The sequence below is a fragment of the Halolamina litorea genome (genome assembly GCF_026616205.1).
GTDB classification, from domain to species: domain Archaea; phylum Halobacteriota; class Halobacteria; order Halobacteriales; family Haloferacaceae; genus Halolamina; species Halolamina litorea.
Genome location: NZ_JANHGR010000001.1, coordinates 826369 through 882088 on the forward strand (window position 1 = coordinate 826369; position 55720 = coordinate 882088).

53 protein-coding genes (2 of these 53 running past the window's edge) are annotated in these 55720 nt (G+C 65.0%); 23 read left to right on the top strand and 30 right to left on the bottom strand.

Annotated elements, in window-relative coordinates:
- Window positions 1–229, top strand: partial view of a hypothetical protein gene (locus NO998_RS04425; protein ID WP_267645856.1) — the 3' portion only. Its footprint begins 251 nt before the window's first position; 229 of the gene's 480 nt are visible here — the last part of the coding sequence; its start codon lies off the left edge, out of view; the stop codon is at window positions 227–229.
- Window positions 230–232: 3 nt separating this feature from the next.
- Here NO998_RS04425 and NO998_RS04430 read toward each other — a convergent pair whose 3' ends face one another.
- Entirely contained in the window at window positions 233–1675 is a 1443-nt protein-coding gene (locus NO998_RS04430; RefSeq protein ID WP_267645857.1) for a replication factor C large subunit, read from the bottom strand.
- Between the two features lie 305 nt (window positions 1676–1980).
- Window positions 1981–3054: a DUF2891 domain-containing protein gene (locus NO998_RS04435; protein ID WP_267645858.1), complete on the bottom strand. Its 1074-nt coding sequence runs from the start codon at window positions 3052–3054 to the stop codon at window positions 1981–1983.
- 108 nt (window positions 3055–3162) lie between these two features.
- Here NO998_RS04435 and NO998_RS04440 point away from each other — a divergent pair, with 108 nt between their 5' ends.
- Window positions 3163–3798 (top strand): GNAT family N-acetyltransferase, encoded by a 636-nt coding sequence (locus tag NO998_RS04440; RefSeq protein WP_267645859.1) that lies wholly within the window; start codon window positions 3163–3165, stop codon window positions 3796–3798.
- A 12-nt stretch (window positions 3799–3810) separates the two neighbouring features.
- Here NO998_RS04440 and NO998_RS04445 read toward each other — a convergent pair whose 3' ends face one another.
- Together NO998_RS04445 and NO998_RS04450 are read right to left on the bottom strand one after the other, a co-directional pair.
- Window positions 3811–4296, bottom strand: coding sequence for a GNAT family N-acetyltransferase (locus NO998_RS04445; RefSeq protein ID WP_267645860.1), 486 nt, complete (start codon window positions 4294–4296; stop codon window positions 3811–3813).
- Between the two features lie 58 nt (window positions 4297–4354).
- Window positions 4355–4987, bottom strand: a complete 633-nt coding sequence (locus tag NO998_RS04450; RefSeq protein ID WP_267645861.1) for a metal-dependent hydrolase — start codon at window positions 4985–4987, stop codon at window positions 4355–4357.
- A gap of 114 nt (window positions 4988–5101) precedes the next feature.
- On the opposite strand from NO998_RS04450, the gene NO998_RS04455 reads away from it, so the two are divergent.
- The 5 genes from NO998_RS04455 (at window position 5102) to hmgB (ending at window position 12159) form a co-directional block, all read left to right on the top strand.
- Entirely contained in the window at window positions 5102–5953 is an 852-nt protein-coding gene (locus NO998_RS04455) for a TatD family hydrolase (protein ID WP_267645862.1), read from the top strand.
- 82 nt (window positions 5954–6035) lie between these two features.
- A complete protein-coding gene (locus NO998_RS04460; protein ID WP_267645863.1) occupies window positions 6036–6623 on the top strand; it encodes a DUF2150 family protein in 588 nt (195 codons plus the stop codon).
- A 41-nt stretch (window positions 6624–6664) separates the two neighbouring features.
- The gene (locus NO998_RS04465; RefSeq protein ID WP_267645864.1) at window positions 6665–8320 is read left to right on the top strand and encodes an Ig-like domain-containing protein; all 1656 of its coding nucleotides are present in this window, start codon (window positions 6665–6667) and stop codon (window positions 8318–8320) included.
- Window positions 8317–10737, top strand: a complete 2421-nt coding sequence (locus NO998_RS04470; RefSeq protein ID WP_267645865.1) for an Ig-like domain-containing protein — start codon at window positions 8317–8319, stop codon at window positions 10735–10737. The genes NO998_RS04465 and NO998_RS04470 overlap by 4 nt, the downstream gene beginning before the upstream one ends.
- 84 nt (window positions 10738–10821) lie before the next feature.
- Window positions 10822–12159: a hydroxymethylglutaryl-CoA synthase gene (gene hmgB, locus NO998_RS04475; protein ID WP_267645866.1), complete on the top strand. Its 1338-nt coding sequence runs from the start codon at window positions 10822–10824 to the stop codon at window positions 12157–12159.
- Window positions 12160–12214: 55 nt separating this feature from the next.
- Here the strand turns inward: hmgB and NO998_RS04480 are convergent, their stop codons facing one another.
- The 3 genes from NO998_RS04480 to NO998_RS04490 all read right to left on the bottom strand — a co-directional run bounded on the left by NO998_RS04480 (window position 12215) and on the right by NO998_RS04490 (window position 15031).
- Window positions 12215–13486: an RNA-guided endonuclease InsQ/TnpB family protein gene (locus NO998_RS04480; protein ID WP_267645867.1), complete on the bottom strand. Its 1272-nt coding sequence runs from the start codon at window positions 13484–13486 to the stop codon at window positions 12215–12217.
- A gap of 179 nt (window positions 13487–13665) precedes the next feature.
- Window positions 13666–13929, bottom strand: coding sequence for a hypothetical protein (locus NO998_RS04485; protein ID WP_267645868.1), 264 nt, complete (start codon window positions 13927–13929; stop codon window positions 13666–13668).
- 157 nt (window positions 13930–14086) lie between these two features.
- A complete protein-coding gene (locus NO998_RS04490) occupies window positions 14087–15031 on the bottom strand; it encodes an aminopeptidase (protein ID WP_267645869.1) in 945 nt (314 codons plus the stop codon).
- Between the two features lie 142 nt (window positions 15032–15173).
- On the opposite strand from NO998_RS04490, the gene NO998_RS04495 reads away from it, so the two are divergent.
- The 3 genes from NO998_RS04495 to NO998_RS04505 all read left to right on the top strand — a co-directional run bounded on the left by NO998_RS04495 (window position 15174) and on the right by NO998_RS04505 (window position 17119).
- Window positions 15174–15512 carry a rhodanese-like domain-containing protein gene (locus tag NO998_RS04495; RefSeq protein ID WP_267645870.1) on the top strand — a complete coding sequence of 113 codons (339 nt, stop codon included), beginning with the start codon at window positions 15174–15176 and terminating at the stop codon, window positions 15510–15512.
- 80 nt (window positions 15513–15592) lie between these two features.
- Window positions 15593–15997, top strand: coding sequence for a thioredoxin (gene trxA, locus NO998_RS04500; RefSeq protein WP_267645871.1), 405 nt, complete (start codon window positions 15593–15595; stop codon window positions 15995–15997).
- Between the two features lie 90 nt (window positions 15998–16087).
- Window positions 16088–17119: a type II glyceraldehyde-3-phosphate dehydrogenase gene (locus tag NO998_RS04505; RefSeq protein WP_267645872.1), complete on the top strand. Its 1032-nt coding sequence runs from the start codon at window positions 16088–16090 to the stop codon at window positions 17117–17119.
- Window positions 17120–17251: 132 nt separating this feature from the next.
- Here NO998_RS04505 and NO998_RS04510 read toward each other — a convergent pair whose 3' ends face one another.
- Entirely contained in the window at window positions 17252–18484 is a 1233-nt protein-coding gene (locus NO998_RS04510) for a phosphoglycerate kinase (RefSeq protein WP_267645873.1), read from the bottom strand.
- 122 nt (window positions 18485–18606) lie between these two features.
- Between NO998_RS04510 and NO998_RS04515 the strand changes: the two genes are divergently transcribed.
- Window positions 18607–18954, top strand: a complete 348-nt coding sequence (locus NO998_RS04515) for an Hsp20/alpha crystallin family protein (protein WP_267645874.1) — start codon at window positions 18607–18609, stop codon at window positions 18952–18954.
- Between the two features lie 6 nt (window positions 18955–18960).
- Here the strand turns inward: NO998_RS04515 and NO998_RS04520 are convergent, their stop codons facing one another.
- The 3 genes from NO998_RS04520 to NO998_RS04530 are packed head-to-tail and all read right to left on the bottom strand — an operon-like array spanning window position 18961 to window position 22025.
- Entirely contained in the window at window positions 18961–19839 is an 879-nt protein-coding gene (locus tag NO998_RS04520; RefSeq protein ID WP_267645875.1) for an ATP-grasp domain-containing protein, read from the bottom strand.
- Window positions 19840–19896: 57 nt separating this feature from the next.
- A complete protein-coding gene (locus tag NO998_RS04525) occupies window positions 19897–21711 on the bottom strand; it encodes a ribosome biogenesis/translation initiation ATPase RLI (RefSeq protein ID WP_267645876.1) in 1815 nt (604 codons plus the stop codon).
- Window positions 21711–22025 (bottom strand): EMC6-like membrane protein, encoded by a 315-nt coding sequence (locus NO998_RS04530; RefSeq protein WP_267645878.1) that lies wholly within the window; start codon window positions 22023–22025, stop codon window positions 21711–21713. The genes NO998_RS04525 and NO998_RS04530 overlap by 1 nt, the downstream gene beginning before the upstream one ends.
- Before the next feature lie 111 nt (window positions 22026–22136).
- Here NO998_RS04530 and NO998_RS04535 point away from each other — a divergent pair, with 111 nt between their 5' ends.
- Window positions 22137–22421: a helix-turn-helix domain-containing protein gene (locus tag NO998_RS04535; RefSeq protein ID WP_267647184.1), complete on the top strand. Its 285-nt coding sequence runs from the start codon at window positions 22137–22139 to the stop codon at window positions 22419–22421.
- 10 nt (window positions 22422–22431) lie between these two features.
- Here the strand turns inward: NO998_RS04535 and NO998_RS04540 are convergent, their stop codons facing one another.
- A complete protein-coding gene (locus NO998_RS04540) occupies window positions 22432–23025 on the bottom strand; it encodes a riboflavin synthase (protein ID WP_267645879.1) in 594 nt (197 codons plus the stop codon).
- Window positions 23026–23119: 94 nt separating this feature from the next.
- Here NO998_RS04540 and NO998_RS04545 point away from each other — a divergent pair, with 94 nt between their 5' ends.
- A complete protein-coding gene (locus NO998_RS04545) occupies window positions 23120–23368 on the top strand; it encodes a DUF7533 family protein (RefSeq protein WP_267645880.1) in 249 nt (82 codons plus the stop codon).
- A 107-nt stretch (window positions 23369–23475) separates the two neighbouring features.
- On the opposite strand, the gene NO998_RS04550 is transcribed toward NO998_RS04545, so the two are convergent.
- The 4 genes from NO998_RS04550 to NO998_RS04565 form a co-directional block, all read right to left on the bottom strand.
- The gene (locus NO998_RS04550) at window positions 23476–24693 is read right to left on the bottom strand and encodes a M24 family metallopeptidase (protein WP_267645881.1); all 1218 of its coding nucleotides are present in this window, start codon (window positions 24691–24693) and stop codon (window positions 23476–23478) included.
- Window positions 24690–26561, bottom strand: coding sequence for a UvrD-helicase domain-containing protein (locus NO998_RS04555; protein ID WP_267645882.1), 1872 nt, complete (start codon window positions 26559–26561; stop codon window positions 24690–24692). The genes NO998_RS04550 and NO998_RS04555 overlap by 4 nt, the downstream gene beginning before the upstream one ends.
- 101 nt (window positions 26562–26662) lie before the next feature.
- Window positions 26663–26842: an HVO_0416 family zinc finger protein gene (locus tag NO998_RS04560; protein WP_267645883.1), complete on the bottom strand. Its 180-nt coding sequence runs from the start codon at window positions 26840–26842 to the stop codon at window positions 26663–26665.
- A 190-nt stretch (window positions 26843–27032) separates the two neighbouring features.
- Complete coding sequence (locus tag NO998_RS04565; protein WP_267645884.1) at window positions 27033–27860, bottom strand: PGF-CTERM sorting domain-containing protein; 828 nt, start codon at window positions 27858–27860, stop codon at window positions 27033–27035.
- Window positions 27861–28068: 208 nt separating this feature from the next.
- Between NO998_RS04565 and NO998_RS04570 the strand changes: the two genes are divergently transcribed.
- On the top strand, window positions 28069–28548 hold the full coding sequence (locus NO998_RS04570) for a MaoC family dehydratase (protein ID WP_267645885.1): 480 nt from the start codon (window positions 28069–28071) through the stop codon (window positions 28546–28548).
- Between the two features lie 7 nt (window positions 28549–28555).
- Window positions 28556–28975, top strand: a complete 420-nt coding sequence (locus NO998_RS04575; RefSeq protein ID WP_267645886.1) for a DoxX family membrane protein — start codon at window positions 28556–28558, stop codon at window positions 28973–28975.
- Here NO998_RS04575 and NO998_RS04580 read toward each other — a convergent pair.
- The 4 genes from NO998_RS04580 to NO998_RS04595 form a co-directional block, all read right to left on the bottom strand.
- A complete protein-coding gene (locus NO998_RS04580; RefSeq protein ID WP_267645887.1) occupies window positions 28972–29358 on the bottom strand; it encodes a hypothetical protein in 387 nt (128 codons plus the stop codon). The genes NO998_RS04575 and NO998_RS04580 overlap by 4 nt on opposite strands.
- A gap of 81 nt (window positions 29359–29439) precedes the next feature.
- Window positions 29440–31233 (bottom strand): acyl-CoA carboxylase subunit beta, encoded by a 1794-nt coding sequence (locus NO998_RS04585; protein WP_267645888.1) that lies wholly within the window; start codon window positions 31231–31233, stop codon window positions 29440–29442.
- 66 nt (window positions 31234–31299) lie between these two features.
- Window positions 31300–31599 (bottom strand): hypothetical protein, encoded by a 300-nt coding sequence (locus NO998_RS04590; protein WP_267645889.1) that lies wholly within the window; start codon window positions 31597–31599, stop codon window positions 31300–31302.
- Window positions 31600–31671: 72 nt separating this feature from the next.
- Window positions 31672–32538: a 3-hydroxyacyl-CoA dehydrogenase family protein gene (locus tag NO998_RS04595; RefSeq protein ID WP_267645890.1), complete on the bottom strand. Its 867-nt coding sequence runs from the start codon at window positions 32536–32538 to the stop codon at window positions 31672–31674.
- Window positions 32539–32707: 169 nt separating this feature from the next.
- On the opposite strand from NO998_RS04595, the gene NO998_RS04600 reads away from it, so the two are divergent.
- Window positions 32708–33523: a DUF7409 domain-containing protein gene (locus NO998_RS04600; protein WP_267645891.1), complete on the top strand. Its 816-nt coding sequence runs from the start codon at window positions 32708–32710 to the stop codon at window positions 33521–33523.
- A 113-nt stretch (window positions 33524–33636) separates the two neighbouring features.
- Entirely contained in the window at window positions 33637–35727 is a 2091-nt protein-coding gene (locus NO998_RS04605) for a hypothetical protein (RefSeq protein WP_267645892.1), read from the top strand.
- Between the two features lie 23 nt (window positions 35728–35750).
- Here the strand turns inward: NO998_RS04605 and NO998_RS04610 are convergent, their stop codons facing one another.
- From NO998_RS04610 to aglM, 4 genes are all read right to left on the bottom strand, one after another.
- The gene (locus NO998_RS04610) at window positions 35751–35879 is read right to left on the bottom strand and encodes a DUF7503 family protein (protein ID WP_267645893.1); all 129 of its coding nucleotides are present in this window, start codon (window positions 35877–35879) and stop codon (window positions 35751–35753) included.
- Between the two features lie 157 nt (window positions 35880–36036).
- Window positions 36037–36246 carry a ribbon-helix-helix domain-containing protein gene (locus NO998_RS04615; RefSeq protein WP_267645894.1) on the bottom strand — a complete coding sequence of 70 codons (210 nt, stop codon included), beginning with the start codon at window positions 36244–36246 and terminating at the stop codon, window positions 36037–36039.
- Window positions 36247–36299: 53 nt separating this feature from the next.
- Window positions 36300–37223, bottom strand: coding sequence for an S-layer glycoprotein N-glycosyltransferase AglJ (aglJ, locus tag NO998_RS04620; protein ID WP_267645895.1), 924 nt, complete (start codon window positions 37221–37223; stop codon window positions 36300–36302).
- A 658-nt stretch (window positions 37224–37881) separates the two neighbouring features.
- A complete protein-coding gene (aglM, locus tag NO998_RS04625) occupies window positions 37882–39192 on the bottom strand; it encodes a UDP-glucose 6-dehydrogenase AglM (RefSeq protein WP_267645896.1) in 1311 nt (436 codons plus the stop codon).
- Between the two features lie 95 nt (window positions 39193–39287).
- On the opposite strand from aglM, the gene aglF reads away from it, so the two are divergent.
- Window positions 39288–40013, top strand: coding sequence for a UTP--glucose-1-phosphate uridylyltransferase AglF (aglF, locus tag NO998_RS04630; RefSeq protein WP_267645897.1), 726 nt, complete (start codon window positions 39288–39290; stop codon window positions 40011–40013).
- 14 nt (window positions 40014–40027) lie between these two features.
- Here aglF and NO998_RS04635 read toward each other — a convergent pair whose 3' ends face one another.
- Both NO998_RS04635 and NO998_RS04640 read right to left on the bottom strand, forming a co-directional pair.
- On the bottom strand, window positions 40028–41479 hold the full coding sequence (locus tag NO998_RS04635) for an oligosaccharide flippase family protein (protein WP_267645898.1): 1452 nt from the start codon (window positions 41477–41479) through the stop codon (window positions 40028–40030).
- 68 nt (window positions 41480–41547) lie between these two features.
- Window positions 41548–42969, bottom strand: coding sequence for a sulfatase-like hydrolase/transferase (locus NO998_RS04640; RefSeq protein WP_267645899.1), 1422 nt, complete (start codon window positions 42967–42969; stop codon window positions 41548–41550).
- Here NO998_RS04640 and NO998_RS04645 point away from each other — a divergent pair.
- Complete coding sequence (locus tag NO998_RS04645) at window positions 42907–44124, top strand: alkaline phosphatase family protein (RefSeq protein ID WP_267645900.1); 1218 nt, start codon at window positions 42907–42909, stop codon at window positions 44122–44124. The genes NO998_RS04640 and NO998_RS04645 overlap by 63 nt on opposite strands.
- Before the next feature lie 21 nt (window positions 44125–44145).
- Here NO998_RS04645 and NO998_RS04650 read toward each other — a convergent pair whose 3' ends face one another.
- Window positions 44146–45327: a glycosyltransferase family 61 protein gene (locus NO998_RS04650; RefSeq protein ID WP_267645901.1), complete on the bottom strand. Its 1182-nt coding sequence runs from the start codon at window positions 45325–45327 to the stop codon at window positions 44146–44148.
- A gap of 163 nt (window positions 45328–45490) precedes the next feature.
- On the opposite strand from NO998_RS04650, the gene NO998_RS04655 reads away from it, so the two are divergent.
- Entirely contained in the window at window positions 45491–46585 is a 1095-nt protein-coding gene (locus tag NO998_RS04655; protein ID WP_267645902.1) for a glycosyltransferase, read from the top strand.
- A 7-nt stretch (window positions 46586–46592) separates the two neighbouring features.
- Here NO998_RS04655 and NO998_RS04660 read toward each other — a convergent pair whose 3' ends face one another.
- Window positions 46593–47942, bottom strand: coding sequence for a sulfatase-like hydrolase/transferase (locus NO998_RS04660; RefSeq protein WP_267645903.1), 1350 nt, complete (start codon window positions 47940–47942; stop codon window positions 46593–46595).
- A gap of 137 nt (window positions 47943–48079) precedes the next feature.
- Between NO998_RS04660 and NO998_RS04665 the strand changes: the two genes are divergently transcribed.
- Complete coding sequence (locus NO998_RS04665; RefSeq protein WP_267645904.1) at window positions 48080–48979, top strand: glycosyltransferase family 2 protein; 900 nt, start codon at window positions 48080–48082, stop codon at window positions 48977–48979.
- On the opposite strand, the gene aglG is transcribed toward NO998_RS04665, so the two are convergent.
- Window positions 48969–49907 carry a glucosyl-dolichyl phosphate glucuronosyltransferase gene (gene aglG / locus NO998_RS04670; protein WP_267645905.1) on the bottom strand — a complete coding sequence of 313 codons (939 nt, stop codon included), beginning with the start codon at window positions 49905–49907 and terminating at the stop codon, window positions 48969–48971. The two genes, NO998_RS04665 and aglG, sit on opposite strands and share 11 nt — an antisense overlap.
- Window positions 49908–50011: 104 nt before the next feature.
- On the opposite strand from aglG, the gene NO998_RS04675 reads away from it, so the two are divergent.
- Both NO998_RS04675 and NO998_RS04680 read left to right on the top strand, forming a co-directional pair.
- Complete coding sequence (locus NO998_RS04675; RefSeq protein WP_267645906.1) at window positions 50012–53383, top strand: oligosaccharyl transferase, archaeosortase A system-associated; 3372 nt, start codon at window positions 50012–50014, stop codon at window positions 53381–53383.
- Window positions 53383–54318, top strand: a complete 936-nt coding sequence (locus NO998_RS04680; protein WP_267645907.1) for a DUF368 domain-containing protein — start codon at window positions 53383–53385, stop codon at window positions 54316–54318. The genes NO998_RS04675 and NO998_RS04680 overlap by 1 nt, the downstream gene beginning before the upstream one ends.
- 254 nt (window positions 54319–54572) lie before the next feature.
- Here the strand turns inward: NO998_RS04680 and NO998_RS04685 are convergent, their stop codons facing one another.
- A protein-coding gene (locus NO998_RS04685; RefSeq protein ID WP_267645908.1) for an RNA-guided endonuclease InsQ/TnpB family protein crosses the window boundary here: on the bottom strand, window positions 54573–55720 show its 3' portion. It continues 67 nt past the right edge of the window; only the last 1148 of its 1215 coding nucleotides appear in the window; its start codon lies off the right edge, out of view — the gene reads right to left on this strand; the stop codon is at window positions 54573–54575.

Sequence of the window (55720 nt, forward strand, 5' to 3'; positions counted from 1 at the left end):
AAGCGGCGAGTACACCGTCGCTGCTGAGTCGGCACTCGCGGTACCGAACTTCTTCAGCCGGGCCGGCCGCTGGGGGGTCGAAGCGGTGCTGAACCCCGACGCCGAGGCCGCTGCCGACCGGACCCGAATCGAACTCTTCGCCGCGCTGCCGGGACCGACTGGTGCGGACACGCTCGTCGTGGAGGCAACGGCCGACGGGCTGACCGCCCGAGCGACGACGGTCGACTGAGGATCAGACGAAGTCCGAGAGGCCAGACTGGGAGTCGTCCTCGGTCTCCTCAGGCTCCGGTTCGGGTTCCGGTTCGGGCTCCGGCTCCGCTTCGGACGCTTCTGTCGCCGTCTCCGCGCCGTCGTCACGCTCGGGGAGGTCGCCGGCGAAGGCGCCGCCGGCGTGTTCCTCCAGTCGGTCGTCGCGCAACTCCGCGGCGTCTTCGACGATCCCCTGTACCTTGTTCGTGGACTCGCCGCTGCCGGAGATGGCCGCGAGGTCGGCCTCGTCGAACTCGAAGTACGCCGTGACGGCGACGGTCAGCTCCCGGGGCTTACAGTGGTGGATCATCGCCGAGAGGAACGGCAGCACTTCCCGACGGGCGGTCTCGATGCTCAGGCCGCCCGAGACGGCGATCTTTCGGCAGATCTCGTCGACCGTGGCGTCCGAGGAGGGCCACATCTGGGGCCGGCCGCCGTACTGGGTCCAGCCGCCGGAGGTGCCGTCCCGAGAAGCGGCGACGCCAGCGGCGACGTTGTCGGTAACGTACCGCCAGTAGGAGTAGTTCTGTGTCGCCTGCACGCGGCCGAGCCACCGGTCGGCGTTGGCGAGGAACTCGTAGGCCCGAACCGTCTCCTGTGGGTCGTACACCTTCATCACCTTGTCCTCGACCCACGCCGTCAGGTCGTCGGGCGTCTCGTCGGCGTCGTAGGCGACGTGCAGCGCGTCCTGTGCGCTCTCCTCTTCTTTGAGGATCGCGTCGAGGACGGCGAAGATGCCGACGGTGGTGTCCCGGTCGCCCGTGACCACGTCGTCGACGGTGAGGTGATCTTTCCCCTCCGCGGTCGCTTGGAGGTCCTTCACGGCCCCGCGGAGGTCGCCGGAGTTGGCGTCGGCGATGCGCTGGAGGGCGTCGCTCTCGAAGCCGATGTCCTCCTTCCGGCAGATGTCCCGCAGGACGGGGACGATCGAGCGGGCCGACACGTCGCGGAACTCGATGTCCTGACAGGCGTTTCGGAGCCCGCGGCTCATGTCGTAGAACTCGTTGGCGATGAGGACGATCGGTTGGCTCGACTCCTTGACCAGTTTCGTGATCGCCTGTGCGCCGCCGCGGTCGTAGTTGCCGTGGATGTTGTCGGCCTCGTCGACGATGACGAGTTGGCGGCCGTCCTCGCCGCTGCTGCTGCCGCCGAGGGTCGCGTTTCGCGCCGCGCGGCCGGCGAAGCGCTCGATGGCGTCGGCGGTTCGCTGGTCGGAGGCGTTGAGTTCGACCGTCTCCCAGCCCATGTCCGCCGCGAGCGCGTGGGCCGCGGAGGTCTTGCCGACGCCGGGGCTGCCGTAGAGGATCACCGCCTCCCGGTGGTCGTCCCACGTCCGCCCCCACTCCTCGAAGGCGTCGCGGGCTTTGTTGTTCCCCCGGACCGCCGAGAGCGTGTCGGGCCGGTAGGACTCGGTCCAGTCAGCCATTACCGGAGGGAGGTGGGTAGTGCGTTTAGTGGTTGCGGAGACGGGGTGTTCGAGAGGATTCACGCGGGGGGTTCGGTTCTGCGACGACGGCCGCTACTGTGACCGCTCTCGAAGCTTGGCCACTTGTACCGCACTGCCCCGCACAGCCCTCGAACTTCCCCAACCGGCTCACTCCCGTATGGTCGTTCGCCCCTCGCGCTGCGGCGTTGACGAGAGCTTCGCTCTCGTCTGCCAGCCGGACGTAGTCCGGCGACGCCGCCGACGCGGCACCCGCTTTGCGCCACCCCCCCGTACGGTGTCAGGACCTACGCCGCGTCGGCGTTCCGCGTCAGCGCGTACAGCACGAACGAGGAGAGCCAGTGTGAGCCCGCGTAGTCGTCGGTGAAGGCGCCGCCGAGACCCGCCTCGAAGTGGCGCTCCGCGCTCTCGGCGAGTCGCCCCGCCGTCCCGCCGTCGACGGCGTCGGCGACCTCCGCGAGACCCCACGCCTTCGCCAGATTGAGGCCGACGAGGTGCAGCGCCATCCCGCCCTCGCCGTCGGCGCTCGCATCGACGGGCTCGAAGAAGTCGCGGTTTCGGGACTCGGAAAGGTCCGGCAGGAAGCCGTCCAGCCAGTCGTCGTACTCCGCGTCGGGGAGGACGCGGCGCATCAGGTTCGCCTCGGTCAGCGTCGGCGAGACGAAGTCCCAGCCAAGCGGTTCGTAGGCGACGGGGGCGTCCTCGTCGTCGACGTAGAACCGTCGCGCCGTCTCGGCCGCGTCGGCCGCGAGGTCATCGTCGCCGACCACGTCGGCGTAGTCCAGCACCGCCGAGAGTGCGAACGCGCTGTTGCCGTGCGTGCCGACCCGGAACGGCCGGGACTGGGGGAGGAACTCGGTCCGGACGAGGTCGGCGATACGTTCCTCCAACGGCGCGAGCATGTCGGCCCAGCGGTCGGCGCGGGGGTCGTCCCAGCGGTGGAGTTCGGCGGCGAGCCGGAGCAGCCACGCCCAGCCGTAGGGGCGCTCGAAGCCGGGGTTCTCGACGAAGTACGTGACTTCGCCGTTGACGTTCTCGGGGGTAAGCCGGGCGTCGATGCTCTCGACGATCGCGGCCTCGTCGGGGTGGTCCTCGAAGAGGCGAAGCTGCCGGACCAGCGCCCAGTGGCTGTGGACCGCCGAGTGCCAGTCGTAGCAGCCGAAGAAGACCGGGTGGTCCTCGCGCGGGCGGACGGTGTCCTCGGGGCCGTCGACGGCGCCACCGTGATGGGGGTACTCCTGTCCGACAGCCGCCAGTGGGTGGTGGGCGAGCCGCCGCAGGGCGTCGTCGTCGAGGCTGGAAACGGTGCCGTCGAGCGCCGCCTCCGGATCGAGGTCCGCGAGTGCGTCGGGGGCGTTCATCGTCCGCGACTCCGCCGCCGAGCGGATGAATCGTTCGGTGGCGCGTGGCGTGCGAGCCGTTGTCGGACCCTCGGGAGGCTTTTTCACTTCCCGTGTGTGCTTTCGAACATGTTCCCCACGACGATCGAGACCGACCGGCTCAGACTGGAGCCCCGGACGCCGGAGTACGTCGACGCGCTCGACGTGTACGAGCACTGCAAGCAGGGCGCCCCAGACATCGACGAGATCACCGAGTACCTGCCGTGGGACCCCCACGCGACGCCCAACGAGTCGGCGGAGTTCCTCGAACGCGGTGTGACGGCCCGCGAGGAGCGCGAGGGGGTCGATTACGTGATCCGGCCCAAGGAAGGCGAGGATGGGGCCGGCGAGATTGCCGGCTTCGGCGGCCTCACGCTCGACTGGGACACCGACAGCGCGGAGTTAGGGACGTGGCTCCGCAAGCCGTTCTGGGGGCGGGGCTACTCGGGCGAGCGCGCGCTGGCGCTGGCCGAACTCGCCTTCGAACACCTCGACCTCGAACTGGTGACGGTGACCCTCGATGCGGACAACGAGAAGTCCGAACGGGCGATCGAGAAGTACGTCGAACGTATGGGCGGCCGCCGCGAGGGGACGCTGCGGAACTTCCATCCCGGTGATCCGCCCGTCGACGCCGTCCGGTTCAGCGTCAGCCAGTCGGAGTACCGCGACGCCGACCCCGACCACGAGGTGGCGTTCTACGACACGAACGGCGATCCGTGGCCGTGAGCGCGCCCCGACTCAGAGCTCCCGGGCGACCATTTCGCCCCAGTGGCCGAAGCCGTGGCGGTCGTAGAACGCCTTCGCACGCTCGTTCGCGCCGTCCACGTCGAGCACGAGGCGGTCGAGCGGGAGGTCCTGGTCCCGCGCGAAGTCGACGGCGGCCTCCATCAGGTCGTCGGCGACGCCGGTGCCGCGGTGCTCGGGGGCGACGTAGAGTTCGTTCAACACCGCCGCGTCCCAGATGAACCGGTGGCTCTCGGGGAGGACGAAGGCGTAGCCGACGACCTCGGCGTCGTCGACGACGACGGTGACACAGCGCGGGTCCGAGTCCACACACCGTCCGACCCACTCGAACCACTCCGCGCGGTAGGTTTCGTCGAGTTTCCCCTCGTACTTGGCTTCCTTGTCGTCGCCGCCGGTCCCGGCGCCGAGGCCGAGTTCGAACGCACGCTTGCAGTCCCACAGTCCAGCCTCGTCGCCGGGTTCGTACGGACGGAGCTCCATGGCTCGACTGCTCCCGGCTCGCTGTTGAGGCTGTCGCTCGCCCCCCTCGGTCGCCAGCTCAGGCGTCGCGGGTCTGCCACGAGCGGACGCCGACGGTCGCCGCCGAGAGGACCACGAGCATGAGCTGCCAGCCCCCGGTCACGACCGGGAACACGCGCTCGACTGGCCCGTCGTCCTCCTTCCACGGCGTCGGGTCCGCACCCGTGCTGTACCGGGTGTTCTCGGTCGTCGAGGGGCGCGAGGGCTCCGGCGAAAGGTCGACGAACGTCTGGACGAGCCCCTCTGTCGTGGAGAGGTGGAGTTTGCCGTTCACCGTGTAGAACTGGTCGTGGAGCGGCCAGACCGCGTTCACGCCGTTGGTCACGAGGTCGGGGATGATCCCACCCGCGAGGAGGGCGACGACGGCGACGCCGGCGACGTAGGGAGCGTCGGCTCCCCAGCGTTCCCGGAGCCGTGAGCGGTCGAACATGCGGGCGTCGACGTACACCGCGGCGCCGAGGAGCGCCGGGAGCAGCAGCGTGTGTAGCGCCGAGCGATGGGCGCCGGCGACCAGCGGCGCGAGGAAGGAGTCGAGGTCCGGTACCGCCGCGGCGACGAGTACGACCGCGATGGCTTTGGGCGTGAAGCGGTCGCCCAGCAGGGCGGCGCCGACGAGGCCGCCGACGGCGACGTGGACCAGCGTCGATGGCACGTCCGTGGGTGTGTCTCACAGCGCAATAGCGCTTGCGCCGACGGCGGCCGCCACGGCTTCACCCGACTCACGGCGGAGGGGAGCGTTGAAGGCCCGTTCGCCCCGCCTACGGGTATGGACGAACTCGACACGCCGGTACTCGACAACCACCTCCACCTCGACCCCGAGCACGGCCAGGGGATGGACGCCGTCCGGGACTTCGAGCACCTCGGCGGCACCCACCTGCTCGTGTTGAACAAGCCGTCGTGGCACCTCGGGCCGGTGCCGAGCGAGCGCGCGGACTTCCACACCGCGTTCGACGCGACCATCGACGCCGTCACCGACGCCAACGGGATCCTTCCCGGCGAGGCGTGGCCCGTGCTGGGCGTGCATCCGGGTCTGATCAGCCACCTCGTGGACGAGGGCTACGAGGCCGAGGAGGCCCGGGACCTGATGCAGGAAGGCCTCGACCTCGCCGCCGAGTACGTCGCCGACGGTCGCGCGCTGGCGCTCAAAACCGGCCGCCCCCACTACGACGTGGACGACGCCGTGTGGGAGGCCTCGAACGACGTCCTCAAACACGGCCTCGCGCTCGGCGCCGAACACGACTGCGCGGTCCAACTCCACACCGAGGCCACCAACGATCTGACCGATGTCGCCGAGTGGGCCGAGGAACGCGGGCTCCCCGCCGAGAAGGTCGTCAAGCATTACGCCGGCGGCCGGCTCGCCGGGCCGACCCCGAGCGTGATGAGCGAGAAGGCGCGGCTCCGGACTGCCGTCGAGACCGGCGAGCCGTTCCTGATGGAGACGGACTTCGTCGACGACGCCGACCGGCCGGGGGCGGTGATGGGGCCCAAGACCGTCCCGCGGCGGGTTCGGTGGCTGCTGGAGCAGGGCCACGACGACGCCGTCGCCCGTGCACACGTCGAGACGCCCGAACTGGTGTACGGAATCGACACCGTCGGGACGCTGGACCGCGAGGAGTAGGTCGCTCGCTGCCGGAACCGGCCGGCTCCCGGGCGGCGACCGATAGGAAAACCCTTTGCGTCGCCGGGGAGCACATAGGGGCATGACCGACGACGACGACGCGGTTGAGACGTTCTATACGCAGGAACGCTGGCAGAACTGGATCGACCGACTCCGCGAGGAGGACCTCGACCTCGAGAACGAGGACTCGGCGCGCCTGCTGATGAACCTCCAGGAGGACACCGCCATCGCGGTGGCGAAGGTGATCGAGGCCTACGAGGACGACCTCATCGGCGAGGAGCGTGCCCACGAGGAGCTCTCGGAGATGCAGGAGATCGTGCTCTCGAAGGCGCCCCTCGAGGACGAGGAGAAGTCGATGCTGCTCGAGAGCGTCCAGATGAGTCTCGAAGTCGTCTTCTACGCCGCACAGGAGTTCGTCGCCGCCGGCGCCGCCGACGAGGCGAGCGTCGAGGAGTACATCGACGCCGCCGCCGACGCCGAGGCCGAGGAGGAGGTCGACACGGCCATCGGCTACCTCGTGCAGGCCGGTACGCTCGTCATCGACGGCGAGGAGATCGACCCGGCGCTGGTCGAGGAGATGGAGTACGGGCTCGTCGCGGAGTGGGTCAACGGGCTGGAGTCGCTGCAGAACGCGATGGCCTCCCCCGAGACCGTCGAGGAAGAGGGCTGAGTACGCGCACCTTTTTCAGCGCCCGTACCGGATAGGCGTGTATGCTACGGGGGGACGACCGCGCACAGTCGGTGCAGGTCGGCGCGATCCTGCTGTTCGGCATCCTGATCGTCGCGCTGGCGACAGCCCAAGCGACCGTCATCCCCCAACAGAACGCCGCGATCGAGTTCGACCACAGCCGGGCGGTCCAGTCGGACATGCAGGACCTCCGGAACAGCCTCGTCCGGGCTGCCGACGGCGACGGCGCGCCGACGCGAGTCGATCTCGGCATCACCTACCCGACCCGACTCCTCTTCATCAACCCACCTCCAGCGACCGGCCGGCTACGGACCGTCGGCGCCGAGAACCCCGACCTGAACGTCACCGTCGGAAACGCGAGCGGGAGCGTGACCGTCGGCAGCGATTACGAGAACGCCAGAGCCTACTGGGCGACGGCCGGCGTCGGCACGTACAACACCAGCGCCGTGGTCTACCAGCCGAACTACCGCGAGTACGGCGGCTCGCCGACGACGGTCTACGGGAACAGCGTCCTCTACAACACCTTCGACAACGGCGCGAACCGGACCCTAACTGGCCAACGGCTGATTCAGGGGAACACGATCGATCTCCTCGCGCTCCGCGGCGACCTCCGTGAGTCGGGAGCGACGACGAAGACCGTCGACGTGGAGACGCTGAGCGAGCGGCGCCGGACCGTGACCGTCGAGAGCGAGGCCGGCGACCCGCTGTTCGTCAACGTCACCTCGCGGCTCTCCGCCGACGTGTGGAACGACGACCTCCTCGGGAGCAACGCCGCGGCCAGCGACGCCGGGAGCGTGACTATCGACGGCGTCGAGTACCACCGGATCGCCATCGAACTCGATCCCGGCACGTACCGACTGCGAGGCGCTGCCGTCGGCGTCGGCGCGGTGAGCGACACCGAGCGCGAGCGGGCGACCGATCCGGCGTACATGGTCGTGACCGACGGCTACGACGTGATTTCGAACGAGAGCGGGGAGACCGGCACCATCACCGTCGAAGTTCGTGACCGGTTCAACAACCCTGTGACCGGCGCGACCGTGAACGCCGATGCCGACGGGACGTATCTCGAACTGGTCGACGGGCCGACGTTCGAGACCAATGCCGAGGGGGAAGCGACGATCGAGTACCGCAGCGTCGGCACGACCGCAGGGGACGCGTCGATTAACGTGAGTATCGGCGCCGCGGACTACGAACAAGCGAACTTCACGGGCCTCGCCGTCCCGGCGTTCGACCTCGGCGGTGGAGACGGTGGCGGCGGGGAACTGAACCCCGGGACGACGGGGGACCTGATCTACACCAGTGCGGCCCTCAACGCTGGCGGGAGCGGGAGTGAGACGGTTGACATGAGTTTCAACAACACTCTCTCTGAGGATGTCAACATCACGAGCATTCGAGTGAACTTCTTCTACGACGCTGCGTCCCCGCCCGGGTCACCTCCGAGCACGGCGGAGGTGAGAGTCACCGGTGGCTCGCCGGAACTCCGAGCGAGCTCTGTCGACGTCGGCGGCAACTATCGAAGCATTGACCCGAACATCGTTGTCTCACCGGGTGGCCCCAGCTACCAGTTCACGCTTGATTTCGACGTCGCCATTCGGGAAGAGGACTTCTTCGTGTTCACGCTGGTGTTCGAATACGGTGGCGAGGTGTACCGAGAAACGTACTTCGCCAACCCGCAATGACCGCCCGCGCCCAGAGCGAGTCGGTCGGCGTCATCCTCCTCACGGCTGTCGTCGTTGTCACGGTGAGCGCGGCGGGAGCCGTCGTGCTCGCGGACGCCGGCGGCGACGAGAGCACGAGGGCGGACCTCTCGGTGAACGTCGCCGAGGAGGGCGTCGCCCTCACCCACAACGGCGGCGACTCGGTCGCGTTCGCCGACCTCCGGATCGTCGTGAGTCACGGGAACGAGACCTGGCGCCCGGCAGTGAACGCCAGCGGGATCGTTCGCGGGGACGCCGACGACCAGTTCGAGCGCGGCGAGCGGTGGGCGTGGCGGCAGTCCCTCGACATCTCCGAGGTGGCGACGGTCCGGGTCTTCGACGCGGCGACCGGGACGCTGCTGGCAGCGGACCGGCGCTACCCGAGCGGCGCGTCGTCGCTGACGCCGACCGCCACTCCCGAACCAGACACGGGAGCGCCGACAGTAGCCCTCAGTAGCCCCGACGGCGGCGAGACGCTTCTCGGCGGGAGCACGACCACCATCGCGTGGACTGCGAGCGACGCCGAATCGGGCGTGAGCCGGGTCGAAATCTCGTACTCGATCGACGATGGGACGTCGTGGAACACGGTTACTGCGGACACCGCGAACGACGGGACCTACCGGTGGACCGTCCCATCTGTCGACACCACGAATGCGTTGGTCCGTGTGACCGCGGTCGACACCGAGGCCAACACCGCCAGCGAGAGCAGCGAGAGCACCTTCAGCATCGACAGCACACCCCCGACTGTGACCCTCGACGCGCCGAACGGTGGCGAGAGCTTCGACGGTGGCGAGACGGTGACCGTTGAGTGGACCGCGGACGACGCCATCGCCGGCGTCGATAGCGTCGACATCGATTACTCGACCAACGGCGGCGCGTCCTGGAGTGCGGTGACGGAGGGGACCGTCAACGACGGGTCGTTCGCGTGGACGATACCGGACATCGACACCACCGATGCGCGGGTCCGCGTCACCGCGACTGACGCCCTCGGGCAGTTCGCGACCGACGAGAGCGACGCGGGCTTCACTATCGAGGGGAACGCCTCCGACACGCCGCCGAGTGTGACAGTTGAGGCGCCGAACGGCGGCGAGGTGTTCCGTGGCGGGAGCACGACCACGATCGAGTGGAACGCGAGCGACGCTGAGTCGAGCGTGGAACGGGTCGATATCGAGTACTCTGTCAACGGTGGCCCGTGGCAGCCGATCGCGGCCGGACTCAACGACACTGGTAGCTACGACTGGAGCACCGGAGAAATCAACAGCACCGACGTTCGCGTCCGGGTTAATGCGACTGACGCCACGAACAACACCGAAAGCGCGACCAGTTCGCGGTTCGCCATCGACTCTGACGATCCGGAAGTGACGTTCGTCACACCGAACTCCAGCGCACCGACGTACACCCAGAGTGGGCAGGACCTGACCGTTCGGTGGAACGCGACGGACGCGACGGCCGGCGTCGAGAACGTCACAGTCAGAATCGGGAACGAGTCGACGACGCTCGTCGATGAGACGGTGTCGGCGGCCAACGGGTCGGTGGCCCTGACGGTTCCGGAGTCGGCGACGGCCGAGGGCAACTACAGCGTGATCGTTGAGGCGGTCGACGAGGCCGGGAACAGCGGAGTCGAGAAGCAGTCCGACGCGGTTGTCGTGGACGATACGACGCCGGAGCTGACGCTGGAGGTCGAGGATCGCGGGTTCCCGTTCTTCTTCTGGGTCGAGCGCTATTCAGTCGGATGGACGACCACGGATGGAAGCCCCCACACTGCAGACGTGACAGTCTACCGTGAGGGAGTCGAAGTCGACTCGTTCAGCGGGAAGACCGGCCAAGAATCGCAGGTGTTCAGCGTATCCGGAGGGCAGGGAGCACAGTACCGGTTCGTCCTCAACGCCACGGACCGCGCGGGGAACTCCCGGGAGATCGAGATCGACGACACGAGCGACGGAAGCGGTTCGTACTCGGAGCAAAAATCCGGCACGGGTGACGGTTCCGCCGGGAACGAGGAGAAGGGCCTCTCCAACCTCTCGGTGAGCGATCTCGACGCCGGTGAAACCGGACAGCAACAGAGTATCTCGTTCACCGTCGACGGCGGCTTGGCAGCCGGCGAGACGGTCACCATCGACCTGAGCGACCCACAGGCCGCGAAGGGCGGGGGCAATGGAAGGGCCGAGAAGGTGAACTACTACGGCGCGACGGTTAGCGGAAACGACGACGCCGAGTTCACGACCCAGAGTGGTGATAACGCCGTCATCACGTTTACCGCGGCACGTGACATCGACGACGGTGAGACGGTTTCGTTCGACATAACCGGGGTCGACACCCGAAACACAGGGCAGTACACGGTTACTTTCGACCGATCTGACACGAACGCCACCGAGACGGTGACGTTCGATGTCGGCTGATCCCTCCCACTCTCCCACCAGATTTCGACAACCGACGTAACCCTCATCGACACACCCAAATAGCGCACCGCCCTGTTCGGAGCCATGACCACGGTCGGCATCGACGCCGTCGAGATCTGGGCGGGGAAGTGCAAACTCGACCTCCCGGGGACGTTCGCACCCGAGAAGGACGAGGACCCGGACAAGTACCGCAAGGGGCTGGGGCTGGTGAACTCCTCGTTCCCGGACGCCTACGAGGACATCGTCACGATGGGGGCCAACGCCGCCAAGCGCCTGATGGACCGCAAGGGGCTCGAACCCGACGACATCGGCCGCATCGACGTGGCGACCGAGTCCGCGTTCGACAACTCCAAGCCCGTCTCGACGTACATCGCTGGCTGTCTCGAGGACGTGTACGAGGGCGACTTCCACCACGCGAACAAGGGCGAGCGGAAGTTCGCCTGCATCGCCGGCACGCAGTCCATCGACGACGCCTACAACTGGATCAAGGCCGGGCGGAACCGCGGCCGGTCGGCGCTCGTCATCGCGACCGACACCGCCCTCTACGCCCGCGGCTCCAGCGGCGAGGCGACGCAGGGCGCCGGCGCGGTGGCGATGCTGATCACCGAGGACCCGAGCCTGGTCGAACTCTCGACCGAGCAGGGCTACGGCAGCGCCGACGAGACGGACTTCCTCAAGCCGAACCAGCAGTTCCCGAGCGTCGACGGGAAGCGCTCGATGCAGGTCTACCTCGCCCGGATGCGCGAGGCCGTGGAGGACTTCGAGTCCGTCGCGTGGGACATGCACCCCGAGGACTTCGCGTACATCCCGTTCCACACCCCGTTCCCGGGGATGGTTCGGAAGGCCGGCCTGCTCGGCTACCGACACATGATCCGGGACACCGAGATCGAAGACGAACTCGCCGAGCAGATCGGCCGCCAGCCCCGCGAGGGCGAGTACGACGACCGTGAGGCCTACGAGGAGGCGATCCGCGACTACATGGACGACCTCAAAGGCACCGAGAAGTACCGCTCGTGGTACGCCGACACCATCGAGCCGACGCTCTCGATCTCGCGTGAGGTCGGGAACTGGTACACCGGCTCGGTCCACATCGCCCGCGCCAGCGCCCTGAAACAGGCCGCCGAGGAGGACCGCGACCTGGCCGGCCAGAAGCTGCTGGTCGGCTCCTACGGCTCGGGCGCACAGGCCGAGATCCACGCCGAGACCGTCGCCGACGGCTGGGAGGCGGAGATCGAACAGCTCACCATCGACGAACAGATCGAGGACCGCTACGACCTCGGCTTCGAGGAGTACGAGCAGATCCACGACGCCCACAACCACGACATGACGGTGGACGTGGAGGAGTTCACCACGCCCGAGGAGGAGTTCGTCTTCGTCGGCCGCGGTCGGATGAACGAACGCCTCTACGAGTACGTCGATTGACATCCTCTCCGCCCTGAAGGGCGAGGATTCCCGACCGCCGTTGGGATATTGTGGTTTACGACGTGGCCTGTTCTCGCGGTGCGAAGCATCCGCTCTCTTTGTCGAACAGGTACGTTGATGGCTGTGCCAACCAGCCGTTACTCCTATCCTGTGACGGACTCGGAGATACTTTCTGCCGAATGTTCTCAGCACCGTTCACATCCGCGTTCGCCACCGTACCGCAGTCGTCGCACACGTACAACCCACGCTCAACACGGTTCGCCTTGCGGTTGCGACCACAGCGCGAACACGACTTCGACGTGTCACGCTCTGAAATTAGTTCGACTGTGATCCCTTCCATCTCGGCCTTGTAGTCGAGCATCGAAGTGAAGCGGTCGAACGCCCACGAGTGCAGGTCGAGATTGCCGTGCTTGCCCCAATTCTTCGACTCGCCGTGTTCCTCGTCTTCACGGATGCCGGAAAGGTCACCCACCACAATCGTCCCAACGCCATCATCAACACACCGTTCAACGATGTGTTTCGAGAGGGTGTGGAAGTAATGGGTGCGACGAGCAGACTTCTTCCGGTTCAACCGTTCCGCTTGGTCAGAGCTTGAGTCGTCACAGCGAGCAATCTTCTTGCTGAAGTAGTAGTCATCCTGCTTCAAGCAATTGAGCGGGTACAGTTCGCTGTGGCCGTCTTCGTAGGCGAGTGCGGCGAAGTTGTTGATACCGAGATCAACACCCACGGTCTTCTCACTGGGGGATTCACTCACTTCGATTTCGACCTTGCAAACGAAGTGAAGCTCCCACTCCTCACCCGTCCATACCGCCCGAACCTGTTGGACACTCTCCACGGCCAAGAGGTCAACATCAGGTCCGGTCTGATATTCGCAGAGGATGAAATCTGACCAATACTCCTTGAGGTTCGAGCCTTTCGAGAGTCGGACTCGGTTGTATTTGGTGTCGACTTTGAAGCCAGCAGCTTTGAACGTGACCGTGCTTCGAGGGTGTTCGTCGCCGTGTTTGCGGTACTTCGGGGGGTTGGCTCTCGTGTCTCCGTTGCGTCGTTTGCCGTACCAGCCGTTGAACGCTTCAGCGAGTTCTTGAAGGACGCGCTGACTTGACTGAGAATGTAGGTCATCATAGCGTTCGTGGGTTTTCAGGTAGGTAGTGAGTTCGTTGTGGCCGGGAATATGGCCGTTTTCCGTCCACACTCGGTCGCAGACCCACCGTCCGACGTTCCAGAGTTTCGAAGCTGAGAACCCAAGCGAATCGAGGTCGTCGGACACCTGTTGCTGGTTCCGTATGGACGCAGTGTAGGTGCGGGTGACGACCTGTTGCGCCATACGTAACCTATGTCGAGATAGTTGCTTGAAGATATGGATTCGAGCGTGGAATATCCTACCGAGCGTTTGAACGGTGGGTTGTGAAGGGTAGTGTCGGATTCATCCCCGGCCTAAAGGGCGGGGCTTTCTCCTTGACTTTCCTTGTAACTCGGCTCGCGGCGCGCGACTCCCTCCCGCTTCTACTCCGGTCGGTCTATCTCCTCGGCCGGTTCGGTTCCCGCTTTTTCGATACCCTCCGGCGACGGTGACGCCTCGTCGTCGCCGCCGGTGACCGCGTCGACGGTCAGTTCCCCGTCCTCGATCCGGACGGTCGCCTCGACCAGCGCGGCCGCGTAGGTCTTGTAGTGGTTCCCCTCGGCGTCGTACTGGGTGCGTTCGGTGAGCAGCCCCGCGGAGGTGAGGTCGTCGACGTGCCGATAGACCCGTGGGGAGCGAGGCGTCACACCGCTCAGCGACTTCTTCGACGGATCGCGGTTCCTCGTCGGTGAGTTCGAGGATGCGACGGTCGAGGTGGCCGCCGAGCAGGTCGAGGAACGTCGCCGCGGAGGGAGCCATTGAGAACGATTAGCGAGCCGCCCGGTCTAAAACGTACCGTCGGCGCTATCGGGGCAGCGTGATCGACTCGCCGTCGGCGTACACCGTCGGCTCCCGGAGGATACCGTCGAGGTGGATCGGTGCCTCCGTCTCGCCGCCGATGGAGGCGTCGTCGCCGATGGCGATGTGGACGGTTCCGGCGGCCTTCTCGTCGAGCAACACCGAGCCGACGAGTTCGTTGACGCCGACGTTGGTGCCGATGCCGAGTTCGGCGAGGTTGGTCGCGGCCATCCCGACCTCGGTGCTCGCCTCCTCCACGTCGGCACGGATCGCGTCGTCGGAGATGTGGGTGACGTGGCCGTCCTCGACTTCGAAACTGAGCTCCTGCCCGTCGGCGAGGAGGCCGTGGGGCATCATCGTGCCGTCGACGACGAACGTGCCGGTGGCGTCCGCCGGTGCGACGAACACCTCGCCCGCGGGGAGGTTCGAGAAGCTGCCGGCCTCTCGGACCATCCCGGTGTCGTCGTGCCACTCGCGCTCGCCGATGTCGAAGGTGATGTCGGTGCCGGCGGGGCTGGTGACGCGGATCTCGTCGGCGCCCTCGACCTGTTCGAGGACGTCCCGGCAGTGGCCGGCGATGGCCTCGTAGTCGGCGTCGAGGCCGGCGACCATCACGCGCTCGGTGATCCCGGGGAGGGTCGCACCGCGGGCGCCCGCGGCGCAGGCGTCCGAGCGCGCCCGGGTGTGAGAGAGGCTCCGCGTCGTTGGCGCGAGGAAGGCGTCGGCGGCCTTCATCGCCGCGGCGACCGGCTCGGGCGGCTCCTGGCCGTGCTGGTCGCCCGGCGGGTACTGGAGGAACGTCGCGTCGTCGGTTATCTCGGCGGCGACCTCGTAGAGCGCCTCGGCGATCGGACGGCGCTCGTCGTCGGTGACGATCGCGATCGACTCCTCGGCTCCGAGGTCGAGACACTGGTGGATGGCCGTCTCGGCGGCGTTTCGCAGGTCGTTCACGCTCCCGGGTTCGCCGGAGGGCAGAATAGGTCTTGCGGGGAGCGGTCGGCGCCCCGTCCCGCCATCCTCTCCACGGCGGACGGTCCGTGGTACCGATTCTCGCGTGAAGTTCATACCGTCGGAGTGCGTGGATTTGCACGTAATGTCCAATACCGTGGTCGCTCCCGAGACCGTTCGTGCCCGTGACGACGACCTCTACGTCCTCGACATCCGGCCGACGTACAGCTACGAGGAAGCCCACATCGAGGGGAGTCACAGCCTCCCGATCTACGACCAACTCAAAGGCGGGAACTTCATCGGACTCGACGTATCGGCGTCTGAACTGCCGTCGGACGCCGAAATCGCGGTGGTCTGTTTCAGCGGTTCCACCGCCGCGGTCGCCGCACAGCGACTCCGTGAACACGGCTTCGACGCCAAAGCGATGCGCGGCGGGATCAACAACTGGGAGGCACCCACCGCGGGTACCGTTGCGTCGGCGTAGACCCCTCGGGGAGTGTCGCCCGTCCGGTATTGGTCGAACTGTGCAAAACAACTAAGTTCGAGCAGTCACAAAGGGTAGGTATGGCAGAAGACCTCGACGAGATCCGCGAGAAGAAGCTCGAAGACCTGAAAGCGAAACAGTCCGGTGACGGCGCCGGTACCCCGACCTCGCCGATCCATATCGACGGGGCGGGCGACCTCCAGTCGACCGCCGACGAACACGGCGTCGTGTTGGTGGACTTCTACGCCGACTGGTGTGGCCCGTGTCAGATGCTCGAACCGGTCGTCGAGACCATCGCCGAGGAGACCGACGCCGCGGTGGCGAAAGTCGACGTGGACGCGAACCAGCAGCTCGCTGCGGAGTACGGCGTCCGCGGGGTCCCGACCCTGATCCTGTTCGCCGACGGCGAGCCGGTCGAACGACTCGTGGGCATGCAGAACGAGTCCCAGCTGCGGAGCCTGATCGCCTCCCACACCGGGGCCTGATCGGACTCCGAACCACGCTGACTCGACCGCACGCGAACGACCGCGAGTGAACCGCCGCCTACTTATCAGGAAGCGCCCCGATGAGGAGGTATGACCAAAGTCGGTGTGGTCGGCTACGGCACCATCGGGAAGCGCGTGGCTGACGCGGTTGTCGCACAGCGGGACATGGACGTGATCGGGGTCGCCAAGACCTCCCCCAACTTCGAGGCCGGGACCGCCGTCTCGAAGGGGTTCGACCTCTACGCGGCCGTCGAGGAGCGCCGTGAACTGTTCGACGAGGCGGGCATCCCCGTCGCCGGCGACCTCGACGACCTCGTGAGCGCCGCCGACGCTATCGTCGACGCCACGCCCAGCGGCATCGGCGCCCAGAACCGCGAGGTCTACGAAGCCCACGGCACCCCCGCGATCTATCAGGGCGGCGAGGACGCCGACGTGGCCGACACGTCGTTCAACGCCCGCGCGAACTACGACGACGCGGTCGGCGCCGACCACGTCCGCGTGGTCTCCTGCAACACGACCGGGCTGTCCCGACTGCTCGCGCCGCTGCGCGAGGAGTACGGCGTCGACAAGGCCCGCGTGACGCTGGTGCGCCGCGGCGGCGACCCCGGCCAGACCGGCCGCGGTCCCATCGACGACATCCTCCCCGACCCCGTCTCGCTGCCGAGCCACCACGGCCCGGACGTGAAGACCATCTTCCCCGACATCGACATCGACACGCTCGGGCTGAAGGTGCCGGCGACGCTGATGCACATGCACTCGGTCAACGTCACCCTCGAGAGCGACGTGGACGCCGACGAGGTGCGTGACCTGCTCGCCGAGGAGTCCCGACTGTTCCTGATCCCCGAGGCCGCCGGCATCGACGGCTCGGGGAAGCTCAAGGAGTTCGCCCTCGACTCCGGGCGTTCCCGGGGCGACGTGTGGGAGAACTCGATCTGGAGCGAGTCCATCGCGGTCCGGGGCAACGACCTCTACCTGTTCCAGGCGATCCACCAGGAGTCCGACGTGGTCCCCGAGAACGTGGACGCGATCCGTGCGATCACCGACTCCGCCGAACAGGCAGAGAGCATCGCTACCACCGACGAGACCCTCGGCATGGGCCTCGGTCGCGCGTTCGAGCGGTAATCAGCGCCCGTTTTCACCCTTTGGAGCCTGTACCCGAGCGAGCTATCGCGTCGCCGCCGGAACCGGGAACGGGGTCGAACGGCGCCTGAGGCAGGTCAGTTCACCCGAGCCGACGACGATCAGGGTCGAACGCTAGGCGTCGGGGCGGTGTTCCCGCAGCGTCTCGACGGCGATCAGTGGCTCACCCGTGAGCGCGCGGATGTAGGCGCCCCCGGCGATGGAGACGTGTGAGAAGTCCGCTTCTGCCAGTCCGTACATCTCGATGGCCCGCGAGGTGTCGCCGCCGCCGACGACCGAGAAGCAGTCGGTGTCGGCGATGGCTTCGAGCACGCCGACGGTGCCGTCCGCGAAGCGTTCGTCCTCGAAGACGCCGAGTGCGCCCTTTACGAACACGGCCTCGCTGTCGGCGACGATGTCGCGGTAGGCGTCGATGCTCTCGGACCCCACGTCGAGGAACGCGGTGCGCTTCTGGTCGACCTCCCAGAGTTCGACCTCCGCGCGCTCGCCGTAGGTGCCCTCGTAGGCTAAGTCGACCGGGAGGTGGATCTGATCGCCGCGGTCCTCGAGCACCGAGCGGATCAGCTCCTCGTTTCTGGCCCACTGCTCGTCGAAGCGGTCGCTGCCCCCGACGTCCTCGCCGACGGGGTGACCCGCCGCCCGGAGGAACAGTTCGCCGGCGATGCCCCCCAGACAGAACGAGTCGACCTTGTCGCCGATGGCGTCCATGACGTGGATCACGTCGGTGGCTTTGGTGCCGCCGACGGCCATCGTCACGTCCCCCTCGAACTCCCGGCTGGCGATGGCCGAGTTGGCTTCGTACTCCGTCTCCATGACGCGGCCGGCGTAGGACGGCAGGACGAACGGGAAGCCGACCAGCGAGGCGTGGCCACGGTGGGCCGCCGAGTAGGCGTCGTTGACGTACGCGTCGGCGGGTTCGGCAAGGCGTCGGACCAGCCGCGACGTGGCGTGCTCGGCGGGTTCGCAGTCGGCCAGTTCGTCCTCGGCCATCCGGACGTTGTCGAGCAACAGCACCTCGCCGGCGTCGGCGTCCTCGATCGCCTCGATGGCGGCCGACCCGCAGACGTCCTCGACGTACCGGACGGGCCGGTCGATGTGGTCGCCGAGGACGGCGGCGTGCTGGTCAAGGTGGGTGAAGTCGTCGCGGCCGGGGCGACCCTGGTGGGCCAGACAGATCACCCGGTGGCCGGCGTCGGCCAACTCCGAGACGGTGCGGGCGTGGCGCTCGAAGCGGCGGTTGTCCTGTACGGTTCCGTCCTCGATCGGGGAGTTGAGGTCGAGTCGGACGAGAACTCGGGCCTCCGAGAACCGTTCGGAGAACGCATCGAGCGTCGCGAAAGAAACCATCGTCGCGGCCTTGGACCGTAGCGCACTTCAAACTGACCGGTTCGCGCCCCGAAGCCGACCGGCTACGGCGGGTTCCCGCCACCGACAGAAGGCTTTTGACCTGCGCTAGTGTACCAGCACACATGCGTAGGGACGACCGCGAAGACCCGTTCGGGGACATCTTCGACGAAATCGAGCGGATGATGGGTGGCGGGGGCGACCCACAACAGGGCGGTACCGACAGCCACGTCGACGCCTTCGACGAGGGCGACGAACTCCGGCTTGTCGCGGACCTCCCGGGCGCGAGCAAGGACGACGTGTCCCTCCAGTGTGACGGCGAGACGCTCACCATCGAGGCCGGCGACTACCACGAGCGGGTCCGGCTCCCCTCCCGCGTCGACGAACACTCCGCGGAGGCGACGTTCAACAACGGCGTGCTCGAAGTGACCTTCGACAAACTCGACGACGCCGCGGACATCGACCTCTCCTGACGGCGCTCAGCGCTCCGCGGTTTTCTCGATCACCCCGGCCAGTCGGTCGTAAAACCCCGGCTCGTACTTCGTCGCATCGTCGACGGTCGGCCGGGCGTTGGTCTCGTTGACGACCAGTCGGTCGTCGGTCTCCAGTAGGTCGACGCCGAGGTAGTCGATGCCGAGCACGTCGGCCGCGCGCTCGGCCAGTTCGCGGGCCTCTGCGGGGAGGTCGACGCCCTCGGCGACGGCGCCGCGGTGGACGTTGTGTTTCCACTTCCCCGCCTCGGTCGCTTCTTCGGGGAGTCGGCGCTCGACGGCGCCGGCGTACTCGCCGTCGACGATCATCGCCCGGTAGTCTCGCGCGTCGGGGAGGTACTCCTGCAAGAGGTACGAGCGGTCACCGGTCGCCCGGAAGTCGTGGACCAGATCGAGGTAGTCAGTCACTCCGAGCAGCGAGTCGGGGTCGCCGACGCGGGCGACGCCGACGCCGCGGGTGGTGGAGTTGGGTTTGATCACGAGCGAGTCCGCCTCAGAGCCGCGCTGGAGCTCCTCGGCCGCGGCCGCGACGGCGTCGTCGTCGACGGGGTTGGAGACGAGCGTCGTTTCGGGGACGGGTACCCCTGCGGCCGCGAGTGCAGCGAGCACGCCGGCCTTGTTGCGCGAGGTGAGGATGGCTTCACGGTCGTTCACCCACGGGACCGAGAGCGCGGCCGAAACCGCCCCGCCCTCCATCAGCCGCGAGGGGAAGACGAGGCCGGCGTCGACGCTCGGGAGGTCCGGGTCGGTGAGCGAGAGCGTGCGTTCACTCGCCTGTAGCGCGACGACTTCGATCCCCCGCTCGGCGAGGGGTTCGCGGATCCGCTCGTAGGTCTCCTGCTGGGTGGCGACGGCGAGACGGAGCATGCCCGGTGCTACGGGCGGGTGGAGAAATAGTCGGGTGGTTCCGGAGCCGTGGACGGCTCAGCCCGAGTAGTAGTACTCGCCGGCGCGCTGCTGTTCGCGGTCCTTCTGGCTGCCGGGCTTGTTGATCCGCGGGCGGCCCGTACGCTCGTCGCGGCGGAACGTGATGTCCAGGTCCGCGAGGAAGTCGTTCATGCCGGCGCGCATCTCCTGTGGCGGCCGGGCGGTCCCGTGGTGGGCCGGTTCGCCGTCGAACACCATCAGGCGGTCCGACAGCAGGTCGATCATGTAGATGTCGTGGTCGATGACCATCGCCGTCGCGTCGTGGTTCTCGGTGTAGCGTCGGATCGCCGACGTGGCCTGCACGCGCTGTTCGACGTCGAGGTGCGCCGAGGGCTCGTCGAGGAGGTAGAGGTCGGCGTCCTCGGAGAGACACGCCGCGATGGCGACGCGCTGGCGCTCCCCGCCCGAGAGGTCATCGAGGTTCTGCTCCATGATCCGCTCCAACTGGAGCGGCTGGGCGATCTCGGTGTTCCAGTACGAGGAGCCGAAGTCGTCGGTGATCGACGAGAGGAACGCGTCGACGCGCATCGGCTGGTCGATCTCGATGTACTGGGGCTTGTAGGCGATGTCCAGTTCCGTGTCGAGTTCGCCCTCGTCGGGCGAGAGCGCGCCGGTGAACAGCTTCGCCAGCGTCGACTTCCCGATCCCGTTCGGGCCGACGACGCCCAGCACTTCCGACTCGTAGATGGTGCCGCCCTCCACGTCGAGCGAGAACTCGCCCTCGCCGTAGGACTTGTGGAGGTCGGGGTACTCGACGAGAGGCTGGCCCTTGCTCGACGTACGCGGGGCGTGCTCCTCGAAGGTGATCGACTCGGGACGGATCCGCATGTTCTCGTTGTCGAGGTAGCCGCCGAGGTACTCGTTGATCCCGTTGCGGACGGATTTGGGGTCGGTGACGACACCGTAGGCCCCCGGCTCCCCGTAGGTGATGTGGAGCGTGTCCGCCAGAAGGTCGAGAATGGCGAGGTCGTGTTCGACGACGAGCATCGAGCGGTCGCCCTCCTCGGCGAGTTCCTGGATCAGCCGTGCGGCGGTCATCCGCTGGCTGATGTCGAGGTAGGGCGTGATCTCGTCGAGGAAGTAGAAGTCGACGTCCCGAGCCAGCGTCGCCGCGAGCGCGACGCGCTGGAGCTCCCCGCCGGAGATGGAGTCGATCCGCTGATCCATGACGGGGCGGATCGAGAGTTCGTCGACGAGGTAGTCGAGTTCGCCGCGCTCGTCGGTCTGTTCGAGCAGCTCACGGACCTTCCCGTCGAACTGCTTGGGGATCTGGTCGACGTACTGGGGCTTCCGTGCGACGGCGATATCGCCGTCGATGAGCCCTTCGAGGTAGTTCTGGAGTTCGGTGCCGCGGTAGCGGTCGAGCACGGCCTCCCAGTCGGTCTCGCCCTCGTACTCGCCGAGGTTCGGGACCATCTCGCCGGCCAGCGCGTGGACGGCGGTGGACTTCCCGATCCCGTTCGGGCCAAGGATCCCGGTGACCTTCCCCGGCTCGGGGGTCGGCAGGCCGTAGAGCGCGAAGGCGTTGTCGCCGTAGCGGTGGGTCGGCTCCGCTTCGAGTTCGGCGGGGAGGTTGATGATCTCGATCGCGTCGAAGGGACACTTCTCGACGCAGATGCCGCAGGTCTCGCCCAGACAGATCTCCTCGGAGATGTGGATCTGGTCGGGGTCGCCCTCGGCGGCGTCGTCGCCCCGGAGCGTGATGCACTCCTTGCCCGTCCGGTTGGGCGGGCAGAAGTTCTGACACTCGTAGTTGCACCGGTCGGGCTGGCAGCGATCCAGGTCGACGACCGCGATACTGTCACTCGACATCAGAAGGTCACTCCGGTCGAGAGGACGACGGTGTAGCTCAGGAACCAGAGTGCGAACGTCATGAACGCGACGTAGAGGTTGTCCTTCAGGCCGAACTCCGAGATGTCGACCCCGACCGCATAGAGGATCGGATACTGGACGACGACGAACGCCGCGACCACCGCCAGCTGGTCCCGTGTCACCATCGACGCGGGGTCGATGCCGATCACCATCGCGCTCACGACGGTGGCGGCGATGCCCGCCAGACAGGCGAGTGTCGTGACGGTTACCCCGCGGATGTGGTCCGAAAGCCCGCGAGAACTCTCCGTAGCCATGCCGAAGACTCCGTGATCCGCCGACAAAAGGGGTTCGCTTGGGCCGCCGATGCTGGTCCGCGTCACCAGTCCACGAAGACTTTATCACCGTGGAGGTTTCGATTCGTAATGATGACCGATACTGATGGGGAGGGGCTCGACGACCTCCCGCCAAGTGCCAAGCTCGTGTTCAAAGTACTCGAGTACGACGGCCCGCTGACCCAGAAGGGGATCGTCGAGGAGTCGATGCTCTCCGCGCGAACCGTCCGCTACGCGCTCGAACGGCTGGAAGGGATCGGGGTCGTCGACGAGGACGTCTACTTCGCCGACGCGCGCCAGAACCTCTACCAGCTGAACCCGCCCGAGCCAGTTCAGGCCGACGGCGGCGCCGAGGCCTGCTCCGGGCAGGCCGACTGATCGCTTCGGCTCAGTACCCCTCGACCATCCGTTCGACGTACTTCGCCATCACGTCCACTTCCAAGTGGACTGGATCGCCGACGGTTTTCTCCGAGAGCGTCGTGATCTCGCGCGTCGCCGGGATGATGGCGACCTCGAAGCTCTCCGCCCCGCGCTCGGCGACGGTGAGGCTGATCCCGTCGACCGCGATCGACCCCTTCGAGACGACGTACTGACTCATCGCCTCGGGCAGCGAGAACGTGTAGCGCCAGTCCTCCCCGACCTGCTCGATGGCTTCGACGGTCGCAGTCGTGTCGACGTGACCCTGGACGACGTGGCCGTCGAAGCGGCCGTCCGCGGGGAGCGCGCGCTCGACGTTGACGGCGTCGCCGACGCCGAGTTCGCCGAGGTAGGTCTTCTCGACGGTCTCGGCGGCGAGGAACACCTCGAACCACTCCTCGTCGATATCGAACGATTCGACGGTGAGACAGACGCCGCTGACGCTGACCGACTGGCCGTGGTGGAGGTCGTCCAGCCCCGACGCCGCGACGGTGAGCCGTCGCCCGTCCTCGGTCTCGCTTACGTCCGTGATCTCGCCCGTCCGCTCGACGATGCCGGTGAACACGCCCGCTCCTCCGCGGCGGCGTCTCAAGAGCGTTTCCACTCCCGAATCCGTGACGCCGGGAGGGTTTTGCCCCCCGACCGCCTACGGGGGAGCGATGCGACTCGGTTTGCTGGAGACCGTCGGCATGGCGGCCAGCCTCGTGTTCGCGATTCCGTTGGGGATCTACGCCCTCGAGCGACTGCTCGGCGGCGAGACGCTGTTCGGTGCCGCCTTCCTCGCCGTCGCGGTGCTGATGGTGCTGCTCCCACGGTACCTGACGACCCCCGGCGACCTCCCCGGGAAGGTCGTCGAGCGCGCCGTCGGAGGCGTCGTCGCCGAGCCCGAGGAGGAAGAGGAGGAGTAGGCCGGCGACCGGCCGGCCGTTCGTCAGCACCGACCGGCCCGACAGCCGGATCGACGACGACACGACAGGCTCTCTGGGCGCGTTCTCCGTGAAAAGATCCAGTGGGGCTACTCGGCGTTGACCGGCGTGAACCGGACCGGATAGCTCGCCAGTCGCTCGTACCCGTCCTCGGTGACGGCGACGAGGTCCTCGATGCGAACGCCGCCGATGTCGGGGTCGTAGACGCCCGGCTCGATCGTGACGACGTTGCCGGCCTGAAGCGGAGTGTCCGCACGCAGCGACGGCCCCTCGTGGAGGCTCACCCCGACGCCGTGGCCGACGCCGTGGGTGAAACCCACCTCCGAGGAGTCGATCCGGAAGCCGTGAGCGGTGAGTTCGGCGGCCGCTTCCTCGTGGACCGTCCCGGCCGTGGCGCCCGCCTCGACGTTCGTGAGCGCCTCCTCGTGGGCGGCCTCGACGGCGACGAACGCACGACGCTCCCAGCCGCCGTCGCTGCCGACGACGAACGTTCTGGTGAGGTCGCCGTAGTAGCCGTGTGGCCCACGGGGGGAGATGTCGAGGAGGACCGTCTCGCCCGGCGCGATGTGGTCGATCCCGGTGTAGTGGAGGTCCGCCGCGGTCGATCCGGAACCGATGACGGTGTTGCCGGCACTCCGGATGCCGTGGCTGGCCATCTCGGCGTCGACCTCGCGGCGGAGGATCTCGGTGGTGAGCGGTTCGCCCTCGAACAGCAGGTCGTCGCCGTCAGGTTCGGCGGCCGCGAGGACGGCCTCGGCTCGGGCCATCCCGCGGCAGGTGACCGCCTGCACGCGGCTGAGACAGGCCAGTTCGGCCTCGGTTTTCGTCAGGCGCGCGTCGTCGACGGCCGTCGTCGAAGAGAGTTCGTAGCCGGCGTTTTCGAGGTAGAGCGCGGCGTCGTGGGGGATGTCCGCGGGTGTGAGCACGGTGTCCGAGTCGGCGTCGGCGAGGTCGTCGAGCACGTTCGCCGCGCGGCGGCCGGCGGGGCCGCGCTGGCCCTCCGTCCGGACCTCGCGGGCGACGCCGTCGTCCGGCGCGGCGTCGACGAACTCCGTCTCGGCCTGTTCGTCGAACAGCCCCGGCGCGGTGAGGGCCGCACGGTCGGCGGTCACGACGACCGCGTAGTCACGGTCCGGCCCGCCGAACCGCGAGAGGTACCGAACGTCGTCGGCGAAGCGGTCGCCGACGGCGACGAACCCCGCGGCGCCGGCGTCCTCGACTGCGTCGGCAATCGGCGAGAGGTCAGTCTGTGGGGGTTCCGGATGGTCCGCGGCGACCTCGGGTGCGCCCGGCGCCAGCCCGCTCATGGCTCGGGTTCGGGGGTGTCGAGTTCCTCCTGTACCTCCGCGATCAGCTCCCCGGGCGGGTCCTCGCGAAGTTCGTCGAACAGGAGCACGCTGATCGGCAGCGTCGGCGCTCCCGTGACGAGGTTCTCCATGAGGACGAGGCGCTCGCGAGCACGGGACATCCCGACGTAGAACACACGGCGCTCGTTGTCGGTCAGGATCGGCACGGGGTCGGTGTTCTTGGTGAACTCCTCGTCGCCCGGCGTCTCCAGCCCCTGCTGGTCGGCCTGTGCGGCCATCTGCTCGACGACCTTCTCGGTCAGGTCGGTCGCCACGAACACGTGGTCGGCCTCACGACCCTTCGAGGAGTGGATGGTGCCGACGCGGACGCGGTCGGGATCCATCCCGCGGTAGTCGCCCTCGAAGTACGCCTTCATCGACTTGCGCTGGAAGGAGGTGATCTTCCGGGCCATGTCGGCGGCGCTGCGGGGGCCGGGCATGAACGGCACGGCGTCCTCGACGGCGTCGGGGGCGACCGGGATCTCCGCGAGGTCGTCGGTCGCGGCCTGCTCCTCCAGATCGTCGATCAGGTCGTAGAGGTCGTCGCGCTCGCCGCTACCGAACGCCGAGTCCTGCAGGATGTCCGCCAGCCGTCGGGCCTGGAGCGCCGTGAGGCGCTCGCCCTGGGAGACGGACTCGATCGCTCGGACGTAGTCGGTCAGTCGGTCGGTCCAGAGCCGCTGGTCGGTGAGTGAGGAGAACGGCATCCCCTCGCCGATGAACTCGTCGACGAAGTCGAACATCTGGTAGCGCGCCCGGAACAGCAGCATGACGCTGCCGTCGCCGTCCTCGCGGGCGTTCTCCTGTTCGATCGTGTGACGGACGTTCCGGACCAGTTCGAGCATCGACGGCGACTCGGCGGCCTCGACGGCGCCGCCCTCCTTGCGGGGCCGGAGGTCCTTCTCCTGTCGCTTGTCGATGTGGCGGATCTCCTTGTTGACGACGTTGAGCACGCGCGAGGGCAGTCGGTAGGAGTTGGGCAGCACCACGTCCTCGTCGACGTCCTCGTCGAGCAGCAGGTCCGGGTCGGCGCCCTGCCACGCGTAGACGACCTGGTCGTCGTCGCCGGCGATGAGGGACTTCTTCAGGTGGGGTTTCCACTCCTCGTAGACCCGGGACTGCAGCGTCGTGATGTCCTGGAACTCGTCAATGATGAGGTAGTCGACACCGGGCTGGAGCGAGCGCTGGGCGACCCGTTCGAGCATGTCCGCGAAGCCGATGATCCCCTGTTCGCCCTTGTAGTTGCGCCAGCCACGGATCGCCTCGGGCACGTCGAGGCGGTCGTCGTCGGAGGACCACGTCGGGGTGTACTTGTTCCCCTCCTGGGCGTTGGGGTCGATCTCCGGCGGGAGCCGCACCTCCTCCACGTCCCACTTGAACGGGACGTCGTACCAGTCGGCAACGTCGCGGTCGGTCCGCTGGAGCCACTGGGAGGTCGCGATCACCTTGTTCCCGAGCGTCGTCGACCGGGCGGTCCGCCGGCCGGCGCCGGACTTCTCGTCCTCGAACTCGATGCCGAAGTCCTCACAGAACTCCTCCTTGTCGCTCTCGCCGACGACGTCGCCCCGCGAGAGGTCGAGCAGTTCGTAGGCCTTCGCGTGCATCGTCGCGACGTTGCCCTGCAGCGCTCGGGGGGTCGTGTCGAGGCGCTCGGCGAGGCGTTCGCGGATCTCCGCGGCGGCCGCGCGAGTGTAGGAGACGACGAGCACGTCGCGGACGGTCACGTCCGGTTCCTCGAGCAGTTCTTCGACTCGGTCGAGGAGCGCGGTCGTCTTCCCGCTCCCGGGCCCACCGAACAGGCGCGTCACGTGGGCGTCCGTTTCGGTCATTACCGGTGACAAGGCCCGGTCGACAATAAGGAGGAGGGTTCAGCGGACGCTGGACGGACGGCTCAGTACGTCAGGAAGGGTAGGGGGACGACGCGGACGGGCTACGGCCGCCACCCGCAGACCGAACACTCCATCGCGGCGGACTCGTGAAGTCCGCCGCAGTCCGGACACTGTTTCTTGTTATATGACTCCTCCCAGCCCGGCGCCTCCGTCTCGTGGCCCCGGTCTTCGAGGAACTCGTCGAACAGTTCGTCGGCGGAGTGCTGCTCTGACGTCGCCATGCATGCCACAGTATGCCACACTACTAGGTAAATCTTGTGCCCCCATGCCACACTACTTATCCACATGGCCGGACCCCCTCCGTGGGCGCCGACGAACGTCGACGCTGTCGGGTGGTTCTTCCCGAACGGCGCCGCCGCTCCGGGGTCGTTGCTCGTCCGAAAGAAAGCCGCGAACCGCGCCGATTACCGCTTAGTTCCCGCGTCGGTTCGCCACGAAGGCCGCGCCGATCAGGGCGAGGACCGTCAGGGCGAGGCCGAAGCCGGGGCCGCTGGTCTCGGTCTCGTCCGAGGAGTTGCTGCTGTCGGAGGAGTCACTGTCGTCGGACGAGTCGCTGTCGTCCGGCGCGTCAGTCTCGTCCATCGAGTTGCTGCCGTCGTCGGAGGAGGCGGTCTCGGTCGGCTCCTCGGTGGAGTCGTCCATCGGCTCCTCGGTGGCCGTGTCGGTCGGCGCCTCGGTCATCGTCTCGGTCGGCGTCGCCGTCTCGGTCTCGTCGGACGAGGACGTGCTCTCCTCGATGGTCAGGGTCGCGTCACCGTCGCCCCCGCTGCTCTGGGGGTTGATGTCGAGGTTGACCTGGTAGTCGCCCGCGGCGGGGTTCTCGACAGTCTCGATCTGGACGACGACCTCGTCGCCAGTGTTGAGGCTGTAGGAGCCGCCGAACTTGAGCGTCAGCGTGCCGCCGTTGTTGCTGTGCTGGACGGAGTCCATGTCGTCGGACACGTCCTGGTCGATGGCGGCGCCGGAGCTGTCGTCACCCTCGTCGATCCCGACGGCGACGACGTCCTCGACGCCGACGTTGCTCACGTTCATCCCGGCGTTGGAGTAGTCGAGCGTGAAGCCGTTGAGCGAGCCCGTGGAGGTGTTACCCACCGTCAGCGTCGCGGTGTGAGTCGACGTTTCCTCGGGCGCCGCGGACGACGCGCTGATCGAGGGGTTCGATGCGGCGGCGACGGAACCGACGACGGCGCCGAGCGCGACGATCGCGACAAGCGCCAGTGTTCGGAGTTTCGTGTTCATAGTTACTGGACGGGCACCCCACATCCCGGACTGCCCGCTTATTGTGACCAGACTCGAGCCACACGGATAACGGCTGGGGCCACGGTTCAGGTACCTGTCGTGAAACCGGCGTCCTCGGGGGCTGAGTCGTGTGAATCGCTCACGCGAGTCGTGCGACGAATCGGCACGAGCCGGCAGGGTTTTGCGCCGACCGGCCGACCCGAGGGCTATGGCCGGACGCTACTACGAGGAGTTCGAGGTCGGCGAGACCATCGAGCACGCGAAGCGCCGCACCGTCTCCGAAGCGGACAACCAGTCGTTCTGCGACATGACGATGAACCAGCAGCCCCTCCACCTCGACGCCGAGTTCGCCGCCGACACCCAGTTCGGCGGCCGGTTGGTCAACGGCCTCTACACGATGTCGCTGGCGGTCGGGCTCTCGATCCCCGACACCACCGACGGCACCATCGTCGCCAACCTCAGCTACGACAACGTCGAGCACCCCAACCCGGTCTACCACGGCGACACGCTCTACGCCCGGTCGACGGTCACCGACAAGCGCGAGACCAGCGACGGCGAGCGCGGCGTCGTCACCATGCACGTCGAGGCCTACAAGGTGAGTGAGGACGGCGACGGCCCGGACGGCGACACGCTCGTCTGTGAGTTCGACCGCACCGCGCTGAGCCTGAAACGCGAGCACGCCGAGTGAGGCGTCGATGGACCCGGTAACCGCGACGCTCCGGCGCTGGCTCGCGCCCGTCGTCGAGCGTACCGACACCGCGGCCGTCGCCCGCCTTGGCCTCGGGTCGATGCTCGTGCTCGCGGGGGTCCACAAGCTGCTCGACCCGGGCGCGTGGGCGCTCTACGTCACGGACTGGCTGGCGCCGTGGCTGCTCGTGAGCCCGACGACGTTCATGCTCCTGAACGGTCCGCCGGAGGTTCTGGTCGGCGTCCTCCTGCTGGTCGACCGCTACGTCGCGCCCGCGACGGCCGTCGCGGCCGTCTCGCTCCCGGCGACGGTGGCCTACCTCGCGGTCGTCGCCGTCATCGACGGCGCGTTCGTCGACGTGCTGATCCGGGACGTGGGGCTGACCGCGCTCGCGTGGGTCGTGTTGCTCGACACGCTGGCGGACTAGCTCACCGAGAGGATCGTCACCGCGTTGATCCCGACGGCCGCCCACGAGGGGAGCGCCAGCCCGAGCGGGACGAAGTAGCGGTGGCGGTGTGCGTTGCCGTCGAGGTGGGGAAGCAGCCGCCACGCGAGGTAGCCGACGGCGAGCGCGAACCCCTTGAGCAACAGCCCCGCACGGAGGAGGCCGAACTCGTCGATGAACACGCGGGCGACGTGGTTCCGTTCGGCGAGCCCGATCGAGAGCCCGACGCCCGTGAGGGCGATGTCGAGGACCATCGCGAGCGCGGCGAGCACCCACAGCGTCCGTGTACGCGCGTCCATCCAGCGGTGGTACGACGCGGTCGATCGCTCGGTGTCCGGCGGCGGGGGGAGGTGACCGTCGACCATCGTTCGGTCGAGCGGTCGGCGTCCCCCGAGAAGAGTACCCGCCGGCTATCGCGGTTAGCCGGCGGGAAACGTCGGAACCGCTTACAGGACGGTGCCGTGTTTCTTGTCGGGCAGCTCCTTCTGTACGTCCTGGTAGAACGCGAAGCGGTTGACCAGCTCCTGTCGGAGCGTCGAGGGGGGCACCACGTCGTCGATGACGACCTCGCTGGCCATCCGGTGCACGTCGATGTCCTGTCGGTACTCCTCACGGAGTTCCTGCTCGCGCGCGGCGCGCTCCTCGGGGTCGTCGATCTCGTCGAGCTTCCGGGCGTAGACGGCGTTGATCGCCGCCTCGGGCCCCATGATCGCGATCTCGCCGGAGGGGAGCCCGATCACGCTCTCGGGGTCGTAGGCCGGGCCGCCCATCGCGTAGATGCCGGCGCCGTAGGCCTTGCGCACGACGACGGTCTGTTTGGGCACCGTCGCCGAGGAGGTGGCGTAGATCATCTTCTTACCCTTCTCGAGGATGGCGTCCTTCTCGACGCCGGAGCCGGCCATGAAGCCGGGCGTGTCACAGAGGTAGAGCAGCGGGATCTCGTAGGCGTCGCAGGTCCAGATGAACTCCGCGGCCTTCTCGGCGGCGTCGGGGAAGATCGCGCCCGAGCGGTGGTTGGGCTGGTTGGCGACGATCCCGACCGGTCGGCCGTCGATCTTTCCGAAGGCGGTGACGATCTCCTTCCCGTACTCGGGCTTGGTCTCGAACACGGACTCGGCGTCGCAGATCCGGTCGAGCAGGTCGTGAACGTCGTAGGCCTTGTTGGGGTTCTCCGGGACGACCTCGTCGATCCCCTCGGGGGAGAACTTGGGGTTCTCCGGCTCCGAGCGCGGCGGCTTCTCGCCGGCCTTGTCCGGGAGGTACTCCATCAGCTTCGCGGCGTACTCGCGGGCCTGCCGTTCGTCCTTCGCGACGAGGTCGGCGCTGCCGGAGTGTTTGGCGTGGACGGCGGGGCCGCCGAGGTCCTGCATCTCGATCTCCTCGCCGGTCACCATCTTCACCATCCGCGGGGAGGCGATGGCCATCGCGGACATCCCCTCGACCATGATCGTGAAGTCCGCGAAGACGGGCGTGTACGCCGCGCCGGCGATACAGGGCCCGTAGAGCACGCAGATCTGCGGGACGTAGCCCGAGAGCATCGAGTGGTTGTAGTAGTACTTCCCGATCCCCTCGCGGTTGGCGAAGAAGCCGCTCTGCTGGTCGATCCGGCCCCCGGAGGAGTCCATCAGGTAGAGCACCGGGTTCCCGGACTTGAGCGCGCGCTGCTGCATCCGGAGGAACTTCTCGACGCCGCGGCCGGCCATCGACCCCGCCTTGACGGTGAAGTCGTTGGCCATCCAGTGAACGTCGCGGTCCTGAAACGTCGCCGCGCCGGTGAGCAGGCCGTCGCCGGGCAGGCGCGTTCCCTCGTCGTACTCCTCGACCTCGGGGGAGTCCGGGTGCCACTCGTCGAAGGCGGCGAACTTCCCGTCCTCGAACTGGATCCCGTCGGCGGCGCCCTCGCGGTCGGCGTCGCCGGGGCCACCGTCGCCGTCCTCGCCGAACCAGAGGTCCAGCCGGTCGCGGACGAACAGTTTGCCCTGCTCGGGGAGCCGTTCCTTGTACTTCTCGGGGCCGCCGCCGAGGATCTCCTCGATCTCCTCGCGCAGGCGTTCCTCGCGCTCGGTGGGGCCGAGGTCGTCGTCGAGGGGGTACTCCGTCTCCGGGGCCGCGGCCGTCGCCGCGGGTTCGTCGGCGTCGCCGACCAGCACCTCGATGTCGACGCCGAGATGTTCGGCCAGCGCGGCGGCGACCGCCGACGCTTCGTCGTCGGTGGCGCCGTCGCCGATGCGGACGTGCATGGGGGAGCCGTCGGCCGAACGGGGCAAAAAGGGTCCGAAAGTGCGGCCGGCGTCCTCGGGTCGGTCTCAGTAGCCGCTGTCGTTCCCCTCCGGTAGCAGGTCGTGGGCGGCCTCCAGCTTGAGCCGGAGCTCCGTGTGGGGGTCGTCGTCGCGCTCGAGCTTGCGTATGTACGTCTCGATCGCCTCCCTGAGCTCCCGGACGTTCTCCTCCCACCACGAGCCGTCACGCTTCCCGTCTGGCTCCTCCAGCAGCGGCAGCGTCGACTCTTCGTCCTCGTCGTCGAACTCCGACGCGAGCGACTGCCGGGCGTCGCGGACCTTCTCGTTGACCTTCTCGACCATCGAGCCGTCGTCGTTCCGAGTCATCTCGGCTGTCCGTTCGACGGCTGCGGGAAAACCGGTTGTGGCCGGGACGCGTCGATCGCGTCGATCTGTCCGCTACTCCTCGCCGTAGTCGTAGAAGCCGCGGCCGGTCTTCTTCCCGAGGTCGCCGGCTTCGACCTTCCGCTTGAGCAGGTAGGCGGGCGTGTAGCGGTCGCCGAGTTCCTCGTGGAGTGTCTCGCTGGCGTGGAGACACACGTCGAGGCCGATGTGGTCGGCCAGTTCGAGCGGGCCCATCGGGACGTTCGTGCCCAGCGTCATCCCGCGGTCGATGTCCTCCTTCTCGGCGACGCCCTCGTCGAAGGCCCGGACGCCCTCGTTGATCCACGGCATGAGGATGCGGTTCGTGACGAATCCGGGCTTGTCGTCGGACTCCCACGTCTCCTTCCCGAGGTCCTCGGCGAAAGCGTGAGCCAGTTCGGTGGACTCGTCGGCGGTGCGCTCGCCGGTGACGATCTCGACGCCGGCCATGATCGGGACGGGGTTCATGAAGTGCAGGCCGACGACGGCGTCGGCGCGCTCGGTCGCGCTCGCGATGGTCGTGATCGAGAGCGTCGAGGTGTTGGTCGCGAGCAGCGTCCCCTCGTCGAGGGCGTCGTCGAGGTCCGCGAAGATCGACTGCTTGAGCTCCATGTCCTCCGGGGCGGCCTCGACGACGATCTCGGCGTCGGCGAGGTCCGCGAGGTCGGTCGTGCCCGTGATTCGGTCCTCGGCGGCGGCGGCCTCGTCCTCGGTGAGGTCGTCCCGGGCGACGAGCCGCGAGAGCGAGTCTTCGATGGTGTCGAAGCCGCGGTCGAGGAACGACTGTTCGATGTCCCGCATCACCACGTCGTAGCCCGCCGTGGCGGCGACCTGTGCGATACCCGCGCCCATCGTCCCGGCGCCGACGACGCCGACGGTCTCCACGTCTTCCAGTGCGTGCATGGTCGGCGCTCGGCCCGGGAGCACTGTAAGGATAGCGACAACCGCCCGACGGCGCGACCCTCGTTCGGGGGCAGGGATTCGGCAGTTAGGAGGCCTCTTACTGCCGTAAAGCGCCGTTAGGCACACACAAACCTTCAAGTGTCTTTGGCCACGAGACTAACGTAGATCCGTGACCCGTCTGCTAGAACACCTCATGGCCGATGTCGACGGAACCGAGCGTCGAGCGGTCGCCGACCCGACCGACCTGAAGTACGTCGGGCCGGCGACGGCGACGGCGATCGAGGGGGCCGAGTTCTCCGGGCAGGCGGTCGCCGACAAGGAGGTCTCCTACCGGATGCTGCTCGAGGCCGGGATCAACCCCGGCGTCGCGGCGAAGATCCGCCGGCACCACTCGCTGGCGTGGTCGTTCAACAACGACGGGGATCTGGACCGGCGGTCCACGCAGGTCCGCGGCCTGCAGGACGAGGAGGCCGCGTGGGTGGCCTCGAGCGGGATCGGCGAGACCGACGACCCCGACGAGAGCGCCGAAACCGCCGAACCCTCCCCAGCCTCTGCGGAAGACAGTTCCGACGACCGAACCGAGGACGAGGAGGCGGCGTGGATCGCCGACGCCACCGACCGTGAGGACCTCTCCATCGAGCGCATCTACGACGGCACGGCCGACGACGGCGCGGTCGACGAGGACGGGGAAGCGGCGTGGGTCGCCGACGCGACGGCCGAGGCCGACGACGCCCCCTCGGCGACTGCCGACGGGAGCGGCGACCCGCTGGCCGCCGAGGCCGCGTGGCGCGAGCGATCCAAGCCCACCCCGCTGACCGAACTCTCGGGGATCGGCGCGGAAGCCGCCGACCAGCTCGCCGAAGCCGGCGTCACGTCGGTTCGGTCGCTCGCGACCGCCAGCCCGGAACTCCTCTCGGACGTGACCGGAATCGACGAGCAGCGACTCCGCCGCTGGCACCGCGAGGCCAGCGAGATGGCCGACTGATACGGAAGTCCCCCGTCGCGAAGGCTTTATACTCGCAGAATCAGCATCGATAGATAGATGCACAACGCCGAGGACGCGGTCCGGGGGCTCGGCAGCACGGGAGTGACCCGCCAATGAGGATCAGTATCGCGACCCGGGGAACGGAACTCCACGTCACGGACAGCATCGAGCAACGCCAGTGTGTCCTGCGAATGCCCGACGCCGCGAGCGCGGAGTCGGTCGATACCAACCGCTTCTACTTCCCCGTCGACGCCGCAGCCCGGATCAGTACCCAGAGCGTGACCCTCGCGAGCTACGTCGCCACGATCGTGCGCAACGGCGAGGGGAGCGTCGTCGGCCAGTTAGACCGCGTCGACGAACTCTCACTGCCCGCCGGCGAGTACCTCGTCGAACTCGAACAGCCCGTGAAGCTCTACGTCCGCGTCGAGGGCTCGCTCACCGTCGAGACCAACGGGATGGCGACGACCATCGGCACGGACGGCGACCTGTTCGTCGCCGCCCGGTCGCGGCACAACCACCCGGCGGGAACCATCACGACGACCGAGAAGCCCGAGGAGATGATGCGGGCGCTGTCGGCGCTCTCCTCGTCGTTGAAGACCACGTCCGTCGAGCGGTCCTACCCGACGCTCCGTGGCCACCCGCCGGAGATCGAGCTCGGTGAGGAACTCTCGATCCCGGACGGGATGAGCGCCGCCGACGCCGGCGTCCACGTCGAGATCCCCCCGCAACTGCGCTTTCTCTACCCCGTCGCCCCGCTCGCGTTTTACCTCGGTGCCGAAATCGTGCCGGGGTCGGTCCCGAAGGTCGTCGGCGAAGCGGGGTTCAGCTATCGACTGGACGGGCCGGGCGGGTTCGAGCGTACCGTCGCGGAGACGCTGGAACAGACGCTCCTGTTCGACTGTGTCGCCCGGACCGAGGGGTTCTACGGGATCGAGTTGGCCGAGCGGGAGACCGTCGACGCCCGTGTCGACCTCGACTGGGCGGACCTGTACGATCGGTCGCTCTCGGAACGTCTCGACGCGTACCTCTCGGTCCCCTACGAACAGGTCGCCGACTGTATCCCGGAGTGGAAGACGGCGGGCTACATCGCCCCGAACCCCGAGAACGTCGAACTGCTCCCGTACCTGCTCGACGACCTGGCCACCATCCGCACGCCGACGGGCGAGCCGACCACCGCACAGCAGGTCCAGACTGACTCCCTGTTCGACTTCGCCCGTGCCGGCGGTCGAGTCGACGCACGAACGCTGCAGGCGCCGACCCGCGCTGCGGGAACGAGCGACGCCCGTGCACAGGCCCCAGAGGGACCGCTTCCGGACCTCGTCGACCCCGAACCGACCGAGGCCTTCGAGACCGTCTGGGCCGACGACGGCGTCCCCGTCGGCGCCACGAAGGCGTCGATCGACGGCTACCGGAACGGGCTCGAACACACCCCTTCCGAGGAGATCGGCGTCACCGTCGTCGTCAACGACGAGGGGATGACCGAGGAGGGCGACGTGGCCGCGGACGTGTACGGCGACGACGCCGAGTTCCCGTTCGACCTCCGCGTGTACCGGAACCTCACGACAGACCGGCTGAAGGCCGTCATCGAGACCGAACGGGAGTTCCTCCACTACGTCGGCCACGTCGAACCCGACGGCTTCGAGTGTTCGGACGGCAGGCTTGACGTTCGCGACGTCGACTTCGTCGGCGCCGACGCGTTCTTCCTCAACGGCTGTGCGTCCTACGACCAGGGGATGGCGATGCTCGAACGCGGTGCCGTCGGCGGCATCGTCACCGTCACCGAGGTCGTCAACAGCGGGGCGACGCGGGTCGGGAAGGCGATGGTCAAGCTACTCAACCACGGCTTCCCCCTCAACGCGGCACTTTCTGTCGCCAGCGAACAGTCCTTCGTCGGCGGACAGTACTCCGTGGTCGGTGACGGTGACCTCGACATCGTACAGGGACAGGGGATCGGGGCGATGCTGACGGTGATCGAAGAATCGACTTCGGCGTACGACGTATCGGTGTACGCCTACCCCGACAATGACCTCAGTGTCGGGTCGATGGCGTCGCTCTCTATCGGCGATGACTCCCGACAACATCTGGTCCCGGGGCTGATCGGGGAAGTCAGCTACTCGAACCGCGAAGAACTGCTACAGGCTGTCGACGGTGACCTCACGAAGTACGACGGCCAGATCCACTGGTCCAACTCACCGCCGCTGTAACTGACAGGACCTCGTTCGACGGTTCAGGGGCCCGAGATCGCGTGGCCCGAGTCGGCGACGACGCTCCCGGCCTGGGAGAGGAACAGCATCATCGTGAACAGTACGCCCATCATCTTCGGGTTGTCGGCGAGGAACGACTTGAGTTCGCTCATTACATTACACACAATCGGGTCGCTATACTTACCCTTAGATATTATTCAGTTTGATACCATGCGTTGATAAGTCCGCAATGCCGCCGACAGCCCGTGACGCCCCGTGGCGCCGGTCATCCCGTCGTGGCGTCGACGACGCCCGGTCCCGGCGGCCGACCTACCCCAGGTAGCCGAGGTCCTCGAGCTGCTCGGCGATCTCGTCGAACTCCGCTTCGGTGAGTTCGCCGCGCTGTTGGTGCTTGATGACGATGCTGCGCAGCAGGAACCGAACGAGGTCGCTGGTGCTCGAGAAGCTGGTCCCCTCGATCGTCTCGTCGACTCGGTCGGCGAGTTCGGTCGGGATCGAGACGGTCGTGTAGTCGGTCATGCCCGTGTCTCGGGTGCGAGCGCGGAAAAACGCGCCGGCCGTGGCCCACGGGCTCACGCCCCGTCCTCGTCGATGGCCTCGATCCGGTCGAGCTGTTCGCGGTGCAGCGTGAGGATCAGGTCCGAGAGCACGCCGAACATGAGCAGCTGCACCCCCAGCAGGATCCCCGCCGCGCCGGCGAGCGCCCAGATCTGGTGGGGAATCTCATAAATGAACCACTCGACGGCGACGTACGCGGCGATCAGCGTCCCCGCGAGCCCGGACACGACGCCGACGCTGCCGAAGTAGAACAGGGGGTTGTTCGTCTTCGCCCGCCGGAACAGTTCGAGGAAGATGATGCTCCCGTCCCTGATCGGGTGGAGGTTCGTGTTCGACCCCGCCGGCCGTTCGAGGTAGGTGATCGGCACGACGGTCGTCGGGATGTCGTGTTTGGCACACTCGACGGCCATCTCCGTCTCGATGCCGAAGCCGTCCGCCGAGAGCCGCAGGCGGCCGAAAGAGCTTCGGCTGAACGCCCGGTACCCGCTCAGGATGTCCTCGAACGCCTCCCCGTGGATCAGGCTGAACAGGCGGTTGGTGAGCTTGTTCCCGACCTGGTTCAGCCGGGTCATGGCCCCCTCCTCCATGTCGGCGAACCGATCGCCGATCACGTGTTCGTAGCCGTCGTCCAGCGGCGCGAGCATCCGGTCCGCCTCCTCCGCGAGGTAGGTCCCGTCGCCGTCGGCCATCAGCACGTACTCCCGGTCGATGTGCTCGCGGACCGCTTCGCGGACCGCTTGGCCCTTGCCGGCCCCCGACTGTATCTCGACGCGTGCGCCTGCCTCACGGGCGAGCTCGCGCGTGTCGTCGTCGGAGTCGCCGTCCATCACGAGCACGTCGTCGAACCCCTCCGCCCGGAAGTCGTCGACGCAGTCGCCGATGGTGGCGGCCTCGTCGTAGGTGGGCAGGAGGACGGTGACGGACTCGCGGTCGGGCATCTCGTGTTCGTGTGGTTGGGGGCGGTGTGAAAAGGCTTCTACTTGGAGTGAGGGCTTCTCGGGAAGTGTTGGTGTCCCCAAATTAGGGGAAACCGCATGACGAGGGGCGATTATGAAACCCGGATACCCGTGAAACGCCTGCTACGGACCGTCATAATCGGCCAGTATCCCCGCAAGAAGTGTATCAAACTTCGTGGAAACGCTAATCAGGATCGTCCCGTTCGAGACGGGAATCAAGCGAAAGATGCCTCTACGAGTGCGAAGGCAGGTAATTCCGCAAATATCGATGGCTGGCACACGGCGCGAAATCAGGAGGCAAACGCTTCATAATCGGTTCCCCTTGTGCGGTTTTGGAATTCGGCGTGTCTCGACTGACTCGCGAAAACATCGCCGTAGAGTCTTGTACCCGCTGTATAGTCGACTATTGACAATCCGGCGTCGTGGGCGACGACGCCAGCGGCAGTATTCATCTGTAGATACCCACAGGGACAGCACTTGCGGGGCCGGAATCCGATTATGAAGTTCCGGATCAAGGGACAAGGAGCGCTCAGTCAGCAGAATACTTCCTCTTGCTGACTATGACGCCTGCTCACCCACTAGACAGCAAGGTTGCTTGAGACTGCTGACGAACGTCAGGCCTCCAGATTGGCTACTCAATTCACCACGTGAGGCCCTCGTACTCCAGCCCGCGCTCCTCTACGGGGAGATCGACGCGGCGGCCGTCGACGACGAGCTTTCGTGCCATCGCCTCGAACTCCTCGTCGAGTGCGGAGAACTCGTCCCACTCCGTGACGATCAGGGCCGCGCAGGCGCCGTCGAGAGCGTCGGCGGCACTGGCGGCGTACTCGATCTCGGGGAACCGCTCGCGCATCTCGTCGGCGGCGACGGGGTCATACGCGGCAACGGAGGCGTTCCGTTTCTGGAGGCCCTCGATCACGGGGATCGAGCGCGCGTTCCGGATGTCGTCGGTGCCGGGCTTGAACGCGAGTCCCAGCACGGCGACGCGCTTTCCGTCGACGTCGAGGTGTTCGTCGAGGAGGTCGAGTAGGCGTTCGGGCTGACCGTCGTTGACCTCGATCGCGGCGTGGAGCATCGGCGGCTCGTAGCCCGTCTCCTCGGCGGCGTGGATGATCGCGCGAGTGTCTTTGGGGAAGCAACTGCCGCCCCAGCCGAGCCCACTGCGGAGGAACTGTTCGCCGATTCGGTCGTCAAGCCCGATCGCGTCGGCGACCTCGTAGGCGTCGATGCCGAACTGCTTGCAGATGTTCCCGAGGTCGTTGATCAGGGAAATCTTCGACGCGAGGAAGGCGTTGTTCGCGTACTTCGTCATCTCGGCAGTTCGAGTGTCGGTCTCGACGACTGGCGCGTCGTGTTCGTCGAGTAGTGGCGCAAATACACGCTGCATGTCGGCCAATGTCCCGTCGTCGTCGGCGCCGAGGACAACCTTGTCGGGGTGACGGAAATCGTGGACTGCCGTGCCTTCTCGAAGGAACTCGGGGTTCATCCCGACGCCGACATCGGCGCCATCCTCGTTCTCGCTCGGTTCTTGCAGGAGTGGAGCGATGCGCTCCTCGGTCGTGCCGGGAACGACGGTGCTCTTGACGACGACGGTGTGGCGATCCTGCTTCTCGCGGAGGGTCTCGCCGAGCTGTTCGGCGCCGGCCTGCATGATCGAGAGGTCGATGCTCCCGTCCTCGGCCTGCGGCGTCGGGAGACAGAGGAACGTCACGTCGGTGTCGAGGACGGCGTCGTAGTCGGTGGTCGCGCGCAGGCGGCCGGTGCCGTCGGCGCCCGCGTGGGCGTCAACGAGTTCGGGGAGGCCCTCCTCGTGGATCGGCGCGTCGCCGGCGTTGATGGCGTCGACGATCGACTGGTCGATGTCGATGTTGACGACGCCGTGGCCGAGATCGGCGAAGCAGGCGGCGATGGTGGTGCCGACGTAGCCAGAGCCGACGATGGATACGTTCATACGGTTGTGATGGTAGTCGAGGGTGATAATCGGTTTCGTCTGTGATCTCAAGGGTTTGCTAAAGGTATTTGAGTACGCCCCGGCAAGTCAGAACCATGCAAGCAGTAGTTCTCGCGGCTGGCGAGGGAACGCGTCTCCGCCCGCTGACTGAGGATAAACCGAAGGGAATGGTCGAAGTGGCCGGTAAACCGATTCTTACGCACTGCTTTGAGCAGTTGGTAGAGCTCGGTACCGAGAAGCTCGTGGTCATCGTCGGCTACAAGAAACAGAACATCATCAGCCACTTCGGCGACGAGTTCGAGGGGGTGCCGATCACCTACGCCCACCAGCGCGAGCAGGACGGACTGGCTCATGCGCTGTTGAAGGCGGAGGAGCACGTCGATCAGGACTTCATGCTGATGCTAGGCGACAACATTTTCCAAGCGAACTTGGAGGACGTGGTGAGCCGACAGCAGGAGGATCGCGCCGACGCGGCATTCCTCGTCGAAGAGGTGCCGTATGAGGAGGCGAGTCGCTACGGCGTCTGTGACACGAACGACTACGGCGAGATCCAAGAAGTTGTGGAGAAGCCCGAGGATCCGCCGAGCAATCTGGTGATGACCGGCTTCTACACCTTCTCGCCGGCGATCTTCCACGCGTGTAAATTGGTCCAGCCATCCGATCGTGACGAGTACGAGCTCTCTGACGCAATCGATCTGCTGATCAAGAGTGGGCGAACTATCGACGCGATCCCGATGGAAGGGTGGCGGATCGACGTCGGGTATCCAGAGGACCGGGACGAGGCGGAGGAGCGGTTGCAGACTGAAGAGAGCGCCGCCTAACCTTAGCTATTCGTCTACACAGATATTTGTGAGAGTCGGGACGGAAGATTGTCAATAACCGTTTTCCTGAAACGGCCAGAGAGTGCGAATAGTGAGACGGAGTATACTCCTGCCCCGAGGATTACGAGTATCAGTACTGTCACGAACTCGTAGCTGAAGTCGATGTATGTGGTTTCGGCTCGTCGTCCTAACGCTACGACAACACCCATTACTGCTGCAGCACCCCACTGTCGTGCAATCTCTCCGAATGGGATAGAGTAGTCGATTAGCGACGAAAGCATGTAGTGGGCCGCAACCAGACTGATAGCAACGGCGGTTGCCGTTGCTGCTGCTGCACCAATAACCTGGAAGTATGGTATCAAACTGAGATTCAAAATCACGTTTGCTGCGATGAAGACCGCGTTTATTCGGAACGCAATCTCCGGCTTGTCAAGTGCGTTTAAAGTCGTCGTGAACTGGCGCTGATACCCCTGAATCAGAGTAGCGACGATGAGCACCGAGAGGATAGTTCCACCCTGCGAGAACTCATCACCGTAGATACGGAGCAGCTGTTCTCCAAGGAGTGTTCCTCCGATCAGGCCGGGGATCAGGATCAGACCGCTGAAAGCGAGGGCTGTTTCAAAGAGATCAGCGACAGCTTCGGAGTCTTCGTCGGCCGACAACGAACTCATCTCCGGGAATAGTGTCTGGCTCAGTGACCCACCGAACAGTATCAGGAAAACCGAAATATTCCATGCCGCTGTGTAAATCCCTATAACAGATTGTGAAACAAAGAACCCAAGGATAGTTACGTCAACCCAGTTGAACGCCCGGGACCGAAGCGACCCGATCCACGAGAACTTGGCGTATGATATGAGTTCTCGATAGTGTTTCCGATTGGGGAGCCTCATGTTCTGGAAATTCTTGAGAGCAACCCAGAGACCGAAAAGAGCGACAAGCACATAGCCAGCAGTGTAGCCGATATATAGCGCTGTGAGTCCCAAGCCACTCAGTAAACCAATGATCTGAACGATGCTTCTGGAACCCGTTCGGATTGGTGTGAAGACGCCTGAAATGTGGACCAAGTGCTGTCCTCTGAGAACGGAATTGGTGATCGATTGTGCCAGGTTCACCCCTAGGAACAGGACGACGATCACTGCAGCCGGATGGCCGATGTACTCGTTTACTTGCTCACGGAACAAGAGGACGAGAGCCGAGACTACTACGAAGAGAAGGATACTGATTGACGTTCCTGCGACCGCATATGCGGCGTCGTCCGTCCCTTCGCTAATCCGCTTCGTAATCGAACTGGGAACCCCCATCTTCACTGCGATGCCCAACCACGCGACGAGGGAGAGGATCAGGTAGTACGTCCCGAGACCGCCTGACCCGAGTATCCGACCGATAAACACCGTTGCGGCGAACCCGGATGCGGACGCGACAAAACGAGATGCGAAGTGGATAATGGAGGTCTGGCCCAGCCGCATACTCGCACACCGGGGTGAAAGCCCAATAAGGTCTCCTTTTCGGTTACCTCAGCCAGGCCCTCGGAGTACTACTTGTATCCCAGTTCGTGAAGACGTTGTTCCACGTCTTGATTGATCTCTTTTTCACCTTCCATAATCCCGGCGTCAGATAGTTCCTGAATGGTCGTGTCTACAAAGTCCCGATCCACTGCTGTTTTGTCGTTTCGTTCGCTGTCCCGGTCTGTGCGGTACCGTGCCCGATCATCGTTTCGAACTGCGTCCACGTAAACTGTCCCCCCTAGGTCACGACATACGGCGTGCCACGGACCGAAATACGGCTCTCGGTCTTCCTTCGAGACCGGAAGTTCGTCCCCTGGTTTCTCGATCCTGTAGGATGTCGTGAGCGTGTGGCCTTCTTGCGGGATGAACTTCGTTCTCTCTCCCGCTATTGCATCTTCGACGACAGTGGGGAACTCCGTAAGCGAGGCAGGGGTCTCGATTATCTCGGCAGTATCTTCGCCTGGATGTTTAACGACTAGCGGTACGTGAGACACTTCGTCGCCGATACCCCAGCTGTGATCGATAAGTCGTACCGCGTCGTTTAGCACGCTGTACTCCCCGAAGCCCTCCCCATGATCACTAGTCACCACCACTAATGTATCATCGAGTTCACCGGCCGATTCCAGCCGATCCAACAGTTGCCCGAAATACGCGTCCGCCTGCTTAATACAGTCGTCGTACAGGCTCTCGGTCGCTTCGAGTTCCCAGAACGGCCTGTCTCCGAGATACTGTGTCGTGAGCGGCCCGCCCATCGCCTCGCGGTGGAGTTCTTCGAGTTTTCCCCCTCCACCCCACTCTGCGAACTGGTCTTGTGGGATGTACGGGTAATGTGCATCCATGAGGTTGATGCAAGCCGCCCACGGGTCTTCTTGGGACTCTCTCCAGGAGTCAAATTCGTCGACGTACTTACCACCGTGCTCCCGTTTGGGGTCATGAGCCCCTTGAGAACGGCCGAATTCACGGGACAGGCCGTTTAAAACCGCCTTGAGCGGGGAGTCACTATGCAGGCTTTCGAGCATGTACTTGACGTAGCTGGGGTCCCCATCTACTCCCTCGGGGCCGAGGGCTTCGGGAAACAACAGTTCCTGACGCTTCGGGCCGACGACTCTCTGAAAGAACGAAGAGAGGTTCGAGGATTCTGCGACGATCGAATTAGGTGTAAACAGTCCCGTTCGGTAGCCCTCATCCGCAAGTGTCTCCCATATTGTATGCCCCTGTGAAATCCTTGCACCATGTGATGTCGCACGGTGTTCTGCGACGTGATAACCGGTGAAGATGCTGACGTGACTGGAGATGCTGTGAATTCCGGGAGATCGCGCGTTCGTGTAAGTCGTCACCTGTTCGGCGAAATCGTCCAAGTTCGGCGTCGTGTTCCGTGGATATCCGAGGTGGCCGACATTTTTGCCGCGTACGCTGTCGAGAACGACGAGAAGAACGTTCGGTCGACCCATGAATGTGAATCCGAGCGACTACATTTGTATACTTCGGTAAGAACAGAAAAGCAACGTCTAGTCGTATCGGGACTTGACCGTCACATTCCAGATCTATGTGCACCGGCGACCTATCTATCCGTCAAGCATAAACAGGACACCACGGTACTCCGCTTAATAGCAGTCGATTTCACGGAGTGGCTCTCTCAAAGTGCGTCTAACATCAAGGACACGGACAAAACTTGGTCGTCACGCGTTTTCCGTCCGATATACTACCTCTACGTCGCTTGCTTTCTGAGCCTTACGAAGTGGTGGCCGTATGGAACGAACGTTTACGACCACGACTGGGACGCCCTGATCATCCTCGACGCCTGCCGAGTCGACGCCCTGCGCGAAGTCTCCGAAGAGTATGATTTTGTCTCGGTTGACGAGACGATCAACTCCGTCGGGAGCACGTCGTTCGAGTGGATGAACCACACTTTCGATACTGACTACCGAGAAGAGATCGAACGGACCGCCTACGTATCCGGGAACGGGTATACTGATCGGGTTTTGGGTCACGGTGGCGAGACGGGACATGCAGCTATGCCGTTCGGCCCGTCTGAGTACGACGTGGTCGACCCTGAGGACTTTGCCTATCTCGAGGAGCTCTGGCGGGCGGAGTTCGACAACTCATCAGAGTGGATGATCGACGGTAACGCCGGTTCGTGGGTTCACCCGAAGTACACCACTGACCGGGCGATCGAAGCGGGCAGGGAGCGCTCTAGCGATCGACTGCTCGTCCACTATATGTACCCACATGACCCGTTCCCGTTAGCCGACAGCGATGACCTGGTCCGCCCGTTCGACTCGCTACGGTCCAGGGACGTTACGAGAGCGGAGGCTTACAGGGAATACTTAGATCATCTCAGGCTCGTTCTCGATGAGGTCGAGCGACTTCTGGAGAACCTCAATGCGGAGGACGTGGTGATCACAGCAGACCACGGTGAAGCGTTCGGTGAGTACGGTTTCTATCGTCACGTTATCGGTTGTCCGCTACCGTGTATGCGAGAGGTTCCTTGGGTAAAGACCACTGCTGAAGATACCGGCATGTATGATCCTGAGGCACCGGAACCTGAATCTGAGACCGATTCCGTGGATGTCGAAAGCCGCCTCGAAAACTTAGGATACCTGTGAGCTATTCGTTCCCCGCCTATCTTAGCTAACTACACTATTCAATTTCTGATCAAGCCGATCGATGTCCACACGAATATCAATGCCGTCCTGTTGGCACTGGAGATACTGATACTCATGATCCATGTTCTCCGCAATACGGTCAAAGGTCGCAACTGTCTTCTTGCCAAATAGCTCGATAACCGTGAGATCGTCACTGTAAAGGATGTTTGTCAGGCCCGCACCGTGGGGTGCCACTACGAGTTCGGCGTTCGAGAATAGTTCCACCTGCTCACGGACACTCAGTTCGCCAAGCAGGAAGGTCTCGACGCCGTACCGTTTGAGAACACGCTCAACGGCGTCCTGATTCGAGACGCGGCGGACGGTCGCATCGTCGCGGGCGATATATACGCGTTCTCGGGATTTCCCAACATCGGCGGCAGTGCCGGCACGCATCCGCTCACGGAGCCATCGACACTCCGCAGGCGTTGGGTCCGGAAACGTGGGCAATACGAGGGTATCAACGGCCGCAATGCCTCCACCGAAGCCCGCGACCGGACCTGCGTAGTCGATCATACCGAGTGTTTCGTCCATCCACGCGGAGCGATCCTCGGGGACGAGGAGTGTCGGGTATGTTCCGGTCGCATCGCCATGGCGTTCAAGCAAGCGCACACGTATCAGACACTCTACGGTCCAGTGGTAGTAGTTCGCCCAGGGTGGCACGGCGAACGCCGCGGTATCGAAGCGTCGGTCTGGCGTGACATCCCCGGATAGTGCGTTTAGTGTCCGCCAAATCCCGTTTTCGTCCATTGATTGTGCAAGACCTACACCCACGCGACGTGGGAAGAGGAAGGGTGCACCGACGCTCTCAAGAACGACGTTCCCTCTTGCAGTGAGCGCTGGTCCAACAGGGCCGAGGAGCCATGAATTGTTGAGTTCGCAGACGAACCGGTCGCTCACGTCGTACCGCTCGCCGTCATCTCCAAGCCCATTCCCGCCCTTATACTTCACACGTGCGTTGCTTTCCTCGTATCGGACGTAATTGGGGTGACTCCGGAGGTCGTCTTGGGTTTCAGTGTCGATACGGTTGAGGAGGGCGCGGTGATAGAGGCCTCGATAGAAGAGGACATCGACAAGGAGGGTATTTCTCCCCTCGGTGAGTAATTCACTGAGGCCGTCCATCCGTAGCTTCCGGAGGGCCCGTCTCGGGGCGCTACTCAAGTCCATCATGCTCCCTTTGATGGAGACACATTTAAACAGTCGTCTTCCAAACGACTTTTCTTGAATTGCAGACCGAAGCAATCGTATGCTCTCCGCCGGTAGCGCTATCACGTGAACGCTATCGAGACCTGTTCAGAAGCTATGAACGACCACCAGGCGGTGGAGTGACGTGGTCGGCATTTCTATCTACGCGAACACGCTTCGAGTTGGTGGGCTTGAACGGGTAACGGTCAATCTTGCGAATGGTCTCGCGGACGCGGGTAATGATGTCTCGCTTGTACTCGTATCTGCGGAAGGCGACCTTCTTAACGAGGTTTGTGATGACGTTCATGTTGTCGATCTCGCCGCCGATCGAGTGCTTACAAGCGCGCTCCCGTTCAGACGACACCTCGTCGACGCTGGAACTGACGTGTGTATCAGTATGGGCGCGCACGTGAACGGTATCGCGGGACTTGTGACTCGAACGATTCGCAACCCACCCGCCCTCATATGCACACACCACAGCATCCTCCGGAAAATGGACCCTGGTCTGAAACGCCGCGTTCTCCGCATCCTTGTTCGGCAAGCGTACAGCCGAGCAGATGGGGTTGTCTGTGTCAGTCGAGATGTTCTCGAATACGTCCGGTGCGAACTCGGTGTGCCGGCTGACCGCAGCCGCGTTATCTACAACCCCGTACTTGACAAGTCGTTCTATGATCAAGAGAATCCCGCTCCCGACCACCCGTGGTTCGGTGCTGACGCCGATGTCCCCGTAGTCGTGAGCGCTGGACGACATGCCCCCGAGAAAGACTTCCGGACACTCGTTGACGCGTTCGCCTCCCTCCGCGAAAAGCGCGAGGCCCGCCTGGTCCTGATCGGAGATGGTCCGGAACACGAAGCACTTGTCGAATATGCGGACTCGATGGATGTCGCCGAGGACATTGATCTCCCAGGCTTCGTCAACAATGTCTACCCATATATGTCGAATGCCAATGTATTCGCGCTCTCTTCGAAGACTGAAGTGTTCGGAATGGTGATTGTTGAGGCGATGGGCTGTGGTTGTCCGGTCGTCTCAACGGATTGCACGGGGCCTACGGAGATACTTGCGGACGGCGAATACGGCCCGCTTTCCCCCGTCGGCGATGTTGAGCGGATGGCGGACGCCCTCGAACGGACACTCAACGACCCGTTAGACGTGGAGACCCTCCGCTCACGGGCACGAGAGTTCTCGACCGAGCGGAGTGTCGAACGCTACGAGGCGCTAATCGAGAGCGTGATAGGCTGACCGCCACTCATACGTAGCCAAGGTCCTTCAGGTTCTCCTCAACGCGGTCAGGGACATCCGAGCTCCCCTCAACGTCACGCGCTTCGAGATCTGCCGCGAGTTGTTCGATAACGGAAGCAGCATCCGAGACGCCGCCGTTATGGTCCACGATGCCGTCAGTGTAAGTCTCGAACGAGTATCCGTCCTGTCCCGCGATTGCGTGCAGCTCCACGTCAAACGCGTTGAGCGTCTGTTCGGATACGTTCTCGTTGCGCAGACGGACAAGAGCCTTCTCCAGCATACCGTGTGTCTCTAGGAGGTGGTAGTCGGCGTCAAAGTGGTCGCCAAGAAGAGAGCGACCGTGCGTCTCTCTGCCCGTCTTGATTCCGGTGTACGCACACACAGTTTCGTGGACGTCCATAAGTGAGACGGGGCACTCGGTCTCTATCGGTGTGGGTGCGTCTCCGGTCACGTCAACGACAAGGGGAACGTGCGTCACAGCTGGCCAAAGGCCGGGCGTATGCTCCCAGCCGCCGTACTCGCCGAACGCCTCACCATGGTCGGCGAGCGTGATCACGACGTCGAACGCCTCGGCCAGTTGCGGGTAGAGATCATGGTAGGAATCTGAAAGGTAACGTGCGCAGTCACTGTACGCAGCACGGAGATGGTCAGCGTCAGCGTCTTGCTCGCCGGTCACTACCGACCAGATTCCGTCCTGCTGTGTCGGCTCAACTGTCCGGTAGGATTCAGGGGCTTCGTAGGGCCCGTGGACCTCCATGAGGTTCACGAAGAGGAACTCGTGTTCGTTCCACGCAATTGACTCTGCCCAGTCTGTGACGGCTTCGATACCAGTTTCGTCGTCCGTCTTGGGAAGGACGCCGAAGTCCTTGAGTTTGATACAGGCACCCTGCCAAAGTGTCGGAAGCACCGGCGCATCGCTTTCACGTATTTGGCGGAGGAGGTCCAAGTAGCGACTCGCCCCGTCACCTCGATGTTCGAAGATGAACTCTGCCCAGTTGAAGTCCGCATCGTCGCTAAAGGAATCGTGATGAAATTCCTCAAACCCCCGATCAAAGTCGAACCACTGCGAGACATGGACGTTGTTCGAGTATCCACGTGTTGTCCAGCCTGCATCCTGGAGGCGTTCGGCAAGTGTCGCGTCGGGACAGTCGAGGTTCTTGCTCTTCCCATGGACGCCTACTTCACTTCCATATCGCCCGGTGAAAAGGGACGCATGGGCAGGGACCGTCCAGTGTGAAGTTGACCACGCGTTATCGTACCTGACGCCGGGAACCCACTCGAAGTGTTCCTCGAATGCGTCTGCGCGGAGCGTATCTAAAACGACCACTGCGACGCTGGGCGAGTTCTCTCCGGACATACGGCACTCTGAGGAGTGTTCGCCTAATAAGGCTGACCGACCGTTCCGCCTGTGACAGGAAACGGTTTTGAAGGTGGACCGGCCTACAACTCGTGATATAGTTTCCGCGGGTGGATATCCGTGGATAACCCTTACTAATGAATACGCCCCACCCTCTCGCGGTGTCTGTCGTTGCCCCCGTCTACAACGATCCTGAAGGCATCGCCGACACGCTTGACGCGCTGGTCGTCCAGATCCACGACGACCACGAAATCCTCGTCGTCGACAATGGCTCCACCGACGACACCCGCGACGTAATCCGGAACTACACCCAAGACCACGAAAATGTCCACCTCCTCGTCGAAGACGAGATCCAGAGCTCCTACGCCGCCCGAAACAAGGGCATCCGGCACGCCGACGGCGACGTACTCGGCTTTATCGACGCCGACGAGACCGTCGGCGACGACTGGCTCGAAACCGCCCTTCGGGCCATGGACGAACAGGATGCCGACTATCTCGGCTGCAACGTCGAGCTCACGCTCCCCCAGGACACGATCGTCGGTCGGTACAACGCCCGAACAGGGTTCCCCGTGGAGCAGTACCTCGAAACCGAACACTACGCACCCACGTGCGCGCTGCTCGTACGCCGCGAAGTCTTTGAGGAGGTGGGGACGTTCGACGCTCGACTCATCTCCGGCGGCGACCGGGAGTTCGGCGAGCGCGTCCACGAGGCCGGCTACGAGCAGGGGTACGCCGAGGACGCCGTGGTCTACCATCCAGCGAGAACCTCCTTCGAGGCGCTAGCAAAGAAGAACGTCCGCGTCGGCCGCGGCTTCTGTCAGAAGCAGCGCTACTACCCCGACCGGTTCGGCAAGCCTGGTATTCCGCCGACCCCCAGCGGCCCCGGCGACGACGACGAAGACGCTCCCGACTCCGCGTTCACCCGCCTCGCGTTCGCGTTTCTCTCGATCGCAATGCTCGCCTGTCGAGGCCTAGGCTACTACTACGAATTCCTCCTCGGCGAGAAACGTGAGGACGTGCCAGGGCCTACGCGTTAGCCTTCTTGACCACGTTTGGAGTCAGAATCGCGTACAGATATCCCAGCCCCACCGCTCCAGTGAACACAAAGATTGCCAGTAGTTGCTTCACTGCCGGGATCGATGGTCGGCGAACCAGTCCTTTCACCCGGCCCGGGACACGCTCCGTCAGCAACTGCCTCAGGTACGCGCTCTTGTCGTCCGGCGCGTCCGGGTAGAGTAGGTCCATCACGCGCTTGGAGTAGCCCTGCCAGAACGATCGGGAGACCAGCCAGTCGAACTCCCCACGGTACTCGAACAGCTTGTGGTGGACGACCGCGTCCTCGGTGAACAGCATCCCCTGGCCGTACGTCTCCAGCAGCCGGATTCCGACCGGTGCTTCGTGGGCCTGCAGGTGTCGATCACCTTTCCGGCCGGTGTTCGGGTCGTACCCCCCGACCTCTAAGAACTCCTCGCGCCGGTAAGAGATGTTCGAGCCGTACGTGTTCCGTACTTCCTCACCGTCCTCCGCGAACCCTGGTTCGACGACGCCGACGAGCCAGTAGAACTCCTCGGGAAAGAAGTCTGGTCGATCGGTCTGCCAGTCTGGCTTTACGTCACCACCAACGGCGATGGCGTTGGTGTCCTCGTACACCGCAACGAGCTGCTCTACCCAGCCCGGTTCCGCGGTCGCATCATCGTCGATGAACGCGACGATTTCCCCGGACGCGAGCTCAGCACCCTTTGTCCTGCTGTAGGAGATACCGTGGTTCTCGTCATTGTTGTGGATAACGACGTTCTCAACGCCGCCGTACTCCTCTTGCACGTGCTCATGGACGGTTTTGTTACCGTCGACGACCAACACGACCTCTAGCGGCTCGTAAGTCTGCTCAAGCACGCTATCGACAGCATCGCAGAACACCTCGTACCGATCCATCGAGTACGTGCAGACCACCACGGAGACCTTCATTACCGCCCGATAGTCGTGACGTCCGCAAAAAGCACCCGGGTTATGATCACGGCTAGCTACACCGATACACAAACCTTATCCCCGTTTTGGCACGATTCACCCCAATGAGTTCGCGCAGCGAAAGCGACGACTTACGCCAGTCGTTCCGCGACACCGCGGAGGACTGGTACCACGTCCCTGCCCTCCTCCTCGCGGCGGCGTGGATGTTCTGGGTCCGCATGCAGAGTTACTCCAACTTCCTCCAGAACGGTGAGGTGTACTTCTCAGGTAACGACGCCTGGTACCACCTCCGGCAGACGATGTACTCCGTTGAGAACTTCCCCGGAGTAATGCCGTTCGACATCTGGACTGGCTTCCCAGTCGGGCGGTTCGCAGGGCAGTTCGGTACCCTTTACGACCAACTGATCGCCCTTGCAGCCCTCGTTGTCGGCCTCGGCTCGCCTTCTGATGCCCTCGTCGGCAAAGCTCTCCTTGTCGCACCGCCAGTGTTCGGTGCGCTCGCGGTAGTGCCGGTCTACCTGCTCGGGAAGCGCTTCGGGAACCGCCTCGGCGGCCTGTTCGGCGTCGGGCTTCTCGCCCTCATCCCGGGTGGGTTCCTCCAGCGTACCCTCGTCGGCGCCGCCGACCACAACGCCGCCGAGCCGTTCTTCATGGCGCTCGCGATGGTCGGCCTGTTCGGCGCCGTCGCGGCGGCAAAGCGAACCATGCCCGTCTGGGAAGTCGTCTACGAGGAACTCGTTGAGAACCGAAGCCCAGAGACAATCCGCGAACCCCTAATTTGGTCGGTCTTCGCTGGTGTTCTCGTCGGCCTGTTCCTTTGGGTCTGGCCTCCTGCCGTGTTCCTCGTCGGGATCTTTGGCCTGTTCGCTGCCCTCGCAATCACGAGCTCCGTGTTCCACGGCGACACGGCAGAACCGATCACCTTCGCAACTGTCGTCTCGATGACCACGGCGGCAGTCTTCAGCATCCTCATCATTGACACAGTTGGCTTTGGCACGACTGCTCACTCGCTTCTCCAGCCCCTCGCTGCGATCGCGGTCGCCGTGGGCGCGGCATTCCTCGCGTGGCTCGCACGCTACTGGGAACAGGAAGACATCGAGATCACCTACTACCCTGCAGCAGTCGTCGGGATCGCCGCTGTACTCTCGCTCCTCCTCTCCGTAGTCGCTTCAGGACTGTTCGGGAGTATCACCGGGAACCTCCTCCAAATCGTCGGGTTCAGTGCGAGTGCGGGAACCCGAACCATCTCCGAGGCCCAGCCGTTCATCAGCCAGAACTCGATCAGCCAGTACGGGCTGAACTCCGCCTCCGAACGGATCGTGTTCGAGTACGGCCTCACGTTCTTCAGCGGCCTGCTGGGCGTCGTGCTCATGCACATCCGGCCGCTCCTGCGCGACGGGAGCCAGCGCGCGTACCAGTACCTCGGCGGCAGCGCGCTCGCCATCGGCCTGATCTTCCTGACGCCGCTGCCGAGCATCATCGGCGACCTCTTCGGGGTCAACGGCCAGCTGATCGGCCTGCTCGTCGTCTCGGCGCTGATCGCCGGGGCGACGTTCATCGCGCGCTACGAGCCGACCGACCTGCTGTTCGTGGTCTGGGCGGCGTTCATCACCTCGATGGCCTTCACCCAGGTGCGCTTCAACTACTACCTCGCCATCGTCGTCGTCGTCGCGAACGCGTACCTGTTCGCGCGCGTGCTCGACTACCTCGACTTCGACGCCGCGCTGTCGACGACCGACGTGGAGGCGCGAACAGTCGGGCTGGCCGCCGTCCCGGTCGTCATCGGCCTGTTGCTGTTCGACTACGCGCTGATCGCGGTGGTGCTCGCGGCAGGGCTGCTCGCCGCGGCCGTGGCCTTCGTCGACGAGTTCGAGGGTCACCAGGTGCTCACCGTCGCCGCGGTGTTGCTGCTGATCGCTGCGCCCGTCCTCGCGGTGCCGATCACGCTGGGCGGGACCCAGACCTCCGCCGGGACGAACACCGCGACCTCGGTGCAAGTCGGTAACAGCACCGGCCCGGGCGCCGTGCTCGCGTGGCAGCCTACCTTCGACTGGATGCAGAACAACACCCCCGAAGAGGGGAACCTCGGCGGGGCCGGTAACGCCGACGAGATGGAGTACTACGGGAAGTACGACCGGGTCGACGACTACGACTACCCCGACGGCGCCTACGGTGTGATGTCGTGGTGGGACTACGGCCACTGGATCACCACCGGCGCCGAGCGGATCCCGAACGCGAACCCGTTCCAGCAGGGCGCGACCAACGCCGCGAACTACCTGCTTGCGCCCAACGAGACGCGGGCCCAGCAGGTGCTCGACGCCCGCGCCGGCGAGGGTGAGGAGACCCGCTACGTGATGGTCGACTACCAGATGGCCTCCGTCACGGACAAGTTCAGCGCGCCGGTGACGTTCTACGACGACGAGAACGTCTCCTACGGCGACTTCGCCACGGGCGTCTACCAGCTCAACGAGACGCCCCAGGGCCAGGTGTACGCCGAGCAGTTCTCGCAGGTGTACCACCAGCGCTACTACGAGAGCCTGATGGTGCGGCTCTACCGCTACCACGGCTCCGCACAGAGCGCCCAGCCGTTCGTCCTCGACTGGGACACCTCTCAGGGCGTCCCGGCCGTCGATTCCGACGAGGGGCTGCTCCAGCGCTACCCCAACATGAGCGCCGCACGCGAGGCAGCGGCGAATGACCCCACCGCGCAGGTCGGCGGCATCGGGCCGTTCCCGAGCGAGGACGTCCCCGCACTGGAGCACTACCGACTGGTGAAGGCGAGCACGTACCAGAACCAGCAGTTCCAGCTGAACGACCGGCGACAGGCCGCGATGAGCGGCGACGGGCTCTACGGCCTGATCTACCAGCAGTCGACGACGACGCCGTCGTGGGTCAAGACCTTCGAGAAGGTCCCCGGGGCGACGATCGAGGGCTCGAACGCGCCCGCCAACACCGAGGTGACCGCCTCGGTTCAGATGCGGATGCCGGGCTCGAACGAGACGTTCGTCTACACCCAGCACGCCCAGACCGACGAGAACGGCGAGTTCACGATGACGCTGCCGTACTCGACGACGGGCTACGACGAGTTCGGGCCGGAGAACGGCTACACGAACGTCAGCGTGCGTGCGACCTCGAACTACACGGTCACCGCACCGTCGACGACCAACGAGAGCGGCTACACCATCCAGTACGGCGAACAGTTCGACGTGTCCGAGGGGAAGGTGCTGGGCGTCGACGAGGAGCCGACGCAGGTGACGCTCGAACCGCGAACGCAGGCACCCGAGGGTGCGAACGAGTCGGGTAACACGTCCGACAACACCACGGACACGAACAGTTCCAGCCTCACGGGCCCGAGCGAACTGCCGCTCCCCGATTCGGACCGGACCACCGACGGAACGACCGGCGACACGACTGACAGCCTCGACGCCGGTGCGGCCGGTACCGCCCCGCGCGTCACGGTCCCCGCACTCGACTGATGGGGGTTCGCGAGACGCTCGGCGTCTACCTTCGCGGGATCGCGATGGGTGCCGCCGACGCGGTGCCGGGCGTCTCGGGCGGGACGATCGCGCTGCTGACGGGGATCTACCCCCGGCTGATCGGCGCGGTCACCGCCGTCGAACCGGACCGCGTGCTCTCCGTGCTCGGGACCCCGTTCCCCGACCGGCGTAGCGAGGGGATCGCGGCGTTCCGCGAGATGGACGGCCTCTTCCTCGCCGCGCTGGGGTTGGGTATCGCGAGCGCCGTCGTCACCGTTTCTCGGGTGCTCGAACACGCGATGGAGGCGTACCCGGCGGCGACGTTCGGCGGCTTCTTCGGCCTCATCGGCGCCTCGGCGTGGCTGCTGCGCGGCCAGATGCGACTCGACACGCGCGGGCGCTGGGCGGCCGGGATCGCCGGCTTCGGCGTCGCCTTCCTCCTTTCGGGGCAGGCCGAGGGCGCTCTCGGTCACGCGCTCCCCGTCACCTTCCTCGCCGGCGCGATCGCGGTGACGGCGATGATCCTGCCGGGGGTTTCCGGCTCGCTGCTCCTGCTCCTGTTGGGACAGTACGAATATATGGTGACACAGCTGAGAAAATTCGTCGACGGCCTACTCGCGCTCGTCAGCGGGAATACGACTGGTCTCCCGGCGGAGACGGCGACTATCGTTACCTTCCTTGCAGGCGGTGTGTTCGGGCTGTTCACTGTCTCCCACGCCGTGAAGTGGGCACTGGATCGTCGTCGGGCGGAGACGATGACGTTCCTCGTCGCGCTGGTCGTCGGCGCGCTCCGGGCGCCGGTGGTGCAGGCCGGCAGCGAACTCCCTGCTGGCTGGACGAACTCTTCGATAGTGGTGTTTCTGGTGACCGGCGGTGTGGGCGCGGCCCTCGTGCTTGCCGTGGAACGGGTAGCCGGAAGAGACGCACTGGAGTAGTTTCTCTGTAGCGCGACTGATCTTCCGGAGATTACCTCTATACCCCTCACAGGCCGTTGGCTCGTAGGTGAATATGAAGTAAGACCACTGTTACGGCCTGTTCGTGGTCTCTATCACAGGCTATGCTGTGGTGAACACGATGATTCTGTCCCGTATATCTGGGTCGCTCGTTCTTCAGGTTTTCAGGCAGTACGAGTACGTCACCTTACTCCGCCTCTGTGGTGGAGATTGTCGGTGGACTCCTGTTCTGGCCCCTATTCTGAGGCAGGCGAGTAGCCGCCATTCACGTTCAGCGTCCCCGACTTCAGGGCGAGGTGACATGTCGCCCCTCCATGCGGAGACTTTTGCCCCGCATGGAGTAGCCGAAATCCGATGTTCTTCGCCGCGTTGTAGTCCGCGTTGACTTCGTACCCACACTTCTGGCAACAGAACTTCGCTTGAGACGGACGATTTTTGTCCAGCGTCGTCCCGCACTTGGAACATCGCTTGGACGTGTACGCCGGGTCCACCTGTGTCGTGCCGATCGCCTCCGCTTCGGCCTTGTACGCCACATAGTCGTACAAGCGGCGGAACGCCCACGCATGGAACTTCTTTACCCCAGGCATCCGATCACGGATATCGGTCAACTCCTCGAACGCTATCTGGTCACACCCGTGGGTGACGGCTTCATGGACGATTGCTTTCGATGTTCGGTGTAGATAGTCCTCAACCCACCGTGTCTCCCGGCCAGCCATCTGTTCGATGGTTCGATGGGCCGACTCCGTACCTGTTCGTTGAAGCTCGCCCCGAACGCGCTCGTACTCCCGGCGACGGTGACTGAGGTAGTCGCCGTTCCAGAATCGGCCGGTTGATGTGACGGCAATCTGTTCGATACCGAGGTCAACGCCGAGGACTGTCCTGCCCTCTGCGTTGCCTTCATCCGGTATCTCGGACTCCACATCGGTCTTCATCCCGATATGGAGGAAAAAGGTTCCCGTCTCATCACTGTCCTGAAGTGTCGCACCCGTAATCTCGTACTCGTTGTTGCGGAAGTACTGCGTCTGCGGGTTGTTTCCCTCCGGTGGAAGGACGTACTCGGCTTCGATACGTCCATTCACCGTGGAAAGGGATACGTAGTCGTCGTGAAACGTCGCACTTCGCTTGTCGTATCGGATTGATGGCGTCGTGAAGTGTGGTTGCGACGCCTTCTTTCCATTCTGCCAGCGGGCCACAACGCCTCTGATGGCTTCGGCGGCCCGGTTGCGTGCGGATTGAACGAGGTTTGCCTGTAGGTGCGTCTGCTCACGCACGTCTGAATACGTTCGGTCGTGGAGCTTAGTCTTGGAAGTAGGCTTATAGTCGTCTTTCCATGCGTCTTGAACGACGTAGTTGCACGCCCACAAGTACTCCTTGACGGTTTCGT

Excerpts from the sequence above, each read along its gene's own strand:
- NO998_RS04430 (WP_267645857.1), bottom strand. The coding sequence starts at position 1,675 with ATGGCTGACTGGACCGAGTCCTACCGGCCCGACACGCTCTCGGCGGTC.
- NO998_RS04435 (WP_267645858.1), bottom strand. The coding sequence starts at position 3,054 with ATGAACGCCCCCGACGCACTCGCGGACCTCGATCCGGAGGCGGCGCTC.
- NO998_RS04440 (WP_267645859.1), top strand. The coding sequence starts at position 3,163 with ATGTTCCCCACGACGATCGAGACCGACCGGCTCAGACTGGAGCCCCGG.
- NO998_RS04445 (WP_267645860.1), bottom strand. The coding sequence starts at position 4,296 with ATGGAGCTCCGTCCGTACGAACCCGGCGACGAGGCTGGACTGTGGGAC.
- NO998_RS04455 (WP_267645862.1), top strand. The coding sequence starts at position 5,102 with ATGGACGAACTCGACACGCCGGTACTCGACAACCACCTCCACCTCGAC.
- NO998_RS04460 (WP_267645863.1), top strand. The coding sequence starts at position 6,036 with ATGACCGACGACGACGACGCGGTTGAGACGTTCTATACGCAGGAACGC.
- NO998_RS04465 (WP_267645864.1), top strand. The coding sequence starts at position 6,665 with ATGCTACGGGGGGACGACCGCGCACAGTCGGTGCAGGTCGGCGCGATC.
- NO998_RS04470 (WP_267645865.1), top strand. The coding sequence starts at position 8,317 with ATGACCGCCCGCGCCCAGAGCGAGTCGGTCGGCGTCATCCTCCTCACG.
- hmgB (WP_267645866.1), top strand. The coding sequence starts at position 10,822 with ATGACCACGGTCGGCATCGACGCCGTCGAGATCTGGGCGGGGAAGTGC.
- NO998_RS04480 (WP_267645867.1), bottom strand. The coding sequence starts at position 13,486 with ATGGCGCAACAGGTCGTCACCCGCACCTACACTGCGTCCATACGGAAC.
- NO998_RS04495 (WP_267645870.1), top strand. The coding sequence starts at position 15,174 with ATGTCCAATACCGTGGTCGCTCCCGAGACCGTTCGTGCCCGTGACGAC.
- trxA (WP_267645871.1), top strand. The coding sequence starts at position 15,593 with ATGGCAGAAGACCTCGACGAGATCCGCGAGAAGAAGCTCGAAGACCTG.
- NO998_RS04505 (WP_267645872.1), top strand. The coding sequence starts at position 16,088 with ATGACCAAAGTCGGTGTGGTCGGCTACGGCACCATCGGGAAGCGCGTG.
- NO998_RS04510 (WP_267645873.1), bottom strand. The coding sequence starts at position 18,484 with ATGGTTTCTTTCGCGACGCTCGATGCGTTCTCCGAACGGTTCTCGGAG.
- NO998_RS04515 (WP_267645874.1), top strand. The coding sequence starts at position 18,607 with ATGCGTAGGGACGACCGCGAAGACCCGTTCGGGGACATCTTCGACGAA.
- NO998_RS04520 (WP_267645875.1), bottom strand. The coding sequence starts at position 19,839 with ATGCTCCGTCTCGCCGTCGCCACCCAGCAGGAGACCTACGAGCGGATC.
- NO998_RS04525 (WP_267645876.1), bottom strand. The coding sequence starts at position 21,711 with ATGTCGAGTGACAGTATCGCGGTCGTCGACCTGGATCGCTGCCAGCCC.
- NO998_RS04530 (WP_267645878.1), bottom strand. The coding sequence starts at position 22,025 with ATGGCTACGGAGAGTTCTCGCGGGCTTTCGGACCACATCCGCGGGGTA.
- NO998_RS04535 (WP_267647184.1), top strand. The coding sequence starts at position 22,137 with ATGACCGATACTGATGGGGAGGGGCTCGACGACCTCCCGCCAAGTGCC.
- NO998_RS04545 (WP_267645880.1), top strand. The coding sequence starts at position 23,120 with ATGCGACTCGGTTTGCTGGAGACCGTCGGCATGGCGGCCAGCCTCGTG.
- NO998_RS04550 (WP_267645881.1), bottom strand. The coding sequence starts at position 24,693 with ATGAGCGGGCTGGCGCCGGGCGCACCCGAGGTCGCCGCGGACCATCCG.
- NO998_RS04555 (WP_267645882.1), bottom strand. The coding sequence starts at position 26,561 with ATGACCGAAACGGACGCCCACGTGACGCGCCTGTTCGGTGGGCCCGGG.
- NO998_RS04560 (WP_267645883.1), bottom strand. The coding sequence starts at position 26,842 with ATGGCGACGTCAGAGCAGCACTCCGCCGACGAACTGTTCGACGAGTTC.
- NO998_RS04565 (WP_267645884.1), bottom strand. The coding sequence starts at position 27,860 with ATGAACACGAAACTCCGAACACTGGCGCTTGTCGCGATCGTCGCGCTC.
- NO998_RS04570 (WP_267645885.1), top strand. The coding sequence starts at position 28,069 with ATGGCCGGACGCTACTACGAGGAGTTCGAGGTCGGCGAGACCATCGAG.
- NO998_RS04575 (WP_267645886.1), top strand. The coding sequence starts at position 28,556 with ATGGACCCGGTAACCGCGACGCTCCGGCGCTGGCTCGCGCCCGTCGTC.
- NO998_RS04580 (WP_267645887.1), bottom strand. The coding sequence starts at position 29,358 with ATGGTCGACGGTCACCTCCCCCCGCCGCCGGACACCGAGCGATCGACC.
- NO998_RS04585 (WP_267645888.1), bottom strand. The coding sequence starts at position 31,233 with ATGCACGTCCGCATCGGCGACGGCGCCACCGACGACGAAGCGTCGGCG.
- NO998_RS04590 (WP_267645889.1), bottom strand. The coding sequence starts at position 31,599 with ATGACTCGGAACGACGACGGCTCGATGGTCGAGAAGGTCAACGAGAAG.
- NO998_RS04595 (WP_267645890.1), bottom strand. The coding sequence starts at position 32,538 with ATGCACGCACTGGAAGACGTGGAGACCGTCGGCGTCGTCGGCGCCGGG.
- NO998_RS04605 (WP_267645892.1), top strand. The coding sequence starts at position 33,637 with ATGAGGATCAGTATCGCGACCCGGGGAACGGAACTCCACGTCACGGAC.
- NO998_RS04610 (WP_267645893.1), bottom strand. The coding sequence starts at position 35,879 with ATGAGCGAACTCAAGTCGTTCCTCGCCGACAACCCGAAGATGATGGGC.
- NO998_RS04615 (WP_267645894.1), bottom strand. The coding sequence starts at position 36,246 with ATGACCGACTACACGACCGTCTCGATCCCGACCGAACTCGCCGACCGA.
- aglJ (WP_267645895.1), bottom strand. The coding sequence starts at position 37,223 with ATGCCCGACCGCGAGTCCGTCACCGTCCTCCTGCCCACCTACGACGAG.
- aglM (WP_267645896.1), bottom strand. The coding sequence starts at position 39,192 with ATGAACGTATCCATCGTCGGCTCTGGCTACGTCGGCACCACCATCGCC.
- aglF (WP_267645897.1), top strand. The coding sequence starts at position 39,288 with ATGCAAGCAGTAGTTCTCGCGGCTGGCGAGGGAACGCGTCTCCGCCCG.
- NO998_RS04635 (WP_267645898.1), bottom strand. The coding sequence starts at position 41,479 with ATGCGGCTGGGCCAGACCTCCATTATCCACTTCGCATCTCGTTTTGTC.
- NO998_RS04640 (WP_267645899.1), bottom strand. The coding sequence starts at position 42,969 with ATGGGTCGACCGAACGTTCTTCTCGTCGTTCTCGACAGCGTACGCGGC.
- NO998_RS04650 (WP_267645901.1), bottom strand. The coding sequence starts at position 45,327 with ATGGACTTGAGTAGCGCCCCGAGACGGGCCCTCCGGAAGCTACGGATG.
- NO998_RS04660 (WP_267645903.1), bottom strand. The coding sequence starts at position 47,942 with ATGTCCGGAGAGAACTCGCCCAGCGTCGCAGTGGTCGTTTTAGATACG.
- NO998_RS04665 (WP_267645904.1), top strand. The coding sequence starts at position 48,080 with ATGAATACGCCCCACCCTCTCGCGGTGTCTGTCGTTGCCCCCGTCTAC.
- aglG (WP_267645905.1), bottom strand. The coding sequence starts at position 49,907 with ATGAAGGTCTCCGTGGTGGTCTGCACGTACTCGATGGATCGGTACGAG.
- NO998_RS04675 (WP_267645906.1), top strand. The coding sequence starts at position 50,012 with ATGAGTTCGCGCAGCGAAAGCGACGACTTACGCCAGTCGTTCCGCGAC.
- NO998_RS04680 (WP_267645907.1), top strand. The coding sequence starts at position 53,383 with ATGGGGGTTCGCGAGACGCTCGGCGTCTACCTTCGCGGGATCGCGATG.